The organism is Capnocytophaga cynodegmi DSM 19736, from assembly GCF_000379185.1.
Taxonomy (GTDB): domain Bacteria; phylum Bacteroidota; class Bacteroidia; order Flavobacteriales; family Flavobacteriaceae; genus Capnocytophaga; species Capnocytophaga cynodegmi.
The window spans coordinates 115,343-173,013 of record NZ_KB900715.1 but is presented as its reverse complement, the minus strand read 5'-3'; the positions used below and the strand labels follow the sequence as shown (position 1 = coordinate 173,013).

General features: G+C 35.2%; 49 protein-coding genes and 2 tRNA genes (2 of these 51 running past the window's edge). 37 read left to right on the top strand and 14 right to left on the bottom strand.

From position 1 onward, the window contains the following. Positions 1-1,128 carry the 3' portion of a sensor histidine kinase gene (locus YW9_RS0106065; protein WP_018279298.1) on the top strand. Its footprint begins 327 nt before the window's first position, so the window shows 1,128 of its 1,455 coding nt (coding positions 328-1,455); its start codon lies off the left edge, out of view; the stop codon is at positions 1,126-1,128. Positions 1,129-1,149: 21 nt separating this feature from the next. On the opposite strand, the gene YW9_RS0106060 is transcribed toward YW9_RS0106065, so the two are convergent. After that, positions 1,150-2,274, bottom strand: coding sequence for a formimidoylglutamase (locus tag YW9_RS0106060; RefSeq protein ID WP_018279297.1), 1,125 nt, complete (start codon positions 2,272-2,274; stop codon positions 1,150-1,152). A gap of 187 nt (positions 2,275-2,461) precedes the next feature. Here YW9_RS0106060 and YW9_RS0106055 point away from each other — a divergent pair, with 187 nt between their 5' ends. From YW9_RS0106055 to YW9_RS0106020, 8 genes are all read left to right on the top strand, one after another. Continuing rightward, on the top strand, positions 2,462-3,682 hold the full coding sequence (locus tag YW9_RS0106055) for an aminotransferase class V-fold PLP-dependent enzyme (protein WP_018279296.1): 1,221 nt from the start codon (positions 2,462-2,464) through the stop codon (positions 3,680-3,682). A 28-nt stretch (positions 3,683-3,710) separates the two neighbouring features. Beyond that, positions 3,711-4,454, top strand: a complete 744-nt coding sequence (locus YW9_RS0106050; RefSeq protein ID WP_235697823.1) for a M15 family metallopeptidase — start codon at positions 3,711-3,713, stop codon at positions 4,452-4,454. A 91-nt stretch (positions 4,455-4,545) separates the two neighbouring features. After that, positions 4,546-7,056, top strand: a complete 2,511-nt coding sequence (porW, locus tag YW9_RS0106045; protein ID WP_018279294.1) for a type IX secretion system periplasmic lipoprotein PorW/SprE — start codon at positions 4,546-4,548, stop codon at positions 7,054-7,056. Between the two features lie 428 nt (positions 7,057-7,484). Then, positions 7,485-8,855: a tyrosine-type recombinase/integrase gene (locus tag YW9_RS0106040; RefSeq protein ID WP_018279293.1), complete on the top strand. Its 1,371-nt coding sequence runs from the start codon at positions 7,485-7,487 to the stop codon at positions 8,853-8,855. A gap of 2 nt (positions 8,856-8,857) precedes the next feature. Continuing rightward, positions 8,858-9,595: a Fic family protein gene (locus tag YW9_RS0106035; RefSeq protein ID WP_018279292.1), complete on the top strand. Its 738-nt coding sequence runs from the start codon at positions 8,858-8,860 to the stop codon at positions 9,593-9,595. A 224-nt stretch (positions 9,596-9,819) separates the two neighbouring features. Then, positions 9,820-10,929, top strand: coding sequence for a hypothetical protein (locus YW9_RS0106030; protein WP_018279291.1), 1,110 nt, complete (start codon positions 9,820-9,822; stop codon positions 10,927-10,929). Between the two features lie 125 nt (positions 10,930-11,054). Further along, on the top strand, positions 11,055-11,333 hold the full coding sequence (locus tag YW9_RS0106025; protein WP_018279290.1) for a helix-turn-helix domain-containing protein: 279 nt from the start codon (positions 11,055-11,057) through the stop codon (positions 11,331-11,333). A gap of 6 nt (positions 11,334-11,339) precedes the next feature. Further along, entirely contained in the window at positions 11,340-12,038 is a 699-nt protein-coding gene (locus YW9_RS0106020; RefSeq protein ID WP_018279289.1) for a hypothetical protein, read from the top strand. A gap of 150 nt (positions 12,039-12,188) precedes the next feature. Here YW9_RS0106020 and YW9_RS12585 read toward each other — a convergent pair whose 3' ends face one another. Then, on the bottom strand, positions 12,189-12,455 hold the full coding sequence (locus YW9_RS12585) for a helix-turn-helix domain-containing protein (RefSeq protein WP_018279288.1): 267 nt from the start codon (positions 12,453-12,455) through the stop codon (positions 12,189-12,191). Positions 12,456-12,654: 199 nt separating this feature from the next. On the opposite strand from YW9_RS12585, the gene YW9_RS0106010 reads away from it, so the two are divergent. From YW9_RS0106010 to YW9_RS0105970, 8 genes are all read left to right on the top strand, one after another. Then, positions 12,655-13,158: a hypothetical protein gene (locus YW9_RS0106010; protein WP_018279287.1), complete on the top strand. Its 504-nt coding sequence runs from the start codon at positions 12,655-12,657 to the stop codon at positions 13,156-13,158. 219 nt (positions 13,159-13,377) lie between these two features. After that, a complete protein-coding gene (locus YW9_RS0106005; RefSeq protein WP_018279286.1) occupies positions 13,378-13,836 on the top strand; it encodes a hypothetical protein in 459 nt (152 codons plus the stop codon). Between the two features lie 46 nt (positions 13,837-13,882). Further along, positions 13,883-15,391, top strand: coding sequence for a hypothetical protein (locus YW9_RS0106000; RefSeq protein ID WP_018279285.1), 1,509 nt, complete (start codon positions 13,883-13,885; stop codon positions 15,389-15,391). 27 nt (positions 15,392-15,418) lie between these two features. Next, the gene (locus YW9_RS0105995) at positions 15,419-15,700 is read left to right on the top strand and encodes a hypothetical protein (protein WP_018279284.1); all 282 of its coding nucleotides are present in this window, start codon (positions 15,419-15,421) and stop codon (positions 15,698-15,700) included. Between the two features lie 223 nt (positions 15,701-15,923). Continuing rightward, positions 15,924-16,367: a hypothetical protein gene (locus YW9_RS0105985; RefSeq protein ID WP_018279283.1), complete on the top strand. Its 444-nt coding sequence runs from the start codon at positions 15,924-15,926 to the stop codon at positions 16,365-16,367. A 1-nt stretch (position 16,368) separates the two neighbouring features. Next, the gene (locus YW9_RS0105980) at positions 16,369-16,665 is read left to right on the top strand and encodes a hypothetical protein (RefSeq protein WP_018279282.1); all 297 of its coding nucleotides are present in this window, start codon (positions 16,369-16,371) and stop codon (positions 16,663-16,665) included. Then, on the top strand, positions 16,662-16,811 hold the full coding sequence (locus YW9_RS13460; RefSeq protein ID WP_018279281.1) for a hypothetical protein: 150 nt from the start codon (positions 16,662-16,664) through the stop codon (positions 16,809-16,811). The genes YW9_RS0105980 and YW9_RS13460 overlap by 4 nt, the downstream gene beginning before the upstream one ends. After that, a complete protein-coding gene (locus YW9_RS0105970; RefSeq protein ID WP_018279280.1) occupies positions 16,801-16,992 on the top strand; it encodes a hypothetical protein in 192 nt (63 codons plus the stop codon). Before YW9_RS13460 ends, YW9_RS0105970 begins: the two co-directional genes overlap by 11 nt. A 317-nt stretch (positions 16,993-17,309) precedes the next feature. Here the strand turns inward: YW9_RS0105970 and YW9_RS0105960 are convergent. The 5 genes from YW9_RS0105960 to YW9_RS0105940 all read right to left on the bottom strand — a co-directional run bounded on the left by YW9_RS0105960 (position 17,310) and on the right by YW9_RS0105940 (position 20,709). After that, positions 17,310-17,395 (bottom strand) — tRNA-Leu (locus YW9_RS0105960). 21 nt (positions 17,396-17,416) lie between these two features. Then, positions 17,417-17,489, bottom strand: a tRNA-Gly gene (locus YW9_RS0105955). 121 nt (positions 17,490-17,610) lie between these two features. Further along, a complete protein-coding gene (argS, locus tag YW9_RS0105950; protein WP_018279278.1) occupies positions 17,611-19,398 on the bottom strand; it encodes an arginine--tRNA ligase in 1,788 nt (595 codons plus the stop codon). Between the two features lie 131 nt (positions 19,399-19,529). Beyond that, positions 19,530-19,964, bottom strand: a complete 435-nt coding sequence (locus tag YW9_RS0105945; protein ID WP_018279277.1) for a DUF4268 domain-containing protein — start codon at positions 19,962-19,964, stop codon at positions 19,530-19,532. A gap of 25 nt (positions 19,965-19,989) precedes the next feature. Continuing rightward, the gene (locus tag YW9_RS0105940; protein WP_018279276.1) at positions 19,990-20,709 is read right to left on the bottom strand and encodes a hypothetical protein; all 720 of its coding nucleotides are present in this window, start codon (positions 20,707-20,709) and stop codon (positions 19,990-19,992) included. 193 nt (positions 20,710-20,902) lie between these two features. Here YW9_RS0105940 and YW9_RS0105935 point away from each other — a divergent pair, with 193 nt between their 5' ends. The 6 genes from YW9_RS0105935 (at position 20,903) to YW9_RS0105910 (ending at position 31,566) form a co-directional block, all read left to right on the top strand. Then, positions 20,903-23,260, top strand: a complete 2,358-nt coding sequence (locus YW9_RS0105935) for a hypothetical protein (RefSeq protein ID WP_018279275.1) — start codon at positions 20,903-20,905, stop codon at positions 23,258-23,260. A 42-nt stretch (positions 23,261-23,302) separates the two neighbouring features. Continuing rightward, positions 23,303-23,713: a Holliday junction resolvase RuvX gene (ruvX, locus tag YW9_RS0105930; RefSeq protein WP_018279274.1), complete on the top strand. Its 411-nt coding sequence runs from the start codon at positions 23,303-23,305 to the stop codon at positions 23,711-23,713. Between the two features lie 319 nt (positions 23,714-24,032). Beyond that, positions 24,033-27,293 (top strand): SusC/RagA family TonB-linked outer membrane protein, encoded by a 3,261-nt coding sequence (locus YW9_RS0105925; protein WP_018279273.1) that lies wholly within the window; start codon positions 24,033-24,035, stop codon positions 27,291-27,293. 18 nt (positions 27,294-27,311) lie between these two features. Beyond that, positions 27,312-28,778 (top strand): RagB/SusD family nutrient uptake outer membrane protein, encoded by a 1,467-nt coding sequence (locus YW9_RS0105920; RefSeq protein WP_018279272.1) that lies wholly within the window; start codon positions 27,312-27,314, stop codon positions 28,776-28,778. Between the two features lie 220 nt (positions 28,779-28,998). Next, positions 28,999-30,294, top strand: coding sequence for a tyrosine--tRNA ligase (tyrS, locus tag YW9_RS0105915; RefSeq protein ID WP_018279271.1), 1,296 nt, complete (start codon positions 28,999-29,001; stop codon positions 30,292-30,294). A 72-nt stretch (positions 30,295-30,366) separates the two neighbouring features. Further along, positions 30,367-31,566 (top strand): OFA family MFS transporter, encoded by a 1,200-nt coding sequence (locus tag YW9_RS0105910; protein ID WP_018279270.1) that lies wholly within the window; start codon positions 30,367-30,369, stop codon positions 31,564-31,566. Between the two features lie 51 nt (positions 31,567-31,617). Here YW9_RS0105910 and YW9_RS13050 read toward each other — a convergent pair whose 3' ends face one another. From YW9_RS13050 to YW9_RS0105890, 4 genes are all read right to left on the bottom strand, one after another. Next, complete coding sequence (locus YW9_RS13050; RefSeq protein ID WP_018279269.1) at positions 31,618-32,892, bottom strand: PepSY-like domain-containing protein; 1,275 nt, start codon at positions 32,890-32,892, stop codon at positions 31,618-31,620. A gap of 35 nt (positions 32,893-32,927) precedes the next feature. Next, positions 32,928-33,365 (bottom strand): PepSY-like domain-containing protein, encoded by a 438-nt coding sequence (locus YW9_RS0105900; RefSeq protein ID WP_018279268.1) that lies wholly within the window; start codon positions 33,363-33,365, stop codon positions 32,928-32,930. A gap of 26 nt (positions 33,366-33,391) precedes the next feature. Continuing rightward, positions 33,392-33,838: a PepSY-like domain-containing protein gene (locus YW9_RS0105895; RefSeq protein WP_018279267.1), complete on the bottom strand. Its 447-nt coding sequence runs from the start codon at positions 33,836-33,838 to the stop codon at positions 33,392-33,394. A 144-nt stretch (positions 33,839-33,982) separates the two neighbouring features. After that, positions 33,983-36,169: a glutamine synthetase III family protein gene (locus YW9_RS0105890; RefSeq protein ID WP_018279266.1), complete on the bottom strand. Its 2,187-nt coding sequence runs from the start codon at positions 36,167-36,169 to the stop codon at positions 33,983-33,985. Positions 36,170-36,427: 258 nt separating this feature from the next. Between YW9_RS0105890 and serS the strand changes: the two genes are divergently transcribed. From serS to YW9_RS0105875, 3 genes are all read left to right on the top strand, one after another. Then, positions 36,428-37,696, top strand: coding sequence for a serine--tRNA ligase (serS, locus tag YW9_RS0105885; protein ID WP_018279265.1), 1,269 nt, complete (start codon positions 36,428-36,430; stop codon positions 37,694-37,696). Between the two features lie 239 nt (positions 37,697-37,935). Further along, the gene (ileS, locus tag YW9_RS0105880) at positions 37,936-41,412 is read left to right on the top strand and encodes an isoleucine--tRNA ligase (RefSeq protein ID WP_018279264.1); all 3,477 of its coding nucleotides are present in this window, start codon (positions 37,936-37,938) and stop codon (positions 41,410-41,412) included. Positions 41,413-41,699: 287 nt separating this feature from the next. Then, the gene (locus tag YW9_RS0105875; protein WP_018279263.1) at positions 41,700-42,080 is read left to right on the top strand and encodes a TraR/DksA family transcriptional regulator; all 381 of its coding nucleotides are present in this window, start codon (positions 41,700-41,702) and stop codon (positions 42,078-42,080) included. Positions 42,081-42,144: 64 nt separating this feature from the next. Here the strand turns inward: YW9_RS0105875 and YW9_RS0105870 are convergent, their stop codons facing one another. Together YW9_RS0105870 and YW9_RS0105865 are read right to left on the bottom strand one after the other, a co-directional pair. Continuing rightward, a complete protein-coding gene (locus tag YW9_RS0105870; RefSeq protein WP_018279262.1) occupies positions 42,145-42,909 on the bottom strand; it encodes an exodeoxyribonuclease III in 765 nt (254 codons plus the stop codon). Positions 42,910-43,020: 111 nt separating this feature from the next. Continuing rightward, positions 43,021-45,138, bottom strand: a complete 2,118-nt coding sequence (locus YW9_RS0105865; protein WP_018279261.1) for a peptidylprolyl isomerase — start codon at positions 45,136-45,138, stop codon at positions 43,021-43,023. Positions 45,139-45,438: 300 nt separating this feature from the next. On the opposite strand from YW9_RS0105865, the gene YW9_RS0105860 reads away from it, so the two are divergent. The 11 genes from YW9_RS0105860 to YW9_RS0105810 all read left to right on the top strand — a co-directional run bounded on the left by YW9_RS0105860 (position 45,439) and on the right by YW9_RS0105810 (position 56,057). Further along, positions 45,439-46,002: a hypothetical protein gene (locus YW9_RS0105860; protein ID WP_018279260.1), complete on the top strand. Its 564-nt coding sequence runs from the start codon at positions 45,439-45,441 to the stop codon at positions 46,000-46,002. A gap of 23 nt (positions 46,003-46,025) precedes the next feature. Beyond that, entirely contained in the window at positions 46,026-46,715 is a 690-nt protein-coding gene (locus tag YW9_RS0105855) for an LOG family protein (protein WP_018279259.1), read from the top strand. 8 nt (positions 46,716-46,723) lie between these two features. Further along, on the top strand, positions 46,724-47,131 hold the full coding sequence (locus tag YW9_RS0105850; protein ID WP_013997262.1) for a hypothetical protein: 408 nt from the start codon (positions 46,724-46,726) through the stop codon (positions 47,129-47,131). Positions 47,132-47,364: 233 nt separating this feature from the next. After that, positions 47,365-48,057 carry a DUF6261 family protein gene (locus tag YW9_RS0105845; protein ID WP_018279258.1) on the top strand — a complete coding sequence of 231 codons (693 nt, stop codon included), beginning with the start codon at positions 47,365-47,367 and terminating at the stop codon, positions 48,055-48,057. A gap of 80 nt (positions 48,058-48,137) precedes the next feature. After that, positions 48,138-50,318: a S46 family peptidase gene (locus YW9_RS0105840; RefSeq protein WP_394356339.1), complete on the top strand. Its 2,181-nt coding sequence runs from the start codon at positions 48,138-48,140 to the stop codon at positions 50,316-50,318. A gap of 158 nt (positions 50,319-50,476) precedes the next feature. Next, positions 50,477-51,136 carry a deoxyribose-phosphate aldolase gene (gene deoC, locus YW9_RS0105835; protein ID WP_018279256.1) on the top strand — a complete coding sequence of 220 codons (660 nt, stop codon included), beginning with the start codon at positions 50,477-50,479 and terminating at the stop codon, positions 51,134-51,136. Between the two features lie 85 nt (positions 51,137-51,221). Further along, on the top strand, positions 51,222-51,698 hold the full coding sequence (locus tag YW9_RS0105830; RefSeq protein WP_018279255.1) for a CvpA family protein: 477 nt from the start codon (positions 51,222-51,224) through the stop codon (positions 51,696-51,698). A 518-nt stretch (positions 51,699-52,216) separates the two neighbouring features. Continuing rightward, entirely contained in the window at positions 52,217-53,269 is a 1,053-nt protein-coding gene (locus YW9_RS0105825) for an NAD(P)/FAD-dependent oxidoreductase (RefSeq protein ID WP_018279254.1), read from the top strand. 43 nt (positions 53,270-53,312) lie between these two features. Beyond that, positions 53,313-54,416 carry a hypothetical protein gene (locus YW9_RS0105820; RefSeq protein ID WP_026193854.1) on the top strand — a complete coding sequence of 368 codons (1,104 nt, stop codon included), beginning with the start codon at positions 53,313-53,315 and terminating at the stop codon, positions 54,414-54,416. A 3-nt stretch (positions 54,417-54,419) separates the two neighbouring features. Next, a complete protein-coding gene (locus YW9_RS0105815) occupies positions 54,420-54,749 on the top strand; it encodes a 2Fe-2S iron-sulfur cluster-binding family protein (protein ID WP_018279252.1) in 330 nt (109 codons plus the stop codon). A 78-nt stretch (positions 54,750-54,827) separates the two neighbouring features. Continuing rightward, complete coding sequence (locus tag YW9_RS0105810) at positions 54,828-56,057, top strand: BaiN/RdsA family NAD(P)/FAD-dependent oxidoreductase (protein ID WP_026193853.1); 1,230 nt, start codon at positions 54,828-54,830, stop codon at positions 56,055-56,057. 72 nt (positions 56,058-56,129) lie between these two features. On the opposite strand, the gene rny is transcribed toward YW9_RS0105810, so the two are convergent. Beyond that, positions 56,130-57,671: the 3' portion of a ribonuclease Y gene (gene rny / locus YW9_RS0105805; protein ID WP_018279250.1), read on the bottom strand. Its footprint extends 30 nt past the window's final position; 1,542 of the gene's 1,572 nt are visible here — the last part of the coding sequence; the start codon falls outside the window, past its right edge; its stop codon occupies positions 56,130-56,132.

Here is a 57,671-nt window from a genome sequence, read left to right as displayed (position 1 = left end):
GGTAATAAAAAGGATACTTTGAAAATTTCAAAGGAAATTTTACAACAACTTTCAACAAATATTGATAAACGTTTTTCTGAGCATAAAGAGCTGGAAGGCAGAGGTTATCAGACTTCGTATGGCTACGTAAATGACTTGCAGTTTAAACCAATTGCCGTTTTAAATATTCCTTATTTTGAAAACGATACGTTCAATGAAAGAGCTTTAGAAGGGTCTTTGTACAATCTTTCAATGGTGTATTTTTCATTGTTGGTTTTAGCACTGATTTTGGCGTATTTTATCTCATCTTATATAACTAAGTCCTTGAAAACCATTGAAAATAGACTTGAAAGAACTCGTCTTTTGGAACGGAATGAAAAAATTATACTTAAATCGCCAAGTACTGAAATAGGTCAGTTAGTAGGAGCTTATAATAGTATGATTGATGAAATTGAGAATAGTAAAGTGCTGTTAGCCAAGTCCGAAAGAGAACAAGCCTGGAGAGAAATGGCTAAACAAGTGGCTCACGAAATAAAAAATCCTCTTACCCCGATGCGGCTTTCGGTACAAAGTTTTCAACGAAAGTTCGGAAAGCAGCCTGAAAATAGTGAGGAAGTAAATGAATTTTGTGAATCAATGATTCAACAGATTGATATTCTGAGTAATATATCAACAGCTTTTTCTGCTTTGACCAATATGCCCGATAAAAATGATGAATACTTTAATATCGTTCCGATAGTTAAAAGAACGTTGGATATTTTCGATTCTAAGCATATTACATTTGCCTGCCCAGAAAAGGAAATTGTGGTTTTATTTGATAAAGACCAAATGGGACGTGTTGTAACTAATTTAGTGAAAAATGCCTTACAAGCAACTGAAGGTCAGGTTGATAGAAATATTATCGTTTCTTTGGAAGAATCAGATGATTTTGTTGAACTATCTGTAAGTGACAATGGTATAGGCATTTCCTCAGAAAATATGGATAAGATTTTTGAGCCAAAATTTACTACTAAATCTACAGGAAGTGGTTTGGGACTTGCGATGGTGAAAAGTATTGTTTCATCTTACAACGGAACAATCTCTCTGACTTCCGAAGAAGGTAAGGGGAGCACATTTGTCGTTCGGCTAAAAAGTGAGAAACAGCAGTAAACCATTGTTTGCTAATTCCATTTATTGCATTGATTTTCTGTAAGATTTCCACCATCTTTCAGGTATAATTCCTTGAGTTGCTTCGATATATTCCTTTTGATTGCAAGGCATCAAGCCTAAAGGTAAGTGATTTTGGTGTCCTGAAAATTTATCACTTCCTGGTTTCATCCACCAACGACCTGTGGCATTGCTTTTAAAAAATTCGATTTGAACATCATCAATTGGAACGATATATTTTGTATAGTTGTCATCATTAACAATAGGTAATTCTTTGATTCTGAAATTATATCCCTCATAGAAATACCAAATCATTTCAGCTACTAATTCCGAAGCCAATTCCGTTTGTGGGATATTAAAAATTCCGTAAACTTGTACATTATTGCTGATACCTGCATAACGAGAAATAGTACAAATTTCTCGATTCGAAAATCCATTCACGTAGCCCGTTTCGCTATTTACATCACGAGCTTGAACGCTTGTCATATCCACACTTACAAGGTCTGCATCACGCATCGCTGGTTCGATTGAAGGTAAGTCATTTACCACATTTCCTAATCGGTAGGCATCGAAGCACATTTTGTCGAGCAAATCTAACTCTTCTTGTGCCACATAATAAGATTGATAACCTAAGTTGGTGAAGTCGAATAAGTTATTGGGGCTTTCTGTCAGGATTTTACTAAAATAAGAGTTTTCTGAAAATAGTTCTTCCTCATCATTAAAGTCGAATTTTGCATCAACGCTTACCAAATTTACCATTTGTTCTAACTCATCAAAACTTCGGTACAAGGCGTATGTTAAATGCTGTTCGCCACCAACCACGATTAAAGTAATTCCTTTTTTTGCAAGATAGCTGACCATTTCTCTGATAGCAAAGTAAGTGTCCTTTACCGAAGGACTTTCTATCAAATTTCCTAAATCTGCTATCGTGAAATTCCAATTTCCTACATAAAGGGAATATAATTTCTTCCGAAAATTGGTCATTTTTTGAGCTGAATTTTCAATACAGATAAATGCAATTTTAACTCCTTCCAAATCAGGTAATCCGTCTTCCAAAATATGTCTTTTAATTTGAAAACCAATTTGTTGCTGTTTGTATTCTTGCGAAGTGATTGAATTTGAAATAGGTTGTAAATAAAATAAAGGCATTTTATGTATTAAAAATTAGTTATCAACTATATATGAATGAAATCTTACAATTGTGGATAAAAGTATCAAAAATATGATTTACCTTCAGCCACGCCTGAGCCACAAAGTTACATTTTATTTTCAATTCGTTATAAATATCATAAAAAAATAAATACTTTTGCTTCTGTAGAATTTAAATCAATCACTGATGAAACCTATTGAAGAAATCCGAAAAGATTTTCCTATACTGGAACGAAAAATAAATGGTAAGCCTCTGATATATTTTGATAATGCAGCTACATCACAAACGCCTGTTCAAGTGATAAATAGTATCGTACATTACTATTCTTTTTTGAATGCGAATATTCATCGAGGTGTACACACGCTCAGTCAAGAAGCTACAGATGCTTATGAGAAGGCTCGTGTGGAGTTACAACGTCATTTTAATGCAAAAAAGTCATCTGAAATTATTTTTACTTCTGGAACTACAGAAGCCATTAATTTGGTAGCCAATGGATATGCTTCAATTTTGACTGAGGGAGATGAAATTATCATTTCTGCATCAGAGCACCATAGTAATATAGTTCCTTGGCAATTTGCCTGTGAGCGAAGTGGTGCAATTTTGAAAGTCATTCCAATGGATAAAAAGGGAATTTTAGACCTCAATGCATTTGATAAATTGTTAACCAATCGAACAAAATTAGTATGTGTGCAGCACGTTTCCAATGCGTTAGGTAACATACACCCTATTGAAATTATCATTGAAAAGGCTCACGAAAGAGGAGCTGTGGTTTTGGTAGATGGTGCTCAATCCTCTCCACATATTCAAGCTGATGTTCAGGCTCTTGATGTTGATTTTTATGCTGTATCTGCTCATAAAATGTATGGTCCTACGGGTGTGGGAATACTTTATGGCAAAGAAGAATTATTAAATAAACTTCCTCCGTATCAAGGTGGGGGAGAAATGATTAAAGAAGTTCGGTTTGAAGCTTCTACTTATGCCGATTTACCACATAAATTTGAAGCAGGAACTCCCAATATTTGTGGAGGAATCGCTTTTGGCAGTGCAATAGATTATATTCACGAACTTGGAATTGAAAATATAGCAAATTACGAGCACAAGTTGTTAGAGTACGCTACCCAAAAACTCAAAACTATTGATGGAATTGAAATTTACGGAGACGATAATCTTTCTAAGCGAACATCTGTTATTTCATTCAATTTGAAGGGAATACATCCATATGATGTAGGTACTATATTGGATAAGTTGGGAATTGCCGTCAGAACAGGACATCATTGTGCTCAACCCATAATGCAGTTTTATGGCATTTCGGGGACTATTCGGGTAAGTTTCGCAGTTTATAATACCTTTGAGGAAATAGATTTTCTCATCGAAAGTCTCAAAAAAGCACAAATGATGTTACAATAATGCGAAAAATACAAATCAAATTCAGAAAATGAAAAACGTACTTTTTCTTCTTTTCCTCTCTGTGTTATTTTTTTCTTGTAAAAATAATAATAAGGAAAGTCGTTCTGCTAAAATGGAAATAGATATAGTTAAAGTAGAAAATATATATAAGGCTGATAATGTACTTATTACAGAAAATGAAGATGACGAGATTGATGTTTCTAAAAAAGAAGAAAAAATATCACCTCATACCGACTTTGTGAATATCAAGAGTTTATCAGATGATTTTATTTTGGATATCAAGTATGCTACTGAAGATAATTTTTTGAAACAAGCGGTATATGATTGTCCTGAATGCTATTTGCGTAAAGCTACAGCAAAGGCTTTGTTGGCTGCTAATGAAGAGTTTAAAAAATTAGGTTTTCGTATTAAATTATTTGATTGTTATCGTCCTCTTTCAGTGCAGAAAAAAATGTGGGCAATTTTGCCAGGAACGCATTACGTAGCAAATCCTGCCAAAGGTTCAAAACACAATCGAGGAGCTGCAGTGGATTTGACTCTGGTTGATATGAATGAAAAAGAGCTTGATATGGGAACTCCTTTTGATTTTTTTGGAAAGGAAGCACATCATACTTACACAAATTTGCCTGAAGAAGTGTTGAAAAATCGAAAACTTTTGAAAGAAATTTTGCATAAACACAATTTTAAGTCGATTTACTCCGAATGGTGGCATTATGAATTTCGTCCTGAAATTAATTCAAAAGTAGAAGATTTTGTATGGGAATGCGAATAAAATCTTTTCCTAATAAAAAATTAAAAGTCTTTTTTTTTCGAAATAAAAGCAGTAACTTCGTGGTTCAATTAAGATTTTCATAAAACAAAAAATGAAAAAACGTATTCAATATTTTTCTTTTTTTGCTGTGATTCAGTTGCTTGTGTTTGGGTGTACTCCTAATGCAAACACGTACTACAATCGGCAAATGCAACCCATCGTTACCAAGTATAATGTTCTTTTCAATGGTGAAGAGGCTTTTGATTTGGGATTAAAGGAACTTCAAGAGCAATACCAAGATAATTTTAGCGAGGTTTTACCTGTGGAACCTATCAAAATGTCAGGAAAAATACAATTAGATGGTATTGAAAATCCAAATTTTGAACGAGCGGAGGAAAAAGCTATCAAAACAATTCAGCTGCATTCAATGGTTTTCAAGGGTGTCCAACGGAATTATAAAATTGATGACGCATACGTTCTGTTAGGAAAATCACGTTATTACAACGAACGTTTTCTTCCTGCTTTAGAGGCTTTTAACCATTTACTTACAAACTACGGAAAAAGTGAGCGTATTCCCGAAGCGGCTATTTGGGCACAGAAAACAAATCTTCGGTTGGGAAAAGATAAAATTGCTATAGAAAAACTTCACGAATTGTTGGAGACTGAAAAATTACGTAGAAATGATAAAGCAGAAGCTTATGCAACGTTAGGTCAGGCGTATATCAATCAAGAAATGTATCCCAACGCAGCTGAAGCCCTTTACTTGGCAGGAAAGTTTACTAAAAATAAGTTACTCAGAGGAAGATATTATTTTATTGCTGCTCAGCTTTATGAGAAGCAAAAACAGAGAGATTCCGCCGTTGTTGCCTATGAAAAAGTTATTGATTTGAACTGGAAAATTTCACGGAAATTGTGGGTAGAAGCTCAAGCAGGAAAAGCTCGAAATAAAGATTTTTCTCCTGAGCAGAAACAAGAATTCTTGGAATATTTAACAAAATTAGAAAAACGTTATGAGCATAAGGATTTGTTAGATGTTCTTTATTTTATGCACGGGTCATTAACTCAAGAAAACAACAAAGTAATTGCTACGAGTTTCTATCGTAAGTCGTTGAAAAACAATAAAGAAAATAATTCTCTTAAAGCAAAAACACACGAACAACTTGCAGAAATTCTGTTTGAACAAAAAGATTATACAGGAGCATACCACCATTTGGATAGTACGTTGGCTTATATTCCAGAACATACTTTTGAGCGTCTTTACATCGAGCGAAAAAAGGAAAATTTAGCTAAAATTACGGAACTTGAGTATGTTGTAAAACAGAATGATAGCATTATAAAAATAGCAAGATTATCCAAAGAGGAGCAATTAAGTTTTTTCCAAAAGCACATTGATTCCGTGCAAAAGGTTGTAGAACAGAAGCAAAAAAATATGACTTCTGCAGAAGATTTAGGTTCAGGATTTTATGTTCAAAATCTTCCTGAGCAACAAGGAGGGAAGTTTTATTTTTACAATCCGATGGCTATTGCCTACGGGAAGCAACAATTTCAGCAGTATTGGGGAAATCGTGCATTGGAAGATAATTGGCGCTGGTCGTCAAAGGTAAAAAAAGCAACTACACAATCTTTGGAAGAATTTGATAGTGAGTTAGTTGCTATTGAGCATGATTTTGTAACAGCAGAATCTTTTGTTGAAAAATTACCAAAATCGGAAATTGAAATAATACAATTAGAAAAAGATAGAAATCAGGCTTTATATCAATTAGGAGTTTTATATAGAGCAAAATTTGGAGACAATGAATTATCTATCAGTCGTTTGGAGAGTTTGCTAAATGCCAATCCAGATGCTAACTTAGAAGTTGGAGCCCTCTATGAGTTGTATAAAAATTATCTCGATTTGAATAGTTCAAAATCTGAAGATTTTAAAAATCAATTATTTAACAAATTCCCAGAGTCAGATTATGTTAGTATTTTGAAAGGAAATATATCTTCTCAACAGCAGAAAGACCAGAAAGCTCAAGAACTTTTGGATACGCTTACAGCTGATTTTCAGAAAGGAAAAATTTTAGAAATTCTGCAAAATTTGGACGAAAATAGACTTTCTTTCCGTGAAACAGCGGTAGCTCCCAAATTGGAAATGTTAAAGGCTGATGCGATTGCTCGTTTGTATGGCGTTGTATCTTATCGTGAAGCTCTTGAACAAGTTAAGGTTAATTATCCTGAAACAGATGAAAGTAAACTTGCTGCTGAATTATTGGAAGAATTGAATAATATTGAGAAAGAAGAGTTTGTTTCCGATGAAAAGACGAGGTCTTGGAAAGTAGTTCTTGCTGATGTTTCTACGGAAAATAGGGAAGAAGTTAAATTGCAACTTATTGAGAAGTTGGCTACTATTTCGGATAAAATTTCTGTGTCAGAAGATGTTTACAACCCTGATGAAACTTGGCTTGTTGTTCACGGACTTCAAAACCGAAATACAGCAGAAAGTATCATTGAGAAATTGCAAGAAATCCAAACAAATCATAAGTTTACTAGCTTTGTTATTGCAACTGAAAATTATCGCTTGGTGCAAATTAGAAAAGAGAAAGAAAAGTATTTTGATTATGAAAAGAAAAGAAAGAAATAGGCTAATATGTAGATAATTCCTTTTTTTACTAGAAATCAAGTGGGAAATCACAGTTCAATTGCTGTGATTTTTTATGTTCTGTTTTGATAGCTTTTGTGATAAAAAACTACTGATATTGTATTTTTTATAAGACTTGGAATAAAAAAATCGCAACACTTTCATTATAAAAGTATTACGATTTTTTGTTGTACTCGGAGCGGGACAAGACACCTATATTTTTACCCTTTTCGTATTCTCTTTAAAATCAGTGTTATTGTTTTGTAATTCAATTAACTAACTTGAAAAACATTGTTACAAATAATACAAAATAATACAATAAAGTTGAAAGCAAAACAGAAAATGTAGGGAAAATGTAGGGAAAGATTTTTGATGACTTGACAAGTCCAACAAGAACTATTACTTTTGTATCGTTTTAGAAAAGTAATATTATGCCGTCCGTTACATTTTTGGTCAAAAGTAAGACCAACCCCGCAACCATATACGTACGTTTGAACCTACAACGTGGGAAAGACTATATCAAAAAAACGGGCTTACTCATCGACCCCGACCAATGGAGTGCCAAAAAGAAAGAACCTAAGCCCACAAGTCCCGAAAATAAAAACCTCGCAACTGACCTCAGCACTTTAAAACTATTCATTGAAAACAGCCTAAACCAAGCCCAACAGCAAGGCGACCCCGTTAATGCCGATTGGCTACAAACTCAAATTGATATTTTTTTCAAACGAATAGACGACCCCAACACGGGACAAAGTGCATTTATCCTTGACCTTATCGATTACATCATACAAACCGCCCACACACGCAAAAACGGACGGGGTACATTGGGACTTTCTCAAAGTAGGGTAAAATCCTATCAAACATTAAAAACCATTTTCAACGCCTATCAATCCAAAACCCGAAAGCATTACAAGGCAAAGGATATAGATTTAAAGTTTGAACGCCTTTTTCTGGATTGGCTAATAAATACAAGACAGCATAAAGATAGTTACGCCCTCAAACTAATGGACAACCTCAAAGCCGTATGCAACGAAGCAAATACATTAGGCATTGAGACAAGCCCCCAACTGCCTAAATTAGCCAAAGGTACACCCGAAAAAGAGTTACCTATATACCTCAATCCTCAGGAACTCCAACAGATAAGAGACTGCAAAATAACAAACTTACAACTACACAACGCCCGTAAGTGGCTTTTGTTGGGTTGTCATTTGGGACAACGTGGGGGCGACCTTTTAAAAATAGACCATTCCAACTATGCTTATTTGGACAATGGTACTCCAGCAGTTAGGATAAGACAACAAAAAACAGGCAAAATAGTTATCGTTCCTATCATCGAGGGGCTTAATTCTGAAATATTAGAAATAAAAAATGCGGGGCTTCCTTATCCTATCAGTATCCAACGTCTTAACGAATACATTAAAGAAGTATGTAAGTTGGCGGGTATTGATATTCCAATAACACACACAAGGTCGGTACTGATTGACCGCAACGGCAACGCCATAGAGAAAGACGATAAAGGTAATTACGAGGGCAAAGGTAACAAACGGACCATAAAAGTAACCCTACCAAAATACGAGTTTATAACCTCGCACGTATGTAGGCGGTCGTTTGCGACCAACCTATACGGAAAGTTACCCACTACGATAATTAAGAACGTTACGGGACATTCTACCGAAGCAATGTTACTAAAATACATCGGTAAAAATGAAGCCGAAACTGCCTTACAAATGGTCGATTTCTTAACTTCCAAACCCGAACTAATCCAAGAACTAAACCAATTGAACGACTTAAATATAAAATAGTTATGAATAGATACACTGAAATAGATAACCTTAAAAACCGCCTCAATGAGTTAAGAGCCTTACAAAGTGAAAAGGTGGTTAAAGCCCTTGAAATAGAGTACACCTATGAAAGCAACAAGATTGAGGGCAACACTTTAACCCTCCAAGAAACCGCCCTTGTCATTGAAAAAGGCTTGACCATTGGAGGCAAAACCCTAAACGAACATTTGGAAGCCGTGAACCACACCCACGCAATAGACTTTATCAAAGAAATAGCAAAGGGTAACGAACCGATAACCGAACGCCTAATAACCGAAATACACGCCCTGATATTGAAAGGCATTGACAACAGCAATGCGGGGCGTTATCGCAATGTACCCGTATTGATTTCAGGAGCAAAGCACGTACCCCCGCAACCTTACGCCGTGCCTTTGGAAATGGAAAAACTGATGCAGTGGTACAATGACAATAAAGATACGTTACACCCTATTGAGTTAGCCTCCGAAATGCACGAACGATTAGTAACCATACACCCCTTTATAGACGGCAACGGGCGTACTTCGAGGCTTTTAATGAATTTGATATTGTTGCGGTGGGGTTACCCTATTGCGATACTCAAAGGCGATACGGAAAGCCGTTTGAAATATTACGGGACTTTGGAAACCGCCCAAATAGATAATGACAAACGCCCCTTTATTGACCTAATTGCGGATAACATACGCCAAACCATTGAACGTATTATAAAGATTGTTGAGGGTTGAGGTATTGCGTAACCACGTTTATACAAAAACGGCATTTCGTATAAATGAAAGAGTAAATGACTACATAAATGCAATATTAATGGGGGTTCTGTTACGGAAACTCCTTAAAAAACCGCCCTCCGATGATTTTAGGGCGTAAAAACCAATAATTTAAGGGCAACCCCTTGCGATTGGCTGAATTTTGAGCCGATTAAAAAATAATAATGTTTTAGAAAAGTTGAGGTATGGATATACATAATACAGAAAGCACAAATTTACTACTTGCGAGTAGTGAAATAAAATTTTATTTAACATACAAAGAATTTATGGACAACTACCCTAACCATTTAAAAAAGTGGTTGGAACTACAAAGCCCGTACGGAGAAGAAAAAGATTTTAAAGAGGAATATTTACAAATATACTACCCTTTTTTTGCTGATTATGGAATAAACGGGCTTGATTTTAAAGGTTTTTGGGTAAAATATGAAGTTTTTGAACCTTTTGAACCAACAAGTTACCAAACTAATTTTTTTGATATTTCATTATATCACGATTTTTTAACAAACAAAACAAATTACCTACTGATAAGCAAAGACTCTCCTGCACAAATATTATCCCTTGAATACGAAAAGGAAAAGGAAGTATATTATCCCAACAATCAAAAAGGCGATTTCTATTTCAGTTATGAAGTTCGTCGGGTGCTAAACACTTTCTTTGTTTGGAACGAGGAAGCCAAAACAATTATCTTTAAAAAAAATCAATACAGAAACTTCACTAAAAACATCGAAAAAATAGTAAGGTTTTTACTTTCAGAAGAGTTGTACACGGATAACAACCCACTTTCAGAAAGCAATTCCCCGAAAAAGGAAACGTTACCTTTGCCCGTATCCGAACCAAAACCGCAACGAACAGAACCAACCCAAGACCCCCAACCCGTCCCCAATTTTGGGGAAGCCCAACCCGCCCCCGTTGTTTCGGAACATCAATTACTCCACAATTTTAAGGAGCAAACAAAAACCCCCGAACCGCAACCATTCAAAAAAATTCAGTGGCACGGCACACCAAGAGAAGCAATGGAGTTAATCAAAGCCCTTACACTTACAGGAACTTTGAAAGATAGTATCATTGATATTGTTGAGGTTTTTAATTCCGTTTTTGAGGTGGTAAACAACAAAAACAGCAAACTAACAAAGGAAAATTACAGCGTTATCATATCGAAAACAACCGCACCCGAACGCAAGAAACAACCGAAATTCCTAAATAAACTAATAAAAAACTTTGAGCAACCTACACCACCAAAACTATTAACAAAACTAAAAAATGACTTCAAAAGTATAATGAAAGAGGAAAAATAACCTTTTCAGTTTATTTCATTCAATTTGTAGGATACGTTACCTTTCTGCGGGGGTAACGTGTCCTTTTTTTTGGTTGCATATGATAGACCTTTGCACCATCGAAAAACATAAAAAATTATTCAACGATGGAAGCAATCCAATTTATTCAAATTACCCCCGAGCAACTCAAAGAACAATTTTCGGAAGTGGTGCAGTCCCAAATTAACGAACTCAAAAAACATTTTCAGCCTAAAGCCCCCACCGAGTATTTAACCCGCCGTGAAGTGGCTAACTTGTTAGGCGTGAACCTTACGACCCTAAACAATTGGACACGCAAAGGCATACTAAAATCATACGGAATTGGCGGACGTGTGTACTACAAACGCCACGAGGTAGAAAGTGCCGTTATTGAACTAAAAAACTAATGAATTATGAAAACAAACGTAATAATGAAAAGTGCTGACCGCAATTTATTCGGCGTGATTATCAAACAAAATACAAAGAACGGACAAAGCCTGTCGGTTACCGACCTGATGAAAGCCTATCAAACTGCAAGATTTGAGTACGGGTGGTCTAATAGACAAGTAGAAGATATAGTAAAAACCAAACCTTTTCAAGAAAGAGTATATCATCTTTTAAATGAGAGAGGTATCATAAAAATGAATATAATCAGTTTTATGCAGTTTGTTGAAAAAGAGGGTGTTATAAAAACCCTTAAAGGTCTTAAAGTTTGGAAAACTACAGGCAGGGGCGAAAATAAATCTACCTATGCCGACCCTTATATATGGGTACTTTTAGCAATGGAATTAAACCCGTTGATTTACGCAAAGGTGGTAATTTGGCTAACCGACAGCCTTATTTTTAACCGCATATTGGCGGGGTCGGAGTTTGCCCCTATGAATAGAGCCATCGCAACTATTATCGAAGAGCCTAATTATGCCTTGTACAGCCGTGAAATCAATAATAAAGTATTTGGAAGACACGAAAAAGGTATTAGAGACACTGCCACACGTGGACAACTACAACGCATTTCAGATATTGAAAAGTTTGTAACCCAAGTGATTGAACAAAAATTGATTACCTCTGAAAGTCAGTTGTTAAAAGTGATTGAAAACTACAATAAAGCATAAAAAAGAGGGCAAAAGCCCCCAAGTGTTTTAGAAAAGTTTTGTGCGTACGAACGTGACAAAGATACGGAAAAAAGTATAAAGTTCAAAGTTACAAGGTTCAAGGTTTCAAGTTCTTGTTACTTGGATTTTGATTACTTGTTACTTTATCCTTTACTCTTTATCCTTGTTAAGACTGCCCACCTCAACTAAGTTGCCGTTATCGTCTTTGATATATAGAGGCGTGGTTGCCGTTGAGGTCGTGGGTTCGATTAAGTCCCTTACATCAACTTCTAAAACATTGGCGATTTTTAAAAGGGTTTCAATCGTAGGGTTTCCGTTAATTACTTTATTTAAAGCCACTTGAGACACCCCTAATTTTTCGGCAAGTTCATTTTGCGTCAATGCTTTTTCTTTTAAAATATCTTTAATCCGTAACATAACGTTATTATTTTGACTGCAAATATAACGTATAATATATTAAAAGAGAAATAAAATAAATAAAAAGTTATAAAATAACTTGTTTGTATAAATTAAAGGTTATATTTTTGCATTGTAAAATAAAACATAAGTTATAATATTTTCGATTACGCAAAGTTTCAGAACCAAAGTAATTAAGTAACTATTTAAAAATAATAATATGAGAGTTTTAGAAAGACAAACCTTGACAATCAAAGACCGCAACGGCAAAACAAATGAGGAATTCGGTACGTTTATACCTGTGAATGATTTTGGAATGCACACCCAAAAAGACGCCCTCAAATATTCGTTATTGGCATTAGATGCTATCGAAGTCACGAACCGCCTTAACCTTTTCCTGAAAGAGTTTGATAAAAAGCCAATCGATACAGGCATTTTTTACCGCCTTTTGGCTTCGATATTGGAAAGGGGTAAAGACTTTACAGAAGACGACCAAAAGCAATATTTTGAAGTGGCTAAGCAATTGTACAAATTTTCGGATAAGTTTTATTACGTACATAACGATTTGTACTTCACGCCTGATTATGAATTAGATTGCTATGTATTAGGTTGGTTTAAAGACCCTACAGACGAATACGCAAACCTCAACTATTCATTTATGAACGATGAAATAACCTATACCGAGTTTATCCAAAAGTTCAAAGAACAGCACCCCACCAAGTAACCACAAGGGGCAAAATGTTACAAAATTACCGCCCCTAATTCGTTAAATAATCATTCAAAAAATAACAAGTAGGTAAAGCCCCCAAAATAGGGGCGTAGGGGGGCTTTTGTCTTAAAAAAAAGGAACAAGGATAAAGTATAAAGTTCAAAGAACCAAGTAACAAGTAACAAAATCCAAGTAATTTTTTTAATCATTTAATCTTTTAATCATTAAATAAATATGAATAACCTAAACGGAGCAAACATACATCAGTTTGCCAAAATAGAAACATCAGACAAATACAAAGAAGTTACGCACTTTGAAAAGATACACCAAACCGCAAATAGTCGGCATATTTTGGACTTTGCCAATATATCTGTACAACGCAACTTCAATCGTTCGGAAAACGTCGCCTTTTGGTACAAACCCGCACCACGTAAAGCAGACGGCACACGTGCCAAGTGGGGCGAAGTACTCACGGGGCTTTTCAGAACCGCACACCCGCAAATCTATTACGGCGATATATCGAGCAAAGACTATTACGGGCGTTACAAAAAACATACCTTGTTATTTTTCGTATTCAATACCGACCGCACCAAATTAGCAATTTTGGAGTATCCGAATTATTACCCTATGGACGTGCCATTAGCAATAACTATGATTTCAGTTCAAATAAAAAGATATTTTGGATTGCAATAGGTTGTAAACCATAAGCATAAGGCATAAAACATAAAACCTTGAAAATATGGTAGATTTTATAAAAATATCCGTATCATACCCCGATAACGACAAACTACATCAGATTTTGACAAGTGGGGCATTTCTGTACGTAGAACAGGAAACCGACCCTTACACGGGCGAAGTAGTGAAAGAAGTGTACAAGTACCACAATATGCGATTAAAGCCCTATAATGGTGGTTTTATCCTTAAAGGTAGCATACACAAACTACATAACGAACTTATCGGAAACACACGCCCCGAATGGACGGCAAAATACAACGGATTTAATGGCGACCGATTTACACTTTCAGAAGTAGAAAATGTTATAAAACATCTTTGTAAGTTGTTGGACGTTCAGGCGGGTGGGTGCGTACTTCAAAATATTGAAATAGGGTTGAACAATGTTATTCCGTTTAGTGCCTTTGATTTTTTGCAAGGTATTCAGGCACACCGCAATAACTTTGCCCCGACTATCAAACACGGACGTAATTACTTTGAGTTTGGATATAGTCAATACTACTTGAAACTATACAACAAAGGCAAACAATATGGGTTATATGATGAAGTGGTAAGGGTTGAGGTTAAAGTAATAAAAATGCAAAAACTGCATAATGCAGGAGTACCTATACACACACTTGCCGACCTCAGCACCGATAACCTACAAAAAGCCTTTGAAGTAGTTACATCGGAATTTGAAAAAGTGGTTAATATTGATAATTCACTACGAGCAAACGAACTTACGGAAAAAGATTTGATACGATTAAACGAACTGCGAAACCCCGCATTTTGGCAAAATATGACCCGTATGCAAGTACAACGAGCAAAGGAGTTTTTAGAGGAATTAAACACCACTTTTTCAGACAATCAAAAGGGGCAAATTATACGAAAAATGCACCACGAAAAAGAGGCGATTTTTAACAATGAAATTACCCCAAAATGTTACAAAATTACCGACCCTGAAAACGACCAAAATAATATCAATTTTTCGCCCTCAAAAAGTGAAAAATGTTACAAAATTACCGACCCTGAAAATACAAGTAAAAATAGGGTTATGTTACAAAATTACCCTTTAAGTAAACGGGAAGATTGTAACATCAAAAAAACAGACCTTGAAAAAAAGGTTGTTTTAAGTTCTGAAAATATGAGTTTAGAAGATGAAGAAAAAAGGGACAAAAAAACATCAAATTTTGAGGTTAAAAAAGTAGAAAAAAACGAGGTCGAAAATTCGTTAAAAAATGGGGTCGAAAAAATTAAAAAATCGTGTCCGATTACGGGGGTTGAATTAACCCACGAAAAAGAGGGTGCGAGGTACATCAGAACGGCAACTTTTTTATATTTGCGAGAACACGACCCTGAAAGATATATTTTGCTTTGTTCGTACCTTTTGCCAAGTACAGGTTACAAACCCGTAAGAGAAAAAAATATCATAATGCACTTATGCAAACAAGTACGGAATTTGTATCGCAAGTTAAACAATCAACCCAACAAACCGCCTTTGCAAAAGTATTTCAAAAATCAACTGGAATTGTTTTAAAAAAATTAACTCAAAAAAAATAAACCGATGAAAAAAAATCACACACCCACAATCAAAGAATTTAAAAACTCCGAAATCATCGAAGTTGCCACTGATGCAAATACGCAAATATCGTTACAAGTGTGTAGGACGCACACAAACGGCGTTTTTTCGCATTATTCTTTAGGTTTGGTATTAACAGGCCTTTTGGGTGAAAATACCGCAGAAATGGCTACTTTCTTGACTTTGGAGCAAACAAAGGATTTAATTAAAAAATTAACCGCCTTAAGTGTTCGGATTGAAAACCTTAATAAACTTAAAATAAATTGATTATCAATGTATAATAATTAAAATATTAAACTAATACTTTAATTTTATATCTATAATAGATTGAAATAGAAATAAAAGTGTTATTTTTGTACTGAATTTTATAATAACTGAAATTATGAATAGTATAGAGCAAAACAAAGAAAAAATCAAAGAATTAATCAAACAAAGGAAGGCAGTAGGTAAGAATGTACACTAACAACATAAAATACAAGATTTGAGGTAGATGTATTTGATTATCCAAGCGGATAATTTTTCAACACTCCACAAAGAAACTTTCATAGAAGATTTTGAAAGAACGTTGGAAAGTGTGGCAAGGGAATTAAACCGAGACTTTGCGACCAACCACGTTATAAACGTTATTAATGAAGAGTTGGAATTTCAAGATATATTGAAAGAGAGATTAACAGATGAAACGGAACGCAAAGTATATGAAAACTTGATATTGCATTTTAATGCTGGTCAAGTAAATGATAAACTTCGAGAAAACAATTTCAATATATTCACAACCTTTGCAAATATGCACGGTTTTGTAAATATCAATGAATATGCTGAAAGTAAGAATAAGTTAAATGAGGATTTAGAAAAACAGAAACAGGAACAAAAGCAATTCGATATGATGAAAAAAGCATTTAAGGAAGCATTAATGGAAACTTCACAAAACAGATAATATGCCTCGAGTTAAAGGAACTGCAAAGACTGGAGGAAGAAAAAAGGGAACTCCTAATAAAGCCACAAACGATATGCGAAAGTGGTTAAAGTCTTTTTTAGACCAAAATCAGGAGCAGATTGAAAAAGATTTTAAGGCACTTGAACCGAAAGAACGCATACAGGCATTTGAAAGGCTTTTACAATACACCTTGCCAAAAATGCAAACGTTGGGGGCTAATATTGAATTAGAAGCCCTTTCAGAAGACAATCTAAATACAATCATCGAAAACTTAACCGAGAATATTTTAAAAGAATGAAGAAAGTTGTTAAAGTAATCAAAGGGGTACGGATAACAAATGGAATACAAAAGGTTAAGAAGCCAAAAAACGTAACCAAAAGTAAAGAACCTCAACCCCTGAAATGGATAAATACATATAATGCAGAAATAAAAGATGGAAAATAGTGAAGCAAAACCATTAGATAAGGAAGCAAAAGTATTACTTTTGAAAATTCTTAAACAAGGATATATTACACCTGAACAATTGAAAGAATTGACCCAAAAAATAGAACTTCCTTTGATACAAATTGAGGTAATCGACAAAAGAGAACAAGTGAAGGACCCTTGGTTAAACAATCAACTTTAAACGTGGTTCAATAAGCCACGTTTAGTTTTTGTAATAAATGCACGAATTGCATAAAAATTGCATAAAAAAGGTTGTGTTTGAAGATAATAATTTTTTGTTTTTTGACTTTGTTTTCTCGCCCTCTTTGGTTAAAATCATCGAGGGCTTTTTTTGTGGCTTGTTGTTGTGGTTATGCAAAAGCCAATTAAAGCAAAAACGACTTCAAAAAAAACCACCTGACAAAATAGCATTTTTTGAATTGTTGGGAAAATGTAGGGAAAAATCGAAATAAAAAAATCGCAACACTTTCATTATAAAAGTATTACGATTTTTTGTTGTACTCGGAGCGGGACTTGAACCCGCACAGGCATTGCTGCCCACTGGATTTTAAGTCCAGCGTGTCTACCGATTCCACCATCCGAGCCCTTTATTAAGGCAATAAAAGAGCGAAAAACGGGGTTCGAACCCGCGACCTCAACCTTGGCAAGGTTGCGCTCTACCAACTGAGCTATTTTCGCAAGAACAATATTTTTCAAAAGCAACCCCTGACTGATTGCGAGTGCAAAGATAACAACATTTTTTTACTTGGCAAATATTTTCTCTTTTTTTTGAAAAATATTTTTCTGTCTGAAAAGCATTTTACATTCTCTCAGGAACTTGTATCCCAAGCATTGCAAAAGACGATGCAATAATCTCGCTTATTTTTTTACAAAGAGACACTCGAAATTCTCTTTTAGCCGAATTTTCCTCTCCCAAAATGGATACATTCTGATAGAAAGAATTGAAATCTTTTACCAAATCATACACATAATTGGCAATGACCGCAGGGCTGTACGAATCTGCTGCGTTTTGAACCACTTCGGGGAAAAGTGCCATATTTTTAAGAAGCGTTTTCTCCTTAGGGTGTAATTCTGAAATTGAAAGACTTTCTGATTTTGAAACTTCTATTTCGTTGTATTTTCGTAAGATAGATTTAATTCGTGCATAAGTGTATTGTACAAAAGGACCTGTATTCCCTTGGAAGTCAATAGATTCTTTCGGGTCAAAAAGAATACGTTTTTTGGGGTCAACTTTCAAAATATAGTATTTCAAAGCTCCCAAACCGATGGTGTGATACAATTCCTTTTTCTGATTATCATCGTATCCGTCTAATTTGCCTAATTCTTGCGAAATTTCTTCGGCTGTTTGCTCCATTTCGGCAATTAAATCGTCGGCATCGACCACAGTTCCTTCACGACTTTTCATCTTTCCACTTGGTAAATCTACCATTCCGTAGCTCAAATGATATAGATTTTCAGCCCAATCAAAGCCTAATTTTTTCAGAATTAAAAACAAAACCTTGAAATGATAATCTTGCTCATTTCCAACGGTATAAACCATTCCTTTTACATCAGGATAATCTTTTACGCGTTGGGTTGCGGTACCAATATCTTGGGTGATGTACACGGAAGTCCCGTCGGAGCGAAGTACTAATTTTTCGTCCAAACCATCAGCGGTTAAGTCACACCAAACCGAGTCGTCTTCTTTCTTGAAGAAAACGCCTTTTTGTAACCCTTCTTCGATGATGTCTTTTCCTAATAAATATGTGTCACTTTCGTAGTAGTACGAATCGAAATCGACGCCTAAATTTTTGTAAGTAGTTGAAAATCCGTTGTAAACCCACTGATTCATTTCTTTCCAAAGCGAGATAACTTGCTCGTCTCCGGCTTCCCATTTTCGAAGCATTTCTTGTGCTTCCAAAAATATAGGAGCTTGTTTTTCAGCTTCTTCTTTGGTTCTTCCCTCTGAAATAAGTTGCTCAATTTCAGATTTATACGCTTTGTCGAAAGCTACATAGTAATTCCCGACAAGTTTATCGCCTTTAAGTCCTGAATTTTCAGGCGTTTCGCCATTGCCAAAACGTTGCCAAGCAATCATTGATTTACAGATGTGTATCCCTCTGTCGTTGATTATCTGAGTTTTATATACTTTATGTCCGGCTGCTTTCAGAATTTCGGCAACCGAATATCCTAACAAGTTGTTGCGAATATGCCCTAAGTGCAAGGGTTTGTTGGTGTTAGGCGACGAATATTCAACCATTATGGTCTTTTTGGAATTGGGCTGAGCCAAACCAAAATGGGTTTCGTTTTCTATACTTTTCAGAAAATCAATGTAATAAGAATCCGAAATTACTAAATTCAAAAATCCTTTGATTACATTGAAGCTCTCTACCTCTTTTACATTTTCTTGTAAAAAAGTTCCAATTTGTTGCCCAATTTGTTCAGGATTTCCTTTAATCTGACGCAACATCGGGAAAATTACAATAGTAATGTCGCCCTCAAACTCTTTCTTAGTCTGTTGAAGTTCAATGTTTTCGAGTGAAACTCCAAAAATTTGTTCACCTGCTTTTTGTGTATGTTGTTTTAGTATTTCTTGTAAATTCTGCATATTTGATTTTTTCAATTATAGCCCACAAAGGTACGTAATTTCTAAAAGAATTTTTATTTTTAGAGTCTTTATATGCCAATAATTTATTGTTTTTCGTGAGTAAAGACAGAAAAGAATTGTAATTTAGGTGGTTAGAAATTTTCTTTTATAACATCTTCGTATTCATACCAAAACTCTTCAAATTTCAGCATTTTTTCAAACAAAAATTCCATAGTTTCTCGCCAAGTATTTTTATTATGAATGTTTACATTCTCTTTTTGGACGTAAATACGGCTGATTTCTTTATCGTTATCTAAGACATAACAGTCCTCAAAAATGGCATCTGGTAGATATTCTTCAAGCAAAATGCCTTTCAAGGAAACTAATTTTTCGTAGTATAATATCCTGTTAATCAAAACATTATCTTCGATATCTAAAGATACAATAGCCTTTTTTGTGTCAAAATAGAATTTAAAGCTGAAATCTTTGATTTTGGTATCATATAACACCCATTTTCGAGGAAAGGATTTTCCGAAAGAAGTCCAAAATTCTTCACGTAATTTTTTAGCTTCTGCTTTGCTGTACATAAAAATTGAAAAATGTTTTTACGTTTTAGAATTTAACATTAAATACTTTTTGTTGTAATTTTTCGTCTTTGATGAATTCAAAAACATATTGATTTTCAGTTTTGTATAATATGCCTTGATTGCCGTGTTCATCTTCTGCAATGTAAACATTTAACAAAGAAGTTTGCTTTATTTTTAGAACTATTTTTGGTGTATTATCAATCAGTTGAAATCCTAAATTATTAGGTTGAGCGTATAACGTTGAGATATTGTTATCCTTAGATCTTATTTCATTCTCAGCGATAGGTTTTTGATTTATAACCAGTGGGTTAGGATTTTCATCTTTGTAGTTTTGTTTAAAAATAGTCAATTTATTTCCTGCCAAGAAAGCACTTCGAAGCGCTTCGTGATAAGCTTTTTTGAATTCTTTTTCTCTACTTTTTCCCACTTCGGAGGTAAAAACTTGTTTCCCTTTACAATCTGTGAAAACTAACTGAAGCCTTGTAAAGAACATTCCTGAAGTGTTTAAAATGTTTGCTTTTAGGTAATTACAAGGATTTTCAATGATATTATCTGGAGCTTCATTTTCAAAGAAAACTTTAAAATTTTCTTTTTCAAGAAGAAATTTTGCTAAGCTATTTAGTTGATAGTCATTGTCTTTTTTTTGAAAATCGAATTTATTGGGGAGCATTACATAAATATCACTATTTTGTCCGAATACTAAAAAAGGAAAAAATGCTATTAATAAGTAAAAATAAGTTTTCATAAGCCTGATTGTATTTAAAATTCAGAGCAAAATTAAAAAATAATACTATTTTTTCAAAAGAGACTTGTGATTTTTAATCTTTAAAATAAGAGAAAAGAATTTTAATTGAGAATGTTACATATTTGAAAAGCTTATTGGGTTTTGAATTGCAAAGTTTTAAAAAAAAGCATATTTTTGCGATGAGATTGGGTAAGTGAGCCGTATTTTTATAAAAATATTATTTTTAGTCTTAGGACTGGTTGCCTGTAACAAAAAAGGAAATTCTGTTAAAGGTGACATTTTGTTATTTCCTGAAAATACGCAAGTTATTTATCGGGTTAATCATAAGAATAATTTTTTGAGTGCTATCGAAAACAATGAGTTTTGGAAAGAAAACAATCCAAAACCATTACGCAATTATGAAACGAAATTGCTTAGAAGCCTTCCTACAGACCATAATATATGGGTAGCCTTCACAGCCTATAAAAACTTTTTTGCGATTACCAAGAAGGAGGAATCAGATACGTTAAGTATTTGGAAGAACGCTAATACGACAATTCAAAAACAATCACAATTTGGAAAAGAATGGTATTACACGGTTGTAGATAACAGACTGATAATTAGTAATTCTTCTGAGATTGATTCTTTTTTTAAAACTGAAACTGAAGCACAGGAAAAATCTGAAAAACAAGCTATTCTGGAACAACTTCAAAAGATTGCCACAACCGATTGTAGTGCCAATTTATTTATGCAAAAAGAACAAGCAAATCAGTTTTTTTCCTCTTTTTTTAAAACAGATGTCACAAAGCCTTTCAATCATTGGCTTGCGTTGGATTTATTTTTGGAAGAGAATGACGTGAGGTTTAGTGGAATGGCAGTGGCTAAAAACGATTACAAGGAAGATATATTGCTGAAAGTGAAGCCTTATGAAAACAATCTAGCTGAGGTAGTTCCTTCACATATTCTGCGAATGACTTCTTTTTCTTTTGAGGATTCAGAAAAAATATCACTTCCTGACTCGGTTACGGCTTCTTTCCAAAAAACACTTAACGGGTTAGTTTTTGCACAAACTATCGACGGAAAATTTGCCGTTGCTTCGTCTTTTGATGTGGACGAAACGTTATTGCAGTTACCAATTTTGTCTGAAGAACCACAAGGAGAATTTCCTGTTTATGAGTTGAATAAAGATTCTTCGTTGGATTTTTTCTCTGCTTTTGAACCTAATTTCAAACCAAAATATGTTTCTGTACATAATGATTATTTAATTTTTTCAAAAACAAAAGAAGTTCTCAGTTCGGTTATGAACGATATTGGGAGAAAAAATACTCTTTCAGAAAATAAATCCTATGAATTGCTGGAAAAAAATACAGCCTCCAATATGAGTTTGACGCGTGTTGCTAATCTGTATAATAGTGGTGAATTTCGTGAGAGATATCCCCAGATAGCCCAGAATTATCGTTGGGCGGTATTTCAGCAAACTTCTCAAAATGAGTACTATATGTTTAATTTTATGAGTAAAAAACAGACGAAAAATTCTGTGACGGATAAAATTAAAGAACGTTTTCAATTTGTGTTAGATGCTAAAATTATTACACCTCCTGCTATATTGCTGAATCACAGAACAAAACGTAGAGAAATTGTTGTTCAAGATGAAAATTATGACCTCTATCTAATCGGGAATAATGGTAGTTTATTATGGAAGAAAAGGTTAGATGGAAAAATACAAAGTTCTGTTTATCAGGTAGATTTGTTTAAAAATGGTTTTTTGCAGATGGCTTTTACAACGGAACATTCCATTTGGGTTGTGGACAGAAATGGAAACAATGTAGCTCCATTCCCTAAGAAATATAAGGGGAAAATAACTCCTTTGGAAGTATTTGATTATGATAAAAATAGAGAGTATAGATTTCTGTTTGCAGAAGGGAAAACGTTACATATGTTGGATAAAAAAGGTGATGTTGTAGGTGGATTTTTAAGAAAAAATACAGATGCAGTTCCATTATTCACTCCGAAGCATTATCGAGCAGGAGATAAAGATTTTTTGGTTTATTTGTCTGATAATGGCAAGTTTAACGTGTTGCATCGCAATGGTGAGATTCGCATACCCATTCAAGGGAAATATGAATTTTCGAATAATCCGCCGCTGTTTTTTGATAATCGGTTTTTGTTTTCAACCCGAGATGGAAATCTTACCCGAATAGACTTAAACGGAAATATAGTTAAAGCGGAAAGAAATTGGGATAGAAATCATTATTTGATTGGTAATCAATATACAACTTCGTTTCTTTCTGGAAGTACTTTATCTATCGGAAATACAAAAATTCAAATTCCTGAAGCGAAATACGAAAAGCAAAAACTTTTTCGGGTGCGAGGTGTGAACTATGTTTCTGCAAACGATATTGAAAATGAAAAGGTTTATTTATGGAACGAACAGGGTAAACTTGTGCAAGACTTTCCGATGGAAGGAATTTCGCCAATAGATATAGATGTGGATTTGGATAAAGCCATTTGGATTGTTTTGGCAACAACTAAAAATCGGATAAGTGTTTACGAAATAAAAGAATTGAAGTAGGGTACTGATTGTCAGTTTGTTTTCTGTTTAAATAAAGTTGTTATGTCTCGAATTTTAGCTATAGATTATGGTAGTAAACGTTGTGGTATTGCTGTTACAGACCCTCTGCGTATTATTGCTTCAGGTTTAACCACAGTTGCTACAGATGAGTTGATTACGTTTTTAAAGAAATATATTTCTGAAGAAAAAGTAACAGAAATAGTTGTGGGGCAACCCAAACGAATGAATAATGAATTTTCTGATATTGAAAAGGAAATCCAGAAAAAAGTAGAACTTCTTGAGAAGGAATTCCCTGAAATAATAATCGTTCGTGAAGATGAGCGATTTACTTCTAAAATGGCATTTCAATCAATGATTGACAGTAGGCTAGGAAAAAAACAACGCCAAAATAAAGCCTTGATTGATGAAATAAGTGCAACATTGATTCTGCAAAATTATATGAATAAGAGGTAGAATTTATGGTTTTCTTTTTTTTCGAATTTTGTTTTTGTTTTTTTTGAATAGGGTTTTATGTGATGAAAAAGAAAATATTCGAAATATGAAAAAGAAAATATTTCAACACATAATGTGTGAAAAAAATCTGATATTTAACACTTAATTTTTTAATTATTTATAAAAATGATTTCTTCTTTATTGTAATAGTAAAAAAGAAATTGCTTTTTTGTTGATGGAAATTTAAAATAAAGTATTATTTTATTTGCTTTTCATCGTAAAAGGATTATATTTGCCTTATGTACAACATATAAGAGTAAAGTATTAAACTGTTATTGCAATGAAAGAAAAATTGTTAAAATGTATTTTGTTTTTTTTCTTAGCGTTTCTTCTTCAGGGAGTGATAGCTCAGGAAAAGCAAGTTAGTGGAACGGTAACCTCTTCAAGTGACGGAATGCCGTTAATAGGAGTTTCGGTAGTTGTTAAGGGAACGACTCGTGGAGTAGCTACTGATTTTGATGGAAATTTTACTATCCAAGCTAAAGATGGTGAGATTCTTCAATTTACTTCTATTGGTTTTAAGACTTTGGAGCGCAAGGTTACGGGGTCGGTAATGAATGTAGCTCTTGAAGAAGAAGCTAGTCAACTTGATGAGGTAGTTGTTACAGGGTATGCTACACAAACGCGTAAAACCTTAGCAACTTCCATCTCAAAACTAGATACTAAGGTTCTGGAGAGTGCTTCTCGCTCTAATGCAGGAACAGCTTTACAAGGAACTGTTTCAGGTCTTAAAGTAACTCAACATTCGGGGCAACCAGGAACAACTCCTGATATTATTCTTCGTGGAGGTACTTCTTTTGATGGTTCAGGAACTCCTTTGGTTTTGGTAGATGGTGTGCCAAGTTCTTTTTATGCTTTAAATTCCGATGATATTGAATCAATGGAAATGTTAAAAGATGCAGCTTCCACTGCTATTTATGGTGCAAGGGCGGCTAATGGAGTGATTTTGGTAACAACAAAGAAAGGAAAAGCAGGTCGTTCTAGCATAAATTTCAAAAGTAAATTGAGTTTTAACGGACGTTTGAAGGACAGAATGGAATACCTAAATGCAGCCGATTATGTTAGATTTAATCGTATGGCTGTGAAAAACACTCAAATGGTTCAAGGGGATCAGGGGTTTGATGCTTTTTTAACTGGACAACATAGTGCTGCCACAGGAAATAATCCTTTGAATTCCATCTATACAACAATGTTTTTGGATGATACCAATCGTCATTTGCTTAATTATCAGGGTTGGCAAACTATTGAGGACCCTGTAACACCAGGTAGACAACTCATCTTTATGGATAATAGCTATTTAAAAGACCAATATTACCAAACCAGTTTTTCAAATGATTATACTTTGTCATTCGATGGAGGAAACGATAAAAGCACTTACTATTTCAGTTTAGGAATTTTGGATGATAAGGGGCTTGTTTATAATACAGGGTTTAAACGTTACTCAGGAACTTTTAATGCTTCGTACAAGATATTTGACAATTTTAAAGTATCTGGGAACGTAATTTATACTCATTCAAGTAAAATAGATTCTTTCGATAGTATATATGATATTTTCCAAAGAGCAACAGGTTTAGCACCTACATCACGTGTCTATAACAACAATCCTGATGGAAGTTTGTCCAATGAATTACAACCTGGAACGTATCGTGGTTTTGGTAATCCTCTCTATTACAGAGATAAATTTGTTAATGACAATTTAGAACAACGTTTAACAGCTTCAGGGCAATTTGATTGGCAGTTTGCTAAAAATTTCAACTTAATGGCAAGAGGAAGTTATTTTTCAATTAATGATGTTGATGAATCATTTAACAAAGCTTTTCTGAATAGCGGAAATTTAAATACAGAGCGTATCGCATATGCAGGTTATGGAAGAACATTACGACACCAATATACTTCTGTTTTAAGCTATAATAATACTTTTTTAGAAAAACATAATGTAAATGCATTGCTAGGAACTGAATATTTTAGAGAGAAAAGATTTGGGCTTTCAGGGGCAACTCGTAAATCTCCTACCGATTTAATCCATACTTTAAATGTAGGGGCTGAGGCACAAGGAAAACCAAGTTCTTCAAGAACGGAATATGCGATAGCATCTGTTTTCGGACAATTGAATTATGATTATGACAATCGCTTTTTGTTAGGACTAACCTTTAGAAGTGATGGAACATCGCGCTTAGCAAATGATAAATATGGTTTTTTCCCCGGAGCCTCATTAGGTTGGAATATACATAATGAAACTTTCTATAAAGATAAGTCAATATCCACTTATATCTCAAGAATAAAACCACGTGTTAGTTATGGTGTAAATGGAAATATTGAAACACTGAGTAATTATGGTGTGTATGGTCTATATGGAACGACAGGCATATATGATACTCAAGTTGGATACGTGAATTCATCTTTACCTGTAATGGATTTACGTTGGGAACGCTCTACAACACTTAACTTTGGGTTAGATTTAGGGTTGTTCAACAACCGTGTAAATGTAGTAGCTGATTACTTTATCAGAGATGTACAAGACAAATTATCTACCCTAACCTTACCTTTGTGGACAGGTTTTTCAGGGATTACTGTTAATAATGGTATTTTGCAAAATAAAGGTTTTGAGTTAGAAGTAAATGCAAAAGTTCTCAAAACAGAAAATTTGAATTGGGATTTAGGTCTTGTGTATTACCAAGTTAAGAATTATGCAAAAAAATTACCCGATAATGGAATCGATAATAACCGACAAGGGGGAACTGAAATTTACGATGTAGCTTCTGGAAAAAATATTTATGTTGGAGGCTTACAACAAGGACAACGAATTGAAAACGATTTGATAGTTGCTTATATTCCAGAAGGAGTTTATAAAACACAAGCTGAAATAGATGCTGATAAGGATAGGTCTGTGGAATTTGCTTGGCAAAAGAAAACTCGCTTTTTGGGCGACACCCGTTGGAAAGATGTGAATGGAGATAACGTAATCAATCACTTAGATAGACAGGTAATTGGACGTATTACACCTAAATTTACTGGAGGATTTACAAGCAACTTGGTTTACAAAAATGTTGGTTTGTACGTAAAAACAGATTTTGCCGTAGGGCATCATATCATCAATGGGCGAAGAGTAAAAGGAATTGCTCAAACACAAGGAAACCAAAATGGACCTGTAGAAATTCGTGAATCTTGGACACCACAAAATCCAAATTCTGACATACCTCGTTTTGATTTGGTTGACCGCCAAAAAAATCACTTAGCAGGTGGAGGAGATCAGGGTTCTTTACACGGAAGTAGTGCTATGTATTGGGAAAAAGGAGACTACTTGGCTCTGAGAGAAATTACATTAAGTTACGACCTACAAGGCTCATTGATGAATGATTTATTTAAATCAGTTCGTTTGTATGTAACAGGAGCTAATTTGTTCTACTTTACCAAGTATGGAGGTAGTACGCCCGAAGACGCAAGTGCTAACAGAGCAGACTTAGGAGTGGTACAAGGTAGTGAGCGAGGTCGCTATCCACTGCCACAAGTGATTACGCTTGGGCTAAATCTTACTTTCTAAATTTTTAAAATATCAAAGATGAAAAAAATAGTATTTATTATAGCATCAGTATTCACATTTAGCAGCTGTGAATTAGACTTAAAACCCGAAAGTTCTTTAACGTATAACGGATTTTGGGATAGCGAAGAAGCTGTACGAGCAGCTCATATCGGGATTTACCCGCATCTTAGAGGGTACGATAATACCTTTTGGGGAATGGGGGAATTGCGTTCTGATATTTGGGGGGGTACCACAATTGAATCTCCTTTTAGTGCTGAACTCATTAAGAATGACGTAAGTGTAACTAGAGTTCATTATGGAAACTGGGCTGAATTCTATTCTTTAATACATAAAATCAATGATTTTATTAAAAATGCACCTACGGTTCCTGCCTCTAACCAAGAGCAACGAAATCATATGATGGGACAAATGTATGGTATACGTGCATATGTCTATTATACGATGCTTAAAGCTTGGGGAGAAGTGCCTATAGCTACTGAACCTTTAACCAAAGTAGAATCTTTAGAATCTTTGAAAAAGAAACGTTCTCCTAAAGAAGATGTTTTAGCATTAGTAAAATCGGATATTGAAAAATCACTTGAATTTTTTAATACAGATAATTCAAAGTGGCTCAACAAAAATATTTACTGGTCAAAAGCTGCAACGTTAACCCTCAAAGGTGATGTATACTTGTGGTCAGGAAAGGTATTAGGTGGAGGGAGCGCTGATTTTGAAGTCGCTAAAACAGCATTGGAATCTGTTACAGGATATTCATTGATTAATTATGAAGATTTGTGGGGACAGGCTAAAGAAGGAAATAACGAATTTATTTTTGCTTTGGATTACCAAGAAGACCAATCTGATAACTTTTATTCTTTGATGACTGCTCGTCAAGTAGACATCAAAGGAAAGTTTGATGACGAGGGTAATCTCCTTGATAATTTTACACTCAATGGAGGTAGCCGTTATGGAGCAAGTGCGAAAGTATTTGATTTTCTAAAAGCTGATTTACAAGATCAAAGAAGTAAAACCTTTATGGGAATTTATTCAGACAAAACAGCTAAGAAATTGATAGGTACGGTTTTAAACAAATTTTTGGGAGTTGTTGAAACTGGATTACGTCGAAGCTGGAATAATGTGCCTTTATATCGTTATGCTGATGTAGTGTTATTACTTGCCGAGGCCAAAAATCATTTAGGAGAAGATCCTTCTCCAGAAATTAATAAAATACGTGAACGTGCTTACGGTAATACTTACAATGTTGCCACTCACGGTTACACAAATGCTAATAAATCTGCGAATGCTAAAGCTATTCTTGATGAGCGTTTAAAAGAGTTCGTTGGAGAAGGTAAACGATGGTGGGATTTGGTCAGAGCTGGTGATAATCATTTATTTGATGAAGTACCTACAATGAAAGCTTCTGAATCTTACAAAATTTACTATTCTATTTCAGAAGGAATGATTGCAAATGACCCAGAGCTTAAACAAACAGAAGGTTATAAATAAATCTTAAAATTAATCTTTTGAAAAAAGTGAAAAGTAACCCTCATTACTTTTCACTTTTTCTATTTCTTTACGGAAAGAGAAATAAGCTGGAAGTAATTTTCGTTTTTTTTCGTTTCTGTAAATAAACTTTCAACAATTCATATACTATTTTTTTGAAAGAAATCATACTTTTTAATAGTTCTTTTATCTATCTTTGCACACATTTTTGAAATTGAAAATAATGAAAAATTTTGTACAAGAATTACAATGGCGTGGAATGATTCAGGACATAATGCCTGAGACAGAGCAACATTTATTGGAAGGAATTCGTTCGGCGTATGTGGGGATTGACCCAACTGCAGATTCGCTTCATATAGGACATCTTGTGGGAGTGATGATTCTCAGGCATTTCCAAAATTGTGGACATAAACCTTATGCTTTGGTAGGAGGAGCTACAGGAATGATAGGCGATCCATCAGGAAAGTCAGTTGAGAGAAATTTACTTACAGAAGAAGTTCTAGCTCATAATATTGAGGGAATAAAAAAACAATTGGCAAAATTCTTAGATTTTGAAAGCAAAGAACCTAACAAAGCGGAACTTGTGAATAACTACGATTGGATGAAGAATTTTTCGTTTTTATCTTTTATTCGCGATATTGGTAAGCATATTACGGTTAATTATATGATGGCAAAAGATTCTGTGAAAAAGCGTTTCGATCCGAGTGAAAATACGGACGGAATGTCGTTCACTGAATTTTCATATCAGCTAATTCAAGGTTACGACTTTTTGCACCTTTTCCGAGAGAAAAATTGTACACTTCAAATGGGAGGGTCCGACCAATGGGGCAATATCACCACAGGTACAGAAATGATTCGTAGAATTGCAGGAGGGAAAGCCTTTGCTATGACTTGTCCGTTGATTACCAAAGCCGATGGAACAAAATTCGGAAAATCCGAAGGAGGAAATATTTGGCTTGACCCAGAGAAAACTTCGCCTTACAAGTTTTATCAATATTGGATAAATACTTCTGACGAAGACGCTGAGCGGTACATTAAAATATTTACGATGCTTTCCAAAGAAGAAATAGAAAGTTTAACTGCAGAACATAAAGAGGCTCCTCATTTACGTCTGTTGCAAAGTAAACTGGCTGAGGAAATTACGGTTTTAGTTCACGGAAAAGAAGAATTGGAGAAAGCCATTCAAGCATCAAAAATCTTGTTTGGAAATTCAACTTCAGAAGATTTAAAGAAATTAGACGAACAAACTTTTCTTGATGTTTTTGATGGAGTTCCACAGGCTGAAATCTTCCGTTCAGATATCGAAAACGGACTGGATATGATAGCCATACTTTCTGCTAAGACAGAGTTTATAAAAAGTAATTCTGAAGCTCGTAGGGCATTGAAAGAAAACTCAATTTCAGTCAATAAGGAAAAGGCTTCTGATAATTACATCGTTACACATAAAGATTTAATAAATAATCAATTTATTTTACTTCAAAGGGGAAAGAAAAATTATTTTGTAGTAAGAGTAAAATAGAAATAACCAAAACCACGAGTTGAAAAGTTCAGTTCGTGGTTTATTTTTTTGTAAAATTAAAAAGCAAATATTATGTCAAACTCTTGGAAAACAGCAATTATTGGTACGTTAATTCATTTATTTTTAGGGACAGTTTATGCTTGGAGTTTTTTTCAAGTTCCAATAATGGAAAATACCAATTGGAATAATACCGAAACGACGATGGCTTTCAGCTTAACAATTCTGACGTTGGGGATTACTGCCTCGTGGGCAGGACGAAAATTGGAAGTTTACGGACCTCAAAAACTGACGATTATAGGAGGAATTCTGTTCGGATTAGGATATATTTTAGCTTCATACGCTTTGGGAAGTGTGAATTTATGGTTGTTTTATCTTTGTTTTGGAGTAATAGGAGGCTGTGGCTTAGGACTTGCGTATGTAACTCCAGTTGCGGTAGTTAGCCGATGGTTTAGCAAAAATCAAGGATTAGCCACAGGAATGGTGGTGATGGGTTTTGGTTTAGGAGCTTTTATGATGTCCAAAATATTAGCTCCAATTTTCTTTGAATTGACAGAAAAAAATGTTGCTTTGAGTTTCCGGTATTCAGGAATTTTATTTTTGGTAGCAATTCCTTTATTAGGAGTGTTCTTAAAGTTTCCTCCTCAAAATGAGGTGGTTTGTGAAAAGAAGGAAGTCATTGAAACAGAGAATTCAAGTAGAAAAACAATTTTGATATGGACGATTTTCACATTGAATATTATTGTAGGAATGATTTTTCTGTCTTTTCAATCGCCTCTTCTTCAGGAGCTTATTCAAAAAGAAGAACAGGTTGATAAAGAGTACTTGGTACAAGCTGGAGCTACTTTAATAGCTGTAAGCGCATTTTTCAATGGAATTGGGCGTCTTCTTTGGGCAAGTTTGTCGGATAAAATGGGGCGTATCAATACGTTCAGAATGCTTATAGGACTTGAAATAGTTTGTTTTATCTTACTGATTTTTACACAAAATGTGATTTTATTTTCGGTCTTGGTGTGTTTGGTTCTCCTTTGTTATGGTGGAGGTTTTGGAATACTACCTTCTCTTGTGAGAGATGAATTTGGAAAAGCAAATATGTCTAAAATGTATGGAAAAATGCTAACAGGTTGGGGAATAGGAGGTTTGATAGGTACACTAACTACAGCTTTTTTGAAAGATACGTTCAATGAAGATGCGGGTATTTATGTGTTTTCAACAGGACTTGTAGTTTCAGTAGTAGCTTTTTTGTTATGTTTTCTAATAAAAGTAAAGAAATAATCAATAGTAAATAAAAAAAGCCCTCAGAATTCTGAGGGCTTTTTCGTTTTGTTAATCTAATCTTATGAAGTTACCATTCAAATCAAAAATTAAGTCTTTGTGAAATCCTACAAGTTCTACTTCGTAAGAATTGGCTTTCTTTTCAATGCTGTTGAAAGCGTATCTCGAGTAATTTGCTTGTACATATCTTCTTATTGCAGCAGGAATGAATCCTGTTGGAATAGATTGTCTGTCAGGAGCATCAACGTTTATCCAATTACCATTTAGGTCAAAATCAATGTCAACACCATTAACCAAATCGTATTCTACTTTGTTAGATTCCACCTCAATTTTTTTAATGGCAATTGAAGGGAAGTGAGTAGCTAAGAAGTTATTAGCATTTGTTTGAACAACTTGAGGAACTGTTCCTACAATGGTTGTATTACCTGTTCCAGCGTTCCCGTTTCCACCGTTGTTGTTACCTGCACCAATAGGTTGTCCGTTAGTGTTAAAGTGGATGTCGTTTTTGATTCCAACTAGTTCTACTTCGTAACCTGTAACAGTTTTCTCAATTCCGTTGATAGGATTGTTAGGATACGTTGTTCTCAAGTGATTAAGAATACTTTGAGGAATGAAAGCCGTCTTTGATAAAGCTTGTCCGTCACGAGCGTCAACATTTATCCAATTACCATTTATTAGGTCAAAATCAATATCAACTCCATTAGCCAAATCGTAATCTACTTTATTAGATTCTACTTCAATTTTGGTAATAGCAATTGAAGCGAAGTAAGTTTTCAAAAATTCATTAGCTTTAGTTTGAACAACTTGAGGAACTGTTCCTACAATGGTTGTATTACCTGTTCCAGTATTCCCGTTTCCACCGTTGTTGTTACCTGTTCCAGAAGATATAGGTTGTCCATTAACATCAAAATAGATGTCTTTTTCAACTCCTACAAGGTCTACCTCGTAACCTGTTTTTTTCTTCTCAATGCTATTGATGGCATTTTTAGGATAAGTAGTTGTTACGTGGTTAATGATGCTTTGAGGAATGAAATCCATTGACGTTACTAGTGCAGACAAGGCTTGTCCATCACGTGCATCAACTTTAGTCCAATTTCCATTTGCATCGAAATCAACTTCTACTCCATTGGATAAATCAACAGAGTATCTTCCGTTACTCTCGGTTTCTGTTTTAACAACATTAGCACCATTAAAGTATTTACTTATGAATGATTGTGCTGTGTTAGGCAAATTGTTGTGAGGAATCAAATCGTCCTTCTCACAAGAATAAGCCATTAGAGATGTTGCGAGAGCAATAATTGCTAGTTTTGAAAAAAGTTTTCTCATAATTATGTAATTTAAATTTTTTAAAATATAATTTCTTATTTATTTAGTCTTACGAAGTTTCCGTTTTTATCAAATATCAGTTCTTGAGTTAAGCCCAAAAGCTCTACTTCATATCCTGTTGCTATTCTTTCAATGCTATTTATTGCATTTTTTGGATAGTTTTGATTTATGTATGAAGTAATTGCGTTGGGAATGAAGGACGTGTGTAAAAGAGGTTGTCTATCAGAGGCCTTTACGCTTGTCCACCTTCCTTGTGCATCAAAATCAATTTCTGTTCCATTTGTAAATCGGATATCGTAACTTCCGTCATCGTCTCTCATAGATTGAGAAATTTTAAGATCAGAGAAGTACTCAGTAATAAATGATTGTCCTTCATTAGGTAAGTTATTGAAACTTAAATTTCTGCTATCGTTGTCGTTGCAAGAAACTAAAAATGATATTACAATAAATAGGCAAAGTATAGTTTTTTTCATAAGTCAAATTTGTTTATTGAATATGCTTAATCATCAATTCTTAAGAATTTTCCAGCACGATTGAATTCTAAATCAAGTCCGTTAGAAAGTTCAACTTCATACCCGTATTTGCGTTTTTTTATTTCTTTCACAAAAGTATTCGGAAAGTTTCTCTGTACGTGTTGAGCTACTCCAGAAGGTATAATTCTCGCTGGAACTTCACTAGTTCTTGATTTTACTTCTTCCCAATCTCCATTTGAATAAAATTCTACTTCTGAACCATCATTGAAAACAACGGTGTATTCTTTCTTAACTAAATAATCTGTATCCACCCAAACAGAAGCAATATTTTCTTCTGAAAAATATTCTTTAATGAAAGATTGTGCTTTTGCAGGTAATTGGCTGAAAGAAATAAATCTATCATCTTGTGCAGAAGCAAATGTTACAGTAAATAAAGCAACTAATAAGGTTGTGATTTTTTTAAAATTTTTCATACGATAAAAAAGTATTTATTTGTTTACAGGAGCAAAAGTATTTGAAGATTTGGGAAAGATTTAGGAATACAAAAAATCTTAGAAAATAATTTAGGAATAATAAAAAAAGCACTTTGAAAAAAGTGCTTTTGTTTTGAAAAGATTTTAGTTTGTGAACAATAACTCACGATATTTAGTAAGTGTCCACAATTCGTCATCAACCATCGTTTCCAATTTATCACAATGGTAACGAATTTCATCGAAAAATGGTTTTACTTTATTGCAATAAGCATCGGCTTTCTCTTCGGCAGAAATGAGTTTGTTTGCTTCTTTTCGAGCCTCAATCATTGCGTCTACTTTGCTGTGAATCATTTTTATATGATTTGATATTCGTTTGATTAATTCTATTTGTTCATCAGCAACTCCTTGATAGTCATTTCCAAAGATTTCTTTCAAGCCTTTCACATTTTCAATTAACGTGTTTTGATATCTTACGGCTGTTGGAACTACGTGATTTCGAGCAATATCTCCGATTAAACGACCTTCAATTTGGATGTTTTTGGTGTATTCTTCCAATTCAATTTCGTAACGAGCTTCAATTTCAACTCGGGTCATCACTTTCATTTCTTCAAATAAGGCGATTGCTTTTTCCGAAATATTTGCTTTTAGTGCTTCGGGGGTTGTTTTGTTATTACTCAGTCCTCTTTTTGCAGCTTCTTTTTCCCAAGCTTCGCTGTATCCATCTCCTTCAAAACGGATTTTTTTGGATTGTTTGATATATTCTCGTAATGCGTTGAAAATGGCTTCGTCCTTTTTAAGTCCTTTATTATCAATTAAGTGGTCTACTTCTTTTTTGAATTCGATAAGTTGTTTAGCAACAATTGTATTGATGATAGCCATCGGTTTTCCGCAGTTTGCTTTAGAACCTACCGCACGAAATTCAAATTTATTTCCAGTAAAAGCGAAGGAAGAAGTTCGGTTTCTGTCAGTATTATCCAAGAATAAATCAGGAATTTTACCTACAACGTTAAGTTTTAGGTCTGTTTTTTCTTCTGGAGAAAGTTTTCCTGTAGAAACGTCCTCTAACTCATCTAAAACTTTAGTAAGCTGTTCGCCAATGAACACAGAAACAATAGCAGGAGGAGCCTCATTCGCCCCCAAGCGGTGGTCATTACTCGCTGAAGCTACAGAAGCTCTGAGTAGTTCTTCGTATTCGCAAACAGCTTTTATGGTACAAATGAAGAAGGTTAAAAACTGCAAGTTTTTCATTGGTGTTTTTCCTGGGGCAAGTAAGTTTACGCCAGTGTCAGTGGCCAATGACCAGTTGTTGTGCTTTCCTGAACCATTTACTCCAGCGAAAGGCTTTTCGTGGAAAAGAACTACAAAGTTATGACGCTCAGCGACTTTGTTCATAACGTCCATCAAAAGAGAATTCTGGTCAACTGCCAGATTAGCTTCTTCAAAGATGGGCGCTAATTCAAACTGGTTGGGAGCAACTTCGTTGTGTCTTGTTTTTGCTGGAATTCCCAGTAGTAAACATTCGTGCTCTAAATCACGCATATAGCTTAATACTCTATCGGGAATTGAACCAAAGTAATGGTCGTCCAGTTGTTGTCCTTTAGCGGCTTGTTGCCCCAAAAGTGTACGTCCAGCAAGTATGAGGTCAGGACGTGTGTTTGCTAAAGCCTTGTCTACCAAGAAGTATTCCTGTTCCCAGCCCAAAGTTGGAGTAACTTTCGTCACATTTTTGTCAAAGTATTTGGCTACCTCTGTGGCTGCTTGGTCGATGGCTGCCATAGCTTTTAATAAAGGTGTTTTATTATCAAGTGCTTCTCCTGTGTAAGAAATGAAAATTGTTGGTATACAGAGAGTAGTTCCGTAAACGAATGGGGGAGAGGAGGGGTCCCAAGCGGTGTAGCCACGAGCTTCAAAAGTATTTCGAATTCCTCCATTAGGAAAACTCGAAGCATCTGATTCTTGCTGTACTAATTGTCCTCCTCCAAATTTTTCAATGGCTTTACCTCTTCCTACAGGTTCGAAAAAAGCATCGTGTTTTTCGGCAGTAGTCCCTGTTAAGGGCTGAAACCAATGTGTGTAGTGAGTTGCTCCTTTGGAAATTGCCCAATCACGCATAGCCGCAGCAACTTGGTCAGCAACTTTGCGGTCGATTTTTATTCCATAATGAATGGAATTCATTACACTTTCAAAGGCTTCACTTGTCATAAACTGACGCATAGCCTCTTCATTGAAAACATTTTTGCCGAAAAGCTCAGAACGTTTTCCTTTTTCAGTAATTACAACTGGTTTTCTTAGTCCTACTTCTTTTAAAGCGTTAAAACGTAAATTTGGCATATGTGGTGTATTTTATGGGGGCAAATGTATAAATAATATATAAAATATCAATAACACCCCTGTAAAAATTATTGTATGTTGTATAAAAATAATAGTTTTTTCGTTGATTTTGTTTTTCAAGAAGATGCTTTAATCTTCTAACAGAAGATATAATCAAGTTATTTATGGTGCAGAAAATGTATCATAAAAATACTTTTTTTGCCTTTGTGAAATATTATTGTAATTTTGTCTTTCAAAAACAGATAAAATATAATTGATATGTTGCAACTTACCTTTGTCAGAGAAAATAAAAATGTCGTTTTAGAGGGACTCAAAAAGAGAAATTTCAAGGATTTACACATTATAGATTCAGTAATTGATTTAGATGAAAAACGTAGAGCTACACAAGTTGAGTTAGATAATGTGTTAGCAGAATCGAACGCAATTTCAAAGGAAATAGGAATGCTATTTAAGTCAGGCAAAGTGTCTGAAGCTAATTCTTTGAAAGAGAAAACGGTGGAGTTGAAAGATAAATCAAAAACTTTATCCGATAACCTTGCTGAAATTTCAGAAAAATTAAACGATTTATTATATCGTATTCCTAATATTCCTAATGAGTTAGTTCCTTTTGGTACTTCTGAAACGGATAATGAAGTAGTTTTTCAGGCTGGAGAAGTTCCTAATTTAGGCGAGAATGCTCTGCCGCATTGGGAGTTGGCCAAAAAGTACGATATAATTGATTTTGAGTTAGGTGTGAAGATTACAGGAGCGGGTTTTCCTGTCTACAAAGGAAAAGGAGCTAAGTTGCAACGAGCTTTAATTACCTACTTTTTGGACAAAAATACTGAAGCTGGTTATCAGGAATTTCAAGTGCCACACGTTGTGAATGAAGCTTCAGGATTTGGAACAGGTCAACTTCCTGATAAAGAAGGACAAATGTATCACATTGGTATGGATGACCTGTATTTAATTCCTACTGCTGAGGTTCCAGTAACTAATTTTTTTAGAGATGTGTTAGTTTCTGAAAATGAACTTCCTATTTGTTGCACGGCGTATACACCTTGTTTCCGTCGGGAGGCTGGAAGTTATGGAGCTCACGTTCGTGGATTGAATCGTTTGCACCAATTTGATAAGGTTGAAATTGTTCGTGTAGAACACCCCGATAATTCGTACAAAGCTTTAGAAGGAATGGTAGAACACGTAAAATCAATCCTCAATGAGCTAAAGTTGCCTTACCGAATTTTGCGACTTTGCGGAGGAGATTTAGGCTTTACATCTGCTTTAACCTATGATTTTGAGGTGTATTCAACGGCTCAGCAAAAGTGGTTGGAAATCAGTTCGGTGTCTAATTTTGAAACGTATCAGGCTAATCGATTGAAGTTGCGTTATAAAGATTCTGACGGAAAGAATAAATTAGCTCATACACTTAACGGAAGTTCCTTGGCTTTACCTCGCGTTTTGGCAGGGATTTTAGAAAATTATCAGACCGAAGAAGGTATAGTTGTGCCTGAAGTGCTTCGAAAATATACAGGATTTGATATTATTTGATAATTAAAAAATAGAAAAATATAAAGTTGTTCAAAATATCTTTTTTGAGCAACTTTTTTATTTAATTTCGATGTGGAAACATTTTTCTGGAGAAAAAGGTAATTCAAATTAAAATAAATAGGAAAAGATTTGGTCGTTATTCCATATTTTTTTCTTAAATTCGCACATTTAAAAAAAGTAGTTAATAGTATAAAAATTTGTACTATTGTTTTTCTTTTAGTAATTTACAAGTTTTGGAAATGAAATTCACAGAGCACAAAAACTTAGATTTATCAGTCGTTGCCAAAGAGATACTTACATATTGGCAAGAAAATAATATTTTTGAAAAAAGTATTGAAACGCGTGAGGGCAAAGAGCCGTTTGTATTTTTTGAAGGTCCGCCTTCGGCAAATGGGCTTCCGGGCATTCATCACGTGATGGCACGTACGATTAAGGATATTTTCTGCCGTTATAAAACTCAAAAAGAATTTCAAGTAAAACGAAAAGCAGGTTGGGATACGCACGGACTTCCTGTGGAGCTTGGCGTGGAAAAAGAGTTGGGCATTACTAAAGAAGACATCGGAAAGAAAATTTCGGTGGAAGACTACAACAAGGCTTGTAAAGAAGCCGTGATGCGTTACACCAACATTTGGAATGACCTTACCGAAAAAATGGGGTATTGGGTAGATATGGAAAATCCGTACATTACCTACAAATCCAAATATATGGAATCAGTTTGGTGGCTTTTGAAGCAAATTTACAACAAAGGTTTGCTGTATAAGGGCTACACCATTCAGCCGTATTCGCCAAAGGCAGGAACAGGACTTTCTTCTCACGAACTCAACCAACCAGGTACGTATCGTGATGTTTCGGATACTACGATTGTGGCTCAATTCCGTGTGAAAACTTTTTCGTATCAGCTTATAAATCAGTTCAAAGATTTAGGAGAGAATGTATTCATATTGGCTTGGACAACCACTCCTTGGACGCTTCCTTCAAATATGGCTTTGGCTGTGGGTAAAAATATTGATTATGTGCTGGTTAAAACTTTTAATCAATACACTTACGAGCCGATTTATGTAATTTTGGCAAAAGATTTAGTACCAAAACTATTTGGAAGCAAATTTTCCGAAGGTGAAAATTCTGAAATATTTAACCGAATTGAGCAAAAATACAACGAAATTCCTAATAGAGACGATGCTTTGGATATTATCAATGTCGCAATTGTGCAAACCAGCGAGATGAAACACGCCAAAATTCCTTATCAAATCCTTGCTGAATTCAAAGGTTCTGATTTAGAAGGGACTACCTATGAGCAACTCATTCCGTGGTTTAGTCCTGCGGAAAATGCCGACCAAGCTTTCCGAGTAATTACAGGCGATTTCGTAACTACGGAAGACGGAACAGGAATTGTCCACATCGCTCCGACTTTTGGTGCTGATGACGCTCGCGTTGCCAAAGAAAACGGAATTCCGCCGATGCTCATCAAAGATGAAAACGATAATCTTGTTCCACTTGTGGATTTGCAGGGCAGATTTGTAAAAGGCGAAAATGTTCCTGAAATTTTTAGCGGAAAATACATCAAGAACGAATATTACGACCAAAATGCACCAGAAAAATCGTGGGACGTAGAGTTGGCAATTCTCTTAAAAACTGAAAATAAAGCTTTTAAGGTGGAAAAATACGTCCACTCATATCCGCATTGTTGGCGAACTGACAAACCCGTTTTGTACTATCCACTCGATTCTTGGTTCATCAAAATTACGGACGTGAAAGACCGCCTTTTCGACTTAAATAAAAACATCAATTGGAAACCCAAAGCCACCGGTGAAGGACGTTTCGGAAATTGGTTACAAAACGCCAACGATTGGAATTTGTCGCGTTCGCGTTATTGGGGAATTCCGCTTCCGATTTGGCGAACCGAAGACAAAAAAGAAGAAATTATCATTGGTTCTGTGGAAGAGTTAAAGTCTGAAATTCAGAAGTCTATCGCTGCAGGACTAATGAAAGAAGATATTTTTGCTGATTTTCAGGTAGGAAATATGTCTGACGAGAATTATGAGAAAATCGACCTGCATAAAAACGTGGTAGATAAAATCGTTTTGGTTTCAGCATCGGGCAAACCGATGAAACGCGAAAGCGATTTGATTGACGTTTGGTTCGATTCGGGAGCAATGCCTTACGCACAATGGCACTATCCGTTCGAAAACAAAGAAATGGTTGAAAACACTTGGAAAACAGCCGATTTCATCGCTGAAGGAGTTGACCAAACACGCGGTTGGTTCTATACACTTCACGCGATTGCGGGATTAGTTTTCGATGGAATTTCATACAAAAATGTGGTTTCCAACGGATTAGTTTTGGATAAAAACGGACAAAAAATGTCTAAACGTTTGGGCAATGCTATCGACCCGTTCACCACTTTGGAAGAATACGGAGCCGATGCCACACGTTGGTATATGATTTCCAATGCCAATCCGTGGGATAACTTAAAGTTTGATTTGGAGGGTGTTGCCGAAGTTCGTCGTAAGTTTTTCGGAACGCTTTACAACACCTATTCATTCTTTGCTTTATATGCTAATATTGACGGATTTACATACAAAGAAGAGGAAATTCCCTTAGAAAAACGCCCTGAAATCGACCGTTGGATTTTGTCGGAACTTCATACCCTTATCCAAAAGGTTGATGAGGCTTTTGCCGACTATGAGCCTACTCGTGCCACTCGCTTAATTTCGGATTTTGTACAAGAGAATTTAAGTAACTGGTATGTGCGTTTGTGCCGCAGACGTTTCTGGAAGGGTGAATATGAGGAAGATAAGATTTCGGCTTATCAGACTTTGTACACTTGTCTTCTGAACGTGGCAAAACTAATGGCTCCGGTAGCTCCGTTTTACGCAGAGGTATTGTACAGAGATTTGGTGTCAGGAACCCAAAAAGAAACGGCAGAAAGTGTGCATTTAACCATTTTCCCAACGACAGATAAATCGTTTATTGACAAGTCATTGGAGAGCAAAATGGAAAAAGCTCAAAATATTTCATCTTTGGTGCTTTCACTTCGTAAAAAGGAAATGATAAAGGTGCGTCAGCCGTTGCAAAAAATTATGATTCCTGTATCAAACGAAGCTGAAAAAAGGGAAATTGAAGCAGTTGCCGATTTGATAAAATCAGAGGTAAACGTTAAAGAAATTGAACTTTTGGAAGATGCTTCGGGTATTTTAGTGAAGCAAATTAAACCGAATTTCAAAACTTTGGGACCTCGTTTCGGTAAAGATATGAAATTGGTAGTTGCTCAAATACAGAATTTTACGCAAGAAGATATTCAGAATATCGAAAAAAATCGTGAAATTATTATAAAATTAGAAGAAAAAGATGTAACTTTAAGCATTGAAGATGTGGAAATCACCACACAAGACATCGAGGGGTGGCTTGTGGCAAGTTCAGGGAATTTGTTGGTAGCCTTGGATATTCATATCACTGACGAGTTGAGAAAAGAAGGAATCGCTCGTGAGTTGGTAAATCGTATTCAGAATATCCGAAAAGACAGCGGTTTTGATGTTACGGATAAAATCAATATTTGCATTCAAAAACAAAAAGCCGTGGAAGAGGCTGTTTCGGACAATTTGGAGTACATCAAAAGCGAAACCCTTACTAGTGAACTTACGTTTGCTGAAAATGTTTCAGGCGAACCTATTGAGTTTGATGATATTGTAACGAAAATTTCCGTGGAGAAAGTGTGATAATCAGATTAGGAAAGGGTTTGTTTTAAAAATTAAATAGATTATTTTTACAATAAAATAAAGAAATAAGACTTAAAAATTGGGAATTCGTTGATTATCAAAAAAGCTCTATTGGGCTTGTTGTTTGGTAGTTTTAACCGAAGTGTTGTTGGGGTTTTTGCTTATGTGAAATCGGTAGATTTTCTGATTTTTTTTTGATTCCAGCTGTTTTGATTTGGACTATTATTTTGCCGAAATTAGGAGGAAGGCATATCAAAAATGTTTAACGACACAAATAAGAAATAATTATGGAAGAAAACATCAGAGTTAGGTATTCCGATAAGGAATTAGAAGAATTCAAAGTTCTTATCGAGGAAAAGATTAAAAAAGCTCAGGCAGATTTAGAGCTTCTTAAGAGTGCTTATATGAATAGTGCAACTAATGGCACGGAAGATACCTCACCTACTTTTAAGGCTTTTGAAGAAGGTTCGAAAGTGACAAGCAAGGAAGAAAACACAACTTTGGCAATTCGTCAGGAGAAGTTTATTCGTGACCTTAAAAATGCACTTATTCGCATAGAGAATAAAACTTATGGGGTTTGTAGAGTAACAGGCAAACTGATTGATAAACGCCGTTTGTTGGCCGTTCCTCATACAACGTTAAGTATTGAAGCGAAGAATCTACAATAATTTTCAAGAAGAAGTCAGTTGCTATTGATTATCCATCGCTTTCTTTTGACTTCTTCTTGGAATATTAGTCTTCAATCTCCACCAAAATGGGGCAATGGTCACTGTGCTTTGCTTCAGGGAGAATTAAGGCTCGTTGTAATCGATTTTCGAGAGGTTGTGCAACCAAATTGTAATCAATTCGCCAACCTTTATTGTTATTACGAGCATTTGCACGATAACTCCACCACGAGTAATTGTGAGGCTCTTTGTTGAAGTGACGAAAGCTGTCAATAAATCCACTTTTCATAAAATTGTCAAGCCATTCACGTTCCACAGGTAGGAAGCCAGAAACATTGGCGTTTCGTATGGGGTCGTGAATATCAATAGCCTGATGACATATATTATAATCACCACAGATTACCAAGTTTGGGTGTGATACTTTTAGCTGATTGATATAGTCTTGAAAATCATCCATAAAGGTGAATTTGAAGTCTAATCGTTCAATGTTTGTGCCAGATGGTAGGTAAAGGCTCATTACCGAAATTGTATCAAAGTCAGCACGTAATATGCGTCCTTCAGTGTCCATATAGTTGATGCCACTTCCTACTTCAACGTGATTGGGTTTTATTTTGGATAGTATCGCAACTCCGCTATATCCTTTTTTTTCGGCACTATGCCAATATTGGTATTTGTATCCTAAATCTTCAAAAGCCGTTTTTTCAATTTGTGATTCCAAAGCTTTGATTTCCTGTAAACAAAGTACATCAGGATTGGCATTTTTTAGCCATTCTGTTAGTCCTTTTGCCATTGCGGCACGTACACCATTCACATTGTAAGATATGATTTTCATTAGTTACTTTATTTGGGTAGGCAAATGTAAAAATTTTTAGTAATAAAAATATATCACGAAATAAAAAAGGAAGGTAAATTTACCTTCCTTTTTTTGCTTTTTGATTATCTTTTAGTAGAATAGACTAAGATTTTCTTTTATTTCAGCCGAATTTTTAAGAGCACTCAAAACTTCTTCTGATGCACGGCTTAATTTTAAGCCTTCCAGAGTTTTTGCAAATGATTTGTAGTTGTCAATTGTAGGAGCTTTTGTAGTAGAAGTAACCTCTATTACGTAAACGCCATTTTCTCCTTCAATAGGCTTAGAAACTTGATTTTGTTTCAAAGAAAAGGCAGTGCCTACAACTCTTGGTTCACGTCCTTCACCAATAATTGTTGGATTGTTCATTGATAAACCTGTAGCTGTTTTTACCTCACTTTTATTTGCAGAAGCAATAGCATCTAATGAATTTCCTTTGGCTTTTTCAGCAAGAATTTCGGCTTTTTTCTGACGGATTAAAATTGGTTTTACAAAAGGAGAAGCGTCTTGAACAGAGCTAATTCCTTTTTCACCTTTTTTGGTAAGTTGAGCTACAATATAGTTCCCTCCTGAAGTAAACTTACGAATATCACCTACTTTGCTGTCTTCTTGGAAAATCCATTGTACAATGGCACGATTGTTTCCTAAACCTATGATATATTCATCATTTTGTTTAAGATTATCAGCACGAAGCACAGATAAATCAGATTTTTTGGCAACTTCGCTGAAATTTTTAACATCAGCCAATGCGTCAATTTCGAACTTAGAAACTTTTGAGAATAACTCATTTAATGTAGCTTCAGAAGGTTCAATTTTGCGTGTGATGGTTGCAATTTGTACAGCATCAGTCTTTTCTGCAATTCTCACTACGTGAACGCCAAAATCAGTTTCAACAATTCCGATATGCCCTGTTGGATTTGAGAAAACAAATTCTTCAAAAGGTTTAACCATTCTTCCTTTTGTGAAAAAACCTAAATCGCCTCCACTATAAGCAGCTCCAGGTTCTTCTGAATTTTCTCTTGCTAACGCAGCAAAATCGGCACCAGGAACCTGTGCAAGAGCTAATATTTCTTTGGCTTTTGCCTGAGCTTCTTCTTTAGTGCGTGTAACACTCTGGTTTGCAGCTTGGCTTCCTGTGTAAGGAATTAAAATATGACTTGCTTTTACAGCTCCATTAGCTTCTTTGGCAATCATACGAGAAAGTTTCAAGCTACCTCCATCTTCGTATGGTCCGAAAACTTTTCCAACAGGAAGTGTGAATAAAGTATCGGCATAACTGGAAGATAATTGTTCTTTAGTCACAAATAAAGAGTCGTAAGGGGTATCAGAATGTTTATCAACAAACTCACGAATTTTTGTCGTTTTTGCAAAACCTGCAATTGTGTCATTCGAATTTGTTTGGTTATTAAAAACAACTTCTGGAGAAAGCAACTTGTTTAAAGCTTCTCTACTTGCTTGAATATCACTATCTGAAGCCTTTTCATTAACAACTATGTATTGAATGTTACGGAAAGCTTCTTGCTTGAATTGTTTTTCGTGTTTGTTAATGTATGATTTTATTTCGCTATCAGTTACAGTAATTGTACTATCAGGAATTGAGCTATATTGCAAAGCTACGAATTTTATATCTGCTTTGTCTTGTTCTTGATGGTAAGCAATTTCTGCTTCAGCATTAGTAGCTCCCAATCCTCCACGTATCAAACTGAAGTACATTTGTTGCTTAGCTCCCTCAATAAGAGCCTCTTCTTGCATTTTCCATTGTTGGTAAGCCTGAGGATTAGTTGCTTTTAGGGTAGCTAAATAATTGATGAATTTTGATGAGTCAAAAACGCCAAATTCATTTGTGAATTCTTGATTTTGAGCTATTGGGCTTTTTGATAGAATAGAAATGATTTGGTCTTTTTCAACACTTAGTCCTAATTTTTCAAATTGTTGTTTTAGAAGAATGTTACGAACATTTTGTTCCCAAACGTATTTTGCAGCTTCAATGGAACTTGCCTGTCCGTTTGCATTTTGAATGGTAGCTTCTACTTGGTAGCGGAAAGCATCAATAGAAACATCTTCTCCGTTAACGGTTCCTACTTCTGTGGGGTGCGAATTGCTAAATCTTCCTGAACCAATAAAGTCAGAGATTACAAAAGCAAACAACGCTAACCCAATAATCACGATGAGAAATACTGTACGGTTTCTAATTTTTTCAAGAACTGCCATCTTTCGTTATGTAATTTTAGTATTATTAATTTAGTGGGCGAAAGTAATACTTTCTGAGCAATAATAAAAATATCTTTTCAATATTTTTTAAAAAAGGATTTTTACAGACTTTTTTTAGTTCATTTCAAACGAAAGAATTAGATGAATTCCAACCTTTGTTCAATCACCAGTTTTATTTGAAGAGGAAGTTTTGATTTTAAATTTCTGAAGATTTTTTAAAAATACAGCCAAACAAAGTTATTTAAACTACCAGTTTTGAGTCGTTTTTTTATATATTTGCCTCTTTAATTTCAATTTTCTATGAAAAAACTTTTTATTGGTGTTTTTACACTATTAGGATTTGCGGTGGCTCAAGCACAAAATGCAAGTGTTGAAAAAGATATTATTGGCGTTCAAATTGGGTTGTTCGGAGCAAATGCTTACAACGAACACAAACTCTCCGATGCTGTGGCACTGCGTTCACAATTGAGTTTACACGGAGGTTTCTGGACAGGGACAATGTATGAAAAGACAGGCTTTTTGCTAATTCCTGCTGCTTCGCTCGAAGGTAAATGGTACTACGGATTAAATCGTCGTGTGAGGAAAGGAAAAAACACCAAAAATAATAGTGGAAACTATTTTTCACTTCGGGCTGAATATTTCCCTAATTGGTTTATCATCTCCAATTATAATGATATAACTAATAATGATAACTCTATCAGCATAATGCCTACTTTCGGTATTCGTCGTAGTTTTGGTAGAAATTTCAATTATGAATTCAACGTGGGATATGGTTATTCGCAAACACTAGGTAAAAATCCGAATAGCAAAGGAGGGGCCTTTTCGTTGAGCTTTAAAATAGGATACGATTTTTTTAAACGATAAATAAACACTTAAATATACTTTCTATGAATAAAAAACAACATTCTAAAGTTTGGAATGAGATTAAAACCAATGATTCTTGGTCAATTTTTAAAATAATGGGAGAATTCGTAAATGGATACGAAAAACTCAGTGAAATAGGTCCGTGTGTGTCTATTTTTGGTTCTGCTCGTACCAAATCCGATAGCAAATACTACAATTTGGCGGTAGAAATCGCTGAAAAAATCGTGGAGTCGGGCTTTGGAGTAATTACAGGAGGTGGACCCGGTATTATGGAAGCCGGAAATAAAGGAGCACGTAAAGGAAATGGCTCGTCAGTTGGGCTAAATATCGACCTACCTTTTGAACAACACGATAATCCGTATATCGACAGAGATAAAAATTTGAATTTCGATTACTTTTTTGCTCGTAAAGTGATGTTTGTTAAGTATTCACAAGCATTCGTTGTGATGCCAGGAGGATTCGGAACAATGGACGAACTTTTTGAAGCTATCACGCTTATTCAAACTCAAAAAATTGATAAATTCCCGATTATTTTGGTCGGAAGCGAATTTTGGAAAGGACTTGTGGATTGGTTCCAAAAAACACTTTTGGACGAATTTCAAAACATTTCTCCCGAAGATATGTTCCTTTTCAAAGTTGTTGATACAGCAGATGAAGTTGTTGATATTATCGAAAAATTCTATCTAAAATACAATCTTCGACCTAATTTTTAGTAAAACCTATGAAATCAAAATTACCTATTTCCGCAATTGTAGGCACGGTCTCTGTGGTGGTTATCATCATTGTGGTGATGATGTTTGGATTGCCTATTTACAACGTTTGGCAACAAGAAATGGCTGGTAAGGCTGAAATGGCAAAAGCCGAACAAAACCGAAAAATTCTTATTGAAGAAGCCAAAGCTCGACTGGAAGCCGAAAAACTTAATGCTCAGGCCGAAATTGAGAGAGCAAGAGGTATGGCAGAGGCAATGAAAATCGAAAACGGAACGCTCAATTCGGTCTATAATCAGTATTTGTTTATCCGAACGCTCGAAAAATTGGCAGACAAAGGCAATCTTCCGCAGATTATTTATATGCCTTCCGAAGGATTAGTTCCCGTTATGGACGTTTCTAAAAACAAAACAGAATAAGGCATCAATTACGCAAAACAATGCCGTGACTAAATAGTTAAACCTCTGTTTGCGTTGTTTAGATGGATAACTATTTAGTGATGATTATCTAAGGATTGCAGAAAAGTGCAATCATTTAGTTAAAAATTTCTTCCGAAAGAAGATATAAATCACTTTTTAGTCGGAGGCTTCCGCAAGATGAAGCTACTAATGACTAAAAAATCATACACTGAATTAATCAAAATTTATATACAATGAAACGATTATTAACAATAGTACGTGTTTCCGAATTGGCTGATATAGCTCATCGTTTGGTAGGGCTTTTTCACCAAGAAAATGAATTACAAACAGATGCTTTTTTGAAAAATCTGTTTGAGAAAATTGACACACAGGCTACGGCACTTTCGGTGGCTATCAAAAAAGAAGTTGCCGTTTCCAAGTTGGAAGAAGCGGACAATCTGCGTGACGAAACGATTATGAATTTAAGCAACATATTGCTGGGCTATCGCTCGATGCGTTCGCCTGAAATCCGTGAAAGTGCCGAAAAACTATATGCTGTTTTTGACCGTTACGGAACGAAAATCACACGTGAAAACTACTCGAGCGAATCGGCACATATCGAATCGCTTTTACGAGATTTTTCCGCCACCGAGTTGCAAGAAGCTATCGGAAAACTTTTGGGAGTATCCGATACAATAGAAGAGCTTCGCACCCGTCAGACGGCTTTTCATACCGAGCGAATGGCGTATGAAAAGTCCGTTTCCGAACAAGAATTCGACGAGTCGGCAACAGCTCTGAAAAAACCTTTATTGGGGCTTATCAATACAAAATTGATTAGTTATCTGGCTGCTTTACAGGAAGAAAGTACTTACACTAACTTCTCGAAAGTGGTTTCACAAGTAATTGATGATGCCAATACAACCATCAATCGCCGAGGGAAAAAGTAGCTTTTTTGTACTTAATTGTAGGTATAACTAACCTATTCATACTGAAAAACATAAAAAATAAATCAATGACGATACAAATGATGAAATATGTAAAACTTTTATTACTATTTTGCTCAGTTTCGCTCTATGCACAACAGGGCGGAATGTGGATTCCTTCGCTTTTGGAGGGAATGAACGAAAAAGAAATGAAATCGCTGGGAATGAAGATGTCAGCAGCAGATATTTACAGCGTGAACCATTCTTCACTTAAAGATGCGGTGCCGCACTTTGATGGCGGTTGTACTTCCGAGGTAATTTCTCCAAAGGGGTTGTTACTTACCAATCATCACTGCGGATATGGCGAAATTCAGTCGCACTCCACGGTTGAAAACGATTATTTGGCAAATGGCTTCTGGGCGAAAACTCTTGCCGAAGAATTGCCTAACCCTGGCGTGAGCGTTACGTTTATCGTTCGTATTGAAGATGTTACGGCTACTATTGTCAAAGGTACAGAAAATCTTTCTGTTGAAAGCGAAAAAGCCAAAATCATCGAAAAAAACATCGCTGAATTGGTGAAAACATCACCCAAAGAGGCGTGGCAGGAAAATCGCGTACGAGCTTTCTATAACGGAAATCAATATATTTTGTTCGTGGTAGAAAACTTTAAAGATGTGCGTTTGGTAGGAGCTCCGCCGTCTTCTATCGGAAAATTTGGCTCAGATACAGACAATTGGGTGTGGCCACGACATACGGGAGACTTTGCTCTTTTCCGCATCTATGCCGATAAGAATAATCGTCCTGCCGAGTATTCCAAAGACAACGTACCTTACACGCCTAAGCATTATTTTCCAATTTCGTTGGACGGCATCTCCGAAGATGACTTCACGATGGTTTTCGGTTACCCAGGACGTACGCAAGAATACCTTCCAGCAGTTGCTGTTCAGCAAATTGTTGATGTATTGAACCCAGCAAAAATCGGAATTCGTGATGTGGTGTTGAAAGTACAAGACGGGTATATGCGTAAAGACCAAGCCATTAAGATTAAATATGCTTCTAAATACGCACGAGTAGCAAACTATTGGAAAAAATGGATTGGAGAGAGTCAAGGTTTGAAAAAATCAGGGGCGGTAGCTTTAAAGAAAAAGCAAGAAAGCATCTTCCAAAATAATGTTGAAAAGGCTGGAAAATCGGCAGCGTATGGGCATTTACTTTCCGATTTTGCTAAAAAATATCAAGAAATTGAGCCGTATGCCTTAGCTAATGATTTATTTAGTGAATTTGCATTGAGAAATATTGATTTTCTTACCAATGGGTATCGCATTTGGCAATTGCAAAACGTTTTGCAAAATCGTGGTGTACAATCGTTTGAAGATAGAAAAAAGAATTTACAATCTACTTTCAAAGGTGTGTTTAAGGATTATGAAAAGTCGGTAGATAAAGATGTTTTTGAAAAAGCGGTAGTTTTTTATGCACAGCATATGCCGAAGCAATTCCTAACCGAAAAGTTACAAAATTTTGATGCAAAAACATTGGCGGAAAGCCTTTACGAAAAGTCATTGTTAGCCACCGAAGCAGGAGTAGAAAAATTGCTTACTGCTTCGCCTGAAACCTTTGAGGAATTGGTAAAAAATGATGTGGGAATGCAGTTCGTTTCCGAGCTGATAAATAGTTTTGCGAAAGAGGTTGCCCCAACTTATGGGCGTTTGAATGCGGATATTGAGGCTTTGCAACGTACGTATATGAAAGCTATTTTGGAGTTTTCAAAGCCTGAGGATAGAATTTTCCCTGATGCAAATAGTACATTGCGTGTTACTTACGGAAAAGTAAAAGGATATGCCCCTGCCGATGCGGTATATTATAGCCCTGTGACCTATTTGGAAGGTGTGATGGAAAAATACGTTCCGAACGATTACGAATTTGATGTTCCGCAGAAATTACGTGACTTGTATGAGAAGAAAGATTTTGGAGCTTACGCCGACAAGAACGGAAAAATGCCTGTTTGCTTCATCGCTACCAATCATACCACAGGCGGAAATTCGGGAAGTCCTGCTGTTGATGCACACGGAAATCTCATCGGGCTTAATTTCGACCGCGTTTGGGAAGGTACAATGAGCGACATTCATTACGACCCTGAAATTTGTCGTAATATTATGGTGGATATTCGTTATGTTCTATTCATCATCGATAAATATGCAGGAGCAAAACACCTCGTTGACGAGATGAAATTGGTACATCCGAAGAAAAGTACTTCTTCTAAAAAGTCAAAGAAAAGACGTAAATAAAATGTTTGTATAAAATTACGAGAGCTTTCGTGTTAATTAATACGGAAGCTCTCGTTTTGTGTTACTAAAAAATAGCTTTTTTCTTTGTTTATATTGTTCAAAAAAGTAATAAATCGTAACTTTGCGAAGTTTAATTTTTTAAAAAATATACAACAAATATGAAACTAAATAAATTTATTGACCACACACTTCTGAAAGCTAATGCAACTATTTCAGAAATTGAAACACTTTGTAAAGAAGCTGTTACGTATGATTTTTTCTCTGTTTGCGTGAATAGTGCATTTGTGCCGTATGCTAAAGATTTTTTAAAAGGTACAGATGTTAACGTATGTAGTGTTGTTGGTTTTCCTTTGGGAGCTATGAGTTTGAAATCCAAAGTTTTTGAAACAGAACAAGCTCTTGCAGATGGGGCAAATGAAATAGATATGGTAATTAATGTGGGACTTTTAAAATCGGGAGAGGTTGATAAAGTTCGCGAAGAAATTGTTCAAATTAAGAAAGCTTGTGGAAATAATGTGCTGAAAGTGATTTTAGAAACTTGCTATCTTACCGATGAAGAAAAGAAATTAGCTTGTAAACTATCTGTAGAGGCAGGTGCTGATTTTGTGAAAACTTCTACAGGATTTGGAACAGGAGGAGCAACTCTTTCGGACGTTCAGCTTATGAAAGAAGCCGTAAACGGAAAGGCTAAGATTAAAGCTTCAGGAGGGGTTCGAGATTTTCAAACAGCAAAACAATACATTGATTTGGGAGTAGAACGCATCGGAACTTCCAACGGAATTGCCATTGTCACGGGAGGTACAGGAACAGGATATTAAATTGATATTGTTAGAAATATGATAATTTAAGGAGTTATTCTATAATTTCTAAATTATCATATTTTCGTTTTTACAATAAAACGTTATGAATACAGTAGATATTATATTATTGATTTTTTTAGGTTTTGGCTTAATTCGAGGTCTTTGGAGAGGAGTTATTATTGAGTTGGCTTCGCTACTTGCTATTGTATTAGGAATTTACGGAGCGATTCATTTTTCGTTCTATGTCGCTGGGATTTTGAATCAGCATTTGTCGTTGGATAAGTCCACAACAGAAGCTGTTTCATTCGCTTTTATATTGGTGCTTATTATGTTGATTGTGATGTTGTTGGCGAAGTTACTTACGAAGGTTGTGGAGTCAGTTTCTTTAGGGTTTTTGAATAGATTAGCTGGTGGAATTTTTGGTGTTTTAAAGGTGACTATTATCGCTGGTTCATTGTTTTTGATGCTTGAAAAAACGTGGCAGATAACGAAATGGATACCTGAAAAAACATTGCAGAATTCTGTGCTTTACGAACCTATAAAAAGTGTAGGGGAGTTGTTCTACAAAAATATTTTTTAAGTGGAAGTTTTGTTTATTTCTGAAAATAAAAGCTAATTAAATGTTAAAAATGTTTTTTTGTTGATTATATTTAGTAATGTAGCTTGAAAATACTGAAATGAATATGTATATTTGCGGAGGTTTATCGTTATCTGAGGAGTTAAATTTGACTCAAGTAAAGAACTACTCTTATCAATCTTAAAATTATACAGATATTGAAAAAGAGTATATTCGCAGATAAAATGCAGAAAATAATTTTTTGGGAAGTGATGTTGTGAGATGGGGATAGGCAGTATTTTTTGGACTTTCCCAAAGCCAAGATAAAAGAATAATACTTCATATTTGCCACGCAACTGTGGTTATTTTTTAAGACAAGTTTTTCAGAAGTTTGTCTTTTCTTCCTAAATTCTTAATTCTGTTATGTTTATAAAATGACTGAAAGAAAAAATTGAGTTTTTCTGAAAGCTGAAAAATATTTTTGAATATAAATTATTGAAATAAAGTTGCTTAGCATAATACAGAGATTTTTTGTATAAAAAATGAAAGAAACAGATATAATTATCGTAGGAGCAGGGCCTACAGGGCTTTTTGCGGTATTTGAAGCAGGATTACTGAAGTTAAAGTGCCATTTAATAGACACATTGCCACAACCAGGAGGGCAGTTAGCAGAGTTATATCCTAAAAAGCCAATTTTCGATATTCCTGGTTATCCGAGTGTGGGAGCGGGTGAACTTATTGATAATTTGATGGAGCAAATCAAGCAATTTCAGCCTGAATTCACGCTTTCTGAAACTGCTGAAACCATTGACAAGAATGAGGATGGAACTTTTGTAGTAACTACTAATAAAGGAACAAAGATTAAAGGAAAAGCTGTAGCTATTGCAGGAGGTTTGGGTACTTTTGAACCACGTAAACCAGAATTGAGTAACCTTGCAGAGTATGAAGAAAAAGGATTAGAATATTTTGTAAGAAATCCAGAGCAGTATGCAGGGAAGCGTGTGGTAATTGCAGGAGGAGGAGATTCTGCTTTAGATTGGAGTATTTATCTGGCAAATATTGCAAAATCAGTGACTTTGGTTCATCGCCGAAATGAGTTTCGTGGAGCATTGGATTCCGTTGAAAAAGTGAAAGTACTTAAAGATGCAGGTAAAATCAATTTGATGACTCCTTGCGAAGTGGTCGAAATTAAAGGCAACGGAAAGGTGGAATCACTTGTTTTGGAGAAAGAAGGAGTTCAGCAAGAAATAGAAACCGATTATTTTATTCCATTGTTTGGGCTTACTCCTAAGTTGGGGCCTATTGCTAACTGGGGATTAGAAATCGAAAAGAATGCTATTAAAGTAAATAATGCCCTTGATTACCAAACAAATATAGAAGGAATTTATGCTATTGGGGATATTAATACATATCCAGGTAAGCTGAAATTAATCCTTTGCGGATTTCACGAAGCTACATTGATGTGTCAAAGCATTTATAATCGATTGAATCCAGGGAAAAAATACGTTCTTAAATATACAACTGTGGCGGGTGTTGATGGCTTCGATGGAAGTCGAAAAGAAGCCGAAAAAGCCGTCGTAAAATCGATAGAGTAAAAAAAATTGAAAAGCATATAGTACTAACGAAAGATTGATGATGATGAGAAAAATAAACAAATGCTACTTATTTGCCCTATTATTAACAATAAGCATAAGTACACTACAAGCTCAAACAGATACAATAAGCCCTAAGAGATTATCCCTAAAAGGGAAAGTTAAGAAAATTGAAGATTTTTCCTACTTTTTGGAAGCAAATCCAAAAGGAAAGAGAACAATTGATGGGAAAAGGTATAATATTTATCCTTTTGTAGAAGATTGGAATATAGAGAAAAACGAGTCAAAGTACACAAAAACAAATATTTCTTGTGAATTTGACAGAACAGGAAAAAACACCAATCTAGTTACCTATTATGCAGAGGGCAATCCTTTCAAAGAAGCCAATTTTGTGTATGATTTGGGAGGAAAATTGATTAAAAGTCAAACGAACATTAAAGTCTCCGACGGAAGTTTTGTAGTTAACAAAAAGTATGTCTACGATGATAATAAACGTTTGGTGAAAATTGATGAACACGATGGAAATCAGTTGCTTAAATCAGTTGTTTTTGCCTATGATAAGTTAGGGAATTGCATTGAAAAAAGCAAAAAAATGGAGATGCCTTTATCCTTTGAAGAGCAAATACAGGTTATTGAAAATCAAAAAGATTTTTCGGAGCGGACATCTATGGAGTATGTCAAAAAAGAAACCTATCAATACAACAAAGCAGGAAAGGTTACTCTTTCAGAAAAATCTTTTCCAGAACAGAAGGTTTTTTTAAGAACTGAAAATGAATACGATAAGAAAAATAAATTGATTAGGGCGAAGTTCTTAAATGAAGAAAATGAGGAAACAAATTGTTCTTATCAGTATGATGAAAAGGGGAGGTTGAAACAAACCATTTGCACGGCGAAAGATAATACCGATTTTTATTTGGAAATGAATATCGTTTATAAGCCGTCAGGAAAAGTAGAAACCATAAAAACAAGAACTGATGTGATTTCTAAAAAAGTGTTTGATGAAAATGGGTTACTCAAATTGCACAGAACTTCAGAATTTGATCATAAGTACAGGTATTCTTTCGACAGAAAAGGAAATTGGAAAGAAGCTGTCCTTTATGAGAATGGAATTCCTACCAAAATCAGAGTCCGAAAAATAGAATATTATTAAAAAATGAGTGATATAACACTTAAAATAACAGACCGAGATGGCGTGTCGCACGAATTGAAAGCTCCTACGGATATGAGTATGAATTTGATGGAGGTAATGAGGGCTTATGAAATTGCTCAAGATGGAGAAATAGGTGTTTGTGGAGGTATGGCAATGTGTGCGTCGTGTCAATGTTATGTGCAAAACGATGTGTTGTTGCCAGAAAAATCTGATGAAGAAGAGGCAATGTTATTTGAAGCATACCACGTGCAAGAAAATAGCAGATTGGGTTGCCAGATTCTCATCACAGAGGAAATAGATGGGTTGGAGGTGATTTTAGCACCTTATCCATAGTAGATTAAATTTTTCATAGTTTAAATGGGGGCGAATTTTGGTTCGCCCTTGTTTGTTGATGTAATTTTTGATAGAAATATGTACGATATATTAGTTATAGGAGGCGGTGCGGCAGGTTTTTTTACGGCAATTAATTCTGCGGAGAAGAATCCTTCTTTGAAAATTGCCATTTTGGAGAAAGGCAAAGATGTACTCACTAAGGTGCGAATTTCAGGTGGAGGACGTTGTAATGTAACACACGCCGAGTTCATTCCTCAGAATTTAGTGAAAAATTATCCACGAGGAGAAAAAGAACTTTTAAGTCCTTTTCATCGTTTTATGTGTGGCGATGTTATGGAATGGTTTGAAAGTAGGGGAGTTACGTTGAAAACTGAAGATGACGGACGGGTATTCCCTGCTTCCAATACATCTGAAACGATTATAAAATGTTTTCTTGAACAAGCTAAATTACATAAAGTAGAACTATTTACTGAACAAAATGTGACCGATTTTCATTATAATGAAAAATTCTGGGAAATAAGGACAACAAAACAAAAGTTTTTGGCTCGAAAATTGGTTGTAACAACGGGCAGTAATCCAAAAATTTGGAAAATTCTAACTTCTTTGGGGCATACGATTGTGGAGCCTGTACCTTCTCTATTTACATTTAATACGTCGGATAGTTTCATAAAAAAATTAGCAGGAATTGCAGTTAATGCAGAGGTCTTACTACGAGATAGGGAAAATAAAAGTTTGAAAATTAAAAATATATCTCCTGTTCTTATCACTCATTGGGGATTTAGTGGTCCTGCTATTTTGAAATTGTCTGCTTGGGGAGCAAGAATATTGGCAGAACAAAATTATCAGTGTATTTTGGAGGTAAATTGGCTCGTTCAAGGTGAAGAAACTCTTAATCAGGAGGAAACTTTACTTATTTTACAAGAAACTAAAGAAAAACAAGCTCGAAAAATGTTGCAGAATACACCATTATTTCAACTTCCTAAACGATTATGGGGTAATTTGTTACAGAAATCAGGGGTTTCTCCCAATGAGCTTTGGTCAGATTTAAGTAAGGTACAACTTCGTTTTTTAGCGGAAACACTGACCTGTTCACGGTTTATGATTGACGGAAAATCTGTTTTTAAAGAAGAGTTTGTAACAGCAGGAGGTGTTTTACTCTCTGAAATAAATTTTAAAACATTTGAAAGTAAGTTGTTGAAAGATTTGTATTTGGCAGGAGAAGTGATTGATGTTGATGCTATCACAGGCGGATTTAACTTTCAAAATGCGTGGACTGGGGCTTATTTGATATCTGAGGCTATCAGTTGATTTGAAAGTAAAACAGCCCATTTCTTATAAAAAAACAGGCTGTTTCCGCTTTAATAACTATGAAAACAAAACTTATTTAGCAATATTTACGGCTCTTGTTTCTCTAATAACAGTGATTTTTACCTGTCCTGGGTAAGTCATATCTGTTTGGATTTTTTGTGAAAGATTGAATGACAATTCAGCAGCTTTATCGTCGCTAACTTTTTCACTTTCAACAATTACACGTAATTCACGTCCGGCTTGAATAGCATATGCTTTTTTAACTCCTTGGAAAGAAAAAGCAGCGTCTTCCAAATCTTTCAAACGTTGAATATATGAATCTAATACTTGGCGACGAGCTCCCGGTCTTGCTCCACTAATAGCATCACAAACTTGAACGATAGGTGAAAGTAGTGAAGTCATTTCAATTTCGTCGTGGTGAGCTCCAATAGCATTACAAACTTCAGGTTTTTCTCCATATTTTTCAGCCCATTCCATACCTAATATAGCGTGAGGTACCTCAGTTTCAACCTGTGGAACTTTCCCAATATCGTGCAATAATCCAGCGCGTTTTGCAAGTTTTACGTTCAATCCTAATTCAGCAGCCATCAGTCCACATAACCTTGCCACCTCACGTGAGTGTTGAAGCAGATTTTGCCCGTATGAGGAGCGATATTTCATACGTCCAACACATTTAACAAGTTCTGGGTGTAGTCCGTGTATCCCTAAGTCAATCACAGTACGTTTACCAATTTCCACTATTTCATCTTCAATTTGTTTAGTTGTTTTCTCAACAACCTCTTCAATACGAGCAGGGTGGATACGTCCGTCCGTAACCAATTTATGTAGTGAAAGTCGTGCGATTTCTCTGCGGACAGCATCAAAACAAGATAAAATAATAGCTTCAGGAGTGTCATCTACAATAATTTCAACACCAGTTGCCGCCTCCAAAGCACGAATGTTTCGACCTTCACGTCCAATGATACGTCCTTTTATATCATCTGATTCTAAGTTGAAAACAGAAACACAATTGTCAATTGCTTCTTCTGTTCCTATTCTTTGTATGGTGTTGATAATTATTTTTTTAGCTTCTTGTCGAGCGGTTAATTTGGCCTCTTCTATGGTACTTTGAATGTAAGCCATTGCATCGGCTTGAGCTTCACTTTTTAGTGAATCTGTAAGTTGTGTTTTTGCTTCCTCTGCTGAAAGTCCAGAGATAAGTTCTAACTGTTTTACTTGGTTTTTGTGTAAACGCTCAATTTCTTCTTGTTTTTTGTCAATGTTTTGTAAGCGTTGTTCAACATCTTTGTTTTTATTGTCTAACTCTTCTTTAAGACGTTTGTTTTGAGCTAATTCGTTAGAAACCTGTGATTCTTTATCACGAATGCGTTTTTCGGCTTCTGCCATTTTCTTGTCTTTACTCGCAATTACTTTTTCGTGTTCAGATTTCAGTTCTAAGAATTTCTCTTTTGCTTGTAAAATTTTATCTTTTTTGATGTTTTCAGCTTCATTTTTAGCGTCTTTCAGTAGTGTAGAGGCTTCTGTTTGAGCATTTGAAATAATTTTTGAAGCATTTTTCTTTTCTAATACTTTTGCAATTGCAAACCCGATGACTAATCCAAAGATGGCTGCAAT

What these genes read in the sequence shown, in the direction of transcription:
- YW9_RS0106060 (WP_018279297.1), bottom strand. Translation starts at nt 2,274, where the DNA reads ATGCCTTTATTTTATTTACAACCTATTTCAAATTCAATCACTTCGCAA.
- YW9_RS0106055 (WP_018279296.1), top strand. Translation starts at nt 2,462, where the DNA reads ATGAAACCTATTGAAGAAATCCGAAAAGATTTTCCTATACTGGAACGA.
- YW9_RS0106050 (WP_235697823.1), top strand. Translation starts at nt 3,711, where the DNA reads ATGAAAAACGTACTTTTTCTTCTTTTCCTCTCTGTGTTATTTTTTTCT.
- porW (WP_018279294.1), top strand. Translation starts at nt 4,546, where the DNA reads ATGAAAAAACGTATTCAATATTTTTCTTTTTTTGCTGTGATTCAGTTG.
- YW9_RS0106040 (WP_018279293.1), top strand. Translation starts at nt 7,485, where the DNA reads ATGCCGTCCGTTACATTTTTGGTCAAAAGTAAGACCAACCCCGCAACC.
- YW9_RS0106035 (WP_018279292.1), top strand. Translation starts at nt 8,858, where the DNA reads ATGAATAGATACACTGAAATAGATAACCTTAAAAACCGCCTCAATGAG.
- YW9_RS0106030 (WP_018279291.1), top strand. Translation starts at nt 9,820, where the DNA reads ATGGATATACATAATACAGAAAGCACAAATTTACTACTTGCGAGTAGT.
- YW9_RS0106025 (WP_018279290.1), top strand. Translation starts at nt 11,055, where the DNA reads ATGGAAGCAATCCAATTTATTCAAATTACCCCCGAGCAACTCAAAGAA.
- YW9_RS0106020 (WP_018279289.1), top strand. Translation starts at nt 11,340, where the DNA reads ATGAAAACAAACGTAATAATGAAAAGTGCTGACCGCAATTTATTCGGC.
- YW9_RS12585 (WP_018279288.1), bottom strand. Translation starts at nt 12,455, where the DNA reads ATGTTACGGATTAAAGATATTTTAAAAGAAAAAGCATTGACGCAAAAT.
- YW9_RS0106010 (WP_018279287.1), top strand. Translation starts at nt 12,655, where the DNA reads ATGAGAGTTTTAGAAAGACAAACCTTGACAATCAAAGACCGCAACGGC.
- YW9_RS0106005 (WP_018279286.1), top strand. Translation starts at nt 13,378, where the DNA reads ATGAATAACCTAAACGGAGCAAACATACATCAGTTTGCCAAAATAGAA.
- YW9_RS0106000 (WP_018279285.1), top strand. Translation starts at nt 13,883, where the DNA reads ATGGTAGATTTTATAAAAATATCCGTATCATACCCCGATAACGACAAA.
- YW9_RS0105995 (WP_018279284.1), top strand. Translation starts at nt 15,419, where the DNA reads ATGAAAAAAAATCACACACCCACAATCAAAGAATTTAAAAACTCCGAA.
- YW9_RS0105985 (WP_018279283.1), top strand. Translation starts at nt 15,924, where the DNA reads ATGTATTTGATTATCCAAGCGGATAATTTTTCAACACTCCACAAAGAA.
- YW9_RS0105980 (WP_018279282.1), top strand. Translation starts at nt 16,369, where the DNA reads ATGCCTCGAGTTAAAGGAACTGCAAAGACTGGAGGAAGAAAAAAGGGA.
- YW9_RS13460 (WP_018279281.1), top strand. Translation starts at nt 16,662, where the DNA reads ATGAAGAAAGTTGTTAAAGTAATCAAAGGGGTACGGATAACAAATGGA.
- YW9_RS0105970 (WP_018279280.1), top strand. Translation starts at nt 16,801, where the DNA reads ATGGAAAATAGTGAAGCAAAACCATTAGATAAGGAAGCAAAAGTATTA.
- argS (WP_018279278.1), bottom strand. Translation starts at nt 19,398, where the DNA reads ATGCAGAATTTACAAGAAATACTAAAACAACATACACAAAAAGCAGGT.
- YW9_RS0105945 (WP_018279277.1), bottom strand. Translation starts at nt 19,964, where the DNA reads ATGTACAGCAAAGCAGAAGCTAAAAAATTACGTGAAGAATTTTGGACT.
- YW9_RS0105940 (WP_018279276.1), bottom strand. Translation starts at nt 20,709, where the DNA reads ATGAAAACTTATTTTTACTTATTAATAGCATTTTTTCCTTTTTTAGTA.
- ruvX (WP_018279274.1), top strand. Translation starts at nt 23,303, where the DNA reads ATGTCTCGAATTTTAGCTATAGATTATGGTAGTAAACGTTGTGGTATT.
- YW9_RS0105925 (WP_018279273.1), top strand. Translation starts at nt 24,033, where the DNA reads ATGAAAGAAAAATTGTTAAAATGTATTTTGTTTTTTTTCTTAGCGTTT.
- YW9_RS0105920 (WP_018279272.1), top strand. Translation starts at nt 27,312, where the DNA reads ATGAAAAAAATAGTATTTATTATAGCATCAGTATTCACATTTAGCAGC.
- tyrS (WP_018279271.1), top strand. Translation starts at nt 28,999, where the DNA reads ATGAAAAATTTTGTACAAGAATTACAATGGCGTGGAATGATTCAGGAC.
- YW9_RS0105910 (WP_018279270.1), top strand. Translation starts at nt 30,367, where the DNA reads ATGTCAAACTCTTGGAAAACAGCAATTATTGGTACGTTAATTCATTTA.
- YW9_RS13050 (WP_018279269.1), bottom strand. Translation starts at nt 32,892, where the DNA reads ATGAGAAAACTTTTTTCAAAACTAGCAATTATTGCTCTCGCAACATCT.
- YW9_RS0105900 (WP_018279268.1), bottom strand. Translation starts at nt 33,365, where the DNA reads ATGAAAAAAACTATACTTTGCCTATTTATTGTAATATCATTTTTAGTT.
- YW9_RS0105895 (WP_018279267.1), bottom strand. Translation starts at nt 33,838, where the DNA reads ATGAAAAATTTTAAAAAAATCACAACCTTATTAGTTGCTTTATTTACT.
- YW9_RS0105890 (WP_018279266.1), bottom strand. Translation starts at nt 36,169, where the DNA reads ATGCCAAATTTACGTTTTAACGCTTTAAAAGAAGTAGGACTAAGAAAA.
- serS (WP_018279265.1), top strand. Translation starts at nt 36,428, where the DNA reads ATGTTGCAACTTACCTTTGTCAGAGAAAATAAAAATGTCGTTTTAGAG.
- ileS (WP_018279264.1), top strand. Translation starts at nt 37,936, where the DNA reads ATGAAATTCACAGAGCACAAAAACTTAGATTTATCAGTCGTTGCCAAA.
- YW9_RS0105875 (WP_018279263.1), top strand. Translation starts at nt 41,700, where the DNA reads ATGGAAGAAAACATCAGAGTTAGGTATTCCGATAAGGAATTAGAAGAA.
- YW9_RS0105870 (WP_018279262.1), bottom strand. Translation starts at nt 42,909, where the DNA reads ATGAAAATCATATCTTACAATGTGAATGGTGTACGTGCCGCAATGGCA.
- YW9_RS0105865 (WP_018279261.1), bottom strand. Translation starts at nt 45,138, where the DNA reads ATGGCAGTTCTTGAAAAAATTAGAAACCGTACAGTATTTCTCATCGTG.
- YW9_RS0105860 (WP_018279260.1), top strand. Translation starts at nt 45,439, where the DNA reads ATGAAAAAACTTTTTATTGGTGTTTTTACACTATTAGGATTTGCGGTG.
- YW9_RS0105855 (WP_018279259.1), top strand. Translation starts at nt 46,026, where the DNA reads ATGAATAAAAAACAACATTCTAAAGTTTGGAATGAGATTAAAACCAAT.
- YW9_RS0105850 (WP_013997262.1), top strand. Translation starts at nt 46,724, where the DNA reads ATGAAATCAAAATTACCTATTTCCGCAATTGTAGGCACGGTCTCTGTG.
- YW9_RS0105845 (WP_018279258.1), top strand. Translation starts at nt 47,365, where the DNA reads ATGAAACGATTATTAACAATAGTACGTGTTTCCGAATTGGCTGATATA.
- YW9_RS0105840 (WP_394356339.1), top strand. Translation starts at nt 48,138, where the DNA reads ATGAAATATGTAAAACTTTTATTACTATTTTGCTCAGTTTCGCTCTAT.
- deoC (WP_018279256.1), top strand. Translation starts at nt 50,477, where the DNA reads ATGAAACTAAATAAATTTATTGACCACACACTTCTGAAAGCTAATGCA.
- YW9_RS0105830 (WP_018279255.1), top strand. Translation starts at nt 51,222, where the DNA reads ATGAATACAGTAGATATTATATTATTGATTTTTTTAGGTTTTGGCTTA.
- YW9_RS0105825 (WP_018279254.1), top strand. Translation starts at nt 52,217, where the DNA reads ATGAAAGAAACAGATATAATTATCGTAGGAGCAGGGCCTACAGGGCTT.
- YW9_RS0105820 (WP_026193854.1), top strand. Translation starts at nt 53,313, where the DNA reads ATGAGAAAAATAAACAAATGCTACTTATTTGCCCTATTATTAACAATA.
- YW9_RS0105815 (WP_018279252.1), top strand. Translation starts at nt 54,420, where the DNA reads ATGAGTGATATAACACTTAAAATAACAGACCGAGATGGCGTGTCGCAC.
- YW9_RS0105810 (WP_026193853.1), top strand. Translation starts at nt 54,828, where the DNA reads ATGTACGATATATTAGTTATAGGAGGCGGTGCGGCAGGTTTTTTTACG.